Below are 57671 nucleotides of genomic sequence, written 5' to 3'. Positions count from 1 at the left end.
GCTTGGACGTGGTGCCGGTGAAGTAGGAGTCGACCACGGACTGCGAGAGCCCGATGGCCTCGAAGATCTGCGCGCCGGTGTAGGACGCCACGGTGGAGACGCCCATCTTGGACATGACCTTCAGGACGCCCTTGCCCAGTGCCTTGATGAGGTTGGCCACGGCCGTCTCGGGCTCGGTCTTGACGTAGTAACCCTCGCGGGCGAGGTCCTCGACGGACTCCATGGCGAGGTAGGGGTTGACCGCAGCCGCGCCGTAGCCGACGAGCAGCGCGACGTGGTGCACCTCGCGGACGTCACCGGCCTCGACGAGCAGGCCGACCTGGGTGCGGGTCTTCTCGCGGACCAGGTGGTGGTGGACGGCCGCGGTGAGCAGCAGCGACGGGATCGGGGCGAGCTCCGCGGTCGAGTGACGGTCGGAGAGCACGATGATCCGGGCACCGTCGGAGATCGCCTGCGACACCTCGGCGCAGATCTCCTCGATGCGGTGCGCGAGCGAGCCGCCCCCGCCCTCGACCTCGTAGAGGCCGCGGGCGACGTGGGTGATGAAGCCGGGCATGTCGCCGTCACGGTTGATGTGGCGGATCTTGGCCAGGTCGTCGTTGGAGATGACCGGGAAGGGCAGCACGACCTGGCGGCACGAGGCCGGGGTCGGGTCGAGCAGGTTGGCCTCCGGGCCGATCGTGCCGTTGAGCGAGGTGACGAGCTCCTCGCGGATGGCGTCGAGCGGCGGGTTGGTGACCTGCGCGAAGAGCTGGCTGAAGTAGTCGAACAGCAGCCGGGGCTTGTCGCTGAGCGCGGCGATGGGCGTGTCGGTGCCCATGGAGCCCAGCGGCTCTCCCCCGGTGTTGGCCATCGGGGTCAGCAGGACGCGCAGCTCCTCCTCGGTGTAGCCGAAGATCTGCTGGCGACGCGTCACCGAGGCGTGCGTGTGCACGATGTGCTCGCGCTCGGGGATGTCGTTGAGGTGGATCAGGCCGGCGTGGAGCCACTCGCCGTAGGGGTGCTCCCCGGCGAGCTCGGCCTTGATCTCCTCGTCCTCGATGATGCGGTGCTCGTCGGTGTCGACGAGGAACATCCGGCCCGGCTGCAGCCGGCCCTTGCGCACGATCGTGGCGGGGTCGAGGTCGAGCACCCCGACCTCGGAGGCCAGGACGACGAGGCCGTCGTCGGTGACCCAGTAGCGCGAGGGGCGCAGGCCGTTGCGGTCGAGCACGGCCCCGATCTGGGAGCCGTCGGTGAACACGACGCAGGCCGGCCCGTCCCAGGGCTCCATCAGCGCGGAGTGGAACGAGTAGAACTCGCGGCGCTTCGCGTCCATCTCGGTGTGGTTCTCCCACGCCTCCGGGATCATCATCAGCATCGCGTGGGGCAGGCTGCGCCCGCCCATGTGGAGCAGCTCGAGCACCTCGTCGAACGACGCGGAGTCCGAGGCGCCCTGGGTGACGATGGGGAAGATCCGCTCGAGGTCGCCTGGGATGACGTCGCTGGCGAGCAGCGCCTCACGCGCCCGCATCCAGTTGCGGTTGCCCATGACGGTGTTGATCTCGCCGTTGTGGGCGATGAACCGGAACGGGTGCGACAAGGGCCAACTGGGGAACGTGTTGGTCGAGAAGCGCGAGTGGACCACAGCCATCGCCGAGGCGACGCGCTCGTCGACCAGGTCGGGGAAGAAGTTGTCGAGCTGGTCGGTCGTGAGCATGCCCTTGTAGAGCAGGGTGCGCGAGGACAGCGACGGGAAGTAGACGTCCGTGTCGCGCTCGGCGCGCTTGCGCAGGCAGAAGGCCATGCGCTCCAGCGACATGCCCGTCACGCGCTGCGTCGCACCGGCGACGAAGACCTGCTTGAACGTCGGCATCACGCCCTGGGCGGTGGCGCCCAGGATCGACGGGTCGGTCGGGACGTCGCGCCAGCCGAGCACCGCGAGGCCCTCCTCGGCCGCGATCTCCTCGATCCGGCGCCGCGTCTCCTCGACGTGGGCCTCGTCGCCGGGCAGGAACGCCGTGCCGACGGCATAGGCGTGGGCCGGCGGCAGGTCGAAGTCGACCACCGCGCGCAGGAAAGCGTCCGGCACCTGCATCAGGATGCCGGCGCCGTCGCCCGAGTTGGGCTCCGCACCAGCGGCACCGCGGTGCTCGAGGTTGCGCAGTGCGGTCAGTGCCTTCGCCACGATGTCGTGGCTGGCCTCCCCGGTGAGGGTCGCCACGAAAGCCACGCCACAGGCGTCCTTCTCGTGGCGGGGGTCGTAGAGCCCCTGGGGCGGCGGGAACGCGTGCGAGTAGGGCACTGAGTTCTCCCGTCGTCGTCATGTGCAGACATGGCTGCAACGTGTGGGCGCAAGGGACGACATTGGCCCACGCGGCGGAGCCTCCAGATTACCACCCGGTTACGTCGCGGAGCAGTCCCCGGCTGTGCGGTGGACGCCTCAGGTCGAGGGCTCCGAGCCGTTCCCGGCGGCGGGCGTGGCGCGCGTGTCGACGGCGTCCGCCTCGTCGGCGGCGTCCGGCCCCCGACCGGGGCGCCAGACGTCCTCCTCGCGGCCGGGGCGCAGCCGCAGGCTGACGACGAAGTAGATCGCCGCGGCGACGAACAGCACGATCGAGACCCACACGTTGAAGCGCAGACCACCGACGTCGCTGAGCTCGACGGTGTCGATGCGCAGGTCCTCGATCCAGCCGCGCCCGGCGGTGTAGGCCATGACGTAGAGCGCGATCACCCGGCCGTGACCGAGCTTGAAGCGCCGGTCGGCCCAGATCACCAGCGCGAAGGCCGCGAGGTTCCACAGGAACTCGTAGAGATAGGTCGGGTGGAAGGTCGTGCCCTCGGGGAAGGTCAGTCCCGACGGGTAGTTGCTGGGATCGATCTCGAGGCCCCACGGCAGGTCGGTGGGCCGACCGTAGAGCTCCTGGTTGAACCAGTTGCCCCAGCGGCCGATCGCCTGCGCGACCAGCACGCCCGGTGCCATCGCGTCGAGGACCGGGAGGAGCTTGATGCCCTTCTGCCGGGCGCCGAGGTAGACCCCGAGCGCTCCCAGGGCGACGCCGCCCCAGATGCCGAGCCCGCCGCGCCAGACGTAGAGCGCCGTGATCGGGTTGTTGCCGTCGCCGAAGTAGAGCCCGTGGTCGGTGGCCACGTGGTAGAGCCGCGCCCCGACCAGGCCGAAGGGCACACCCCAGATCGCCAGGTCCTGGACGTCCCCGGGGCGACCTCCGCGCGCCACCCAGCGGCGCTCACCGATCCAGATGGCGACCACGATGCCGAGGATGATCGACAGGGCATAACCGCGCAGCGGGACGGGACCGATGTTCCAGACGCCCTGGCTGGGGCTGGGGATCGAGAGGGCGGTGAGCATCACGTGGTCGAGCATGTCTAGGGCTCCTCGCCGAGCAGGGTGTGGATGTCGTCGGCGAACTCCGACTGCGACGTGTCCTGGCTCCAGTAGACCGGAGCCTGGTCCTCGCTGTCGATGGCCGTGACCTGGGTGCTGTGGCCGCCCAGGTCGAAGCCGCCCGTCGGCAGCTCGACGCCGTCGTTGACGTAGACCGCCAGCGGTCGACCCACGTCGATGATGGTCTCGATGTCGCCGGTGAGCCCGATGAAGTCGGGGTTGAAGCGGTCAAGGTAGCGGCGCAGGGCCGTCTCGGTGTCGCGCGCGGGGTCGGTCGTCACGAAGATGACGTCCACCTGCTCGCGATCGGCGTCGTCGAGCCGGTTGATCGCGCCCGCCAGCGACGCCATCACGGTCTGGCAGATGTCGGGGCAGTTGCTGTAGCCGAAGAAGACCAGGCTCAGGCGCTTGTCGGTGTCGGCCGCCAGCGAGAAGTCGTCGCCCGAGGTGTCGGACAGGGCGATGTCCGGCACCGGGAGCGGGTTGTCGAGGGTCTTGCCCTCGAACGCGCCGTCAGCGTTGGCGTCACCCCCGCAGCCGGAGGCCACGAGCACTGTCAGGAGCGCGGCCACGACGCCGGCGCGCACCCGACCCGAGCGCCACGGCCTAACCACGTCGACATCCCGCGGCGAGGTCCTCCGTCAGGGCGGCGAGGGCGCGCAGGCCGGCGGCCCGGTCGTCGTGGTCGAGCAGGGCCCGCACGAAGGCGGAGCCGACGATCACGCCGTCGGCGTACGACGCCACCTCGGCGGCCTGGTCGCCGTTGCTGACCCCCAGGCCGACGCAGACCGGCAGGTCGGTCGTGGCCTTGGTGCGCTCGACCAGCGGGCCGGCGAGGTCGCTGGTGGTCGTGCGCGCGCCAGTGACGCCCATGACGGCGGTGGCGTAGACGAAGCCGCGGCAGGCGGCCGTGGTCATCGCGACGCGGCTCTCGGTCGAGGAGGGCGCGACCAGGAAGATCTTGTCGAGCCCGTGCTCGTCGGCCGCCGCGATCCACTCCGGCGCGCTGTCCGGGGTGAGGTCGGGCGTGATCAGGCCCGCTCCCCCGGCGCTGGCCAGGTCGGCGGCGAAGCGCGCCACGCTCTGGGCGTGACCGCCGCGGCCGCCGTAGTGCTCGACGGGGTTCCAGTAGGTCATGACGACGGTCGGCGTGCCGGTGGCGGCGACGGCCTCCACGGTGCGCAGGACGTCGGCGGTGCGGACCCCACCCTCGAGCGCCCGCTGGGCGGCCAGCTGGATGGTGGGGCCGTCCATGACCGGGTCGCTGTAGGGCAGGCCGACCTCGATGACGTCGCAGCCGGAGTCGACCATGCAGCGCAGCGCGTCGATGCCGCCGGGCACGTCGGGGAATCCTGCGGGTAGGTAGCCGACCAGGGCCGCACGGCCCTCGGCACGAGTCTTCTCGAAGGCGGTGCTGGTGGTGAGGGTGGGGGCAGTGCTGCTCACAGGTCGAACCACTCCATGGCCGTCTCCATGTCCTTGTCGCCACGGCCGCTGAGGTTGATCAGTACCGTCGCCTCCGGACCCTTCTCGGCTCCGAGCTGCTCGGCGACGCGCAGGGCACCGGCGATCGCGTGGGCCGACTCGATGGCCGGGATGATCCCCTCGGTGCGACTGAGCAGCGCCATCGCGTCCATCGCCTCGGCGTCGGTGATCGGCAGGTAGGTGCCTCGCCCGACCTTGGCCAGGTGGGCGTGCTGCGGGCCCACCCCGGGGTAGTCGAGCCCGGCGGAGATCGAGTGCGACTCGATCGTCTGGCCGTCCTCGTCCTGGAGCACGTAGGTGCGGGCGCCGTGCAGCACCCCGCTGTCGCCCTGGTGGATCGTGGCCGCGTGGCGACCCGTCTCGACGCCGTCACCGCCGGGCTCGAAGCCGTAGATCGCCACGTCCTCGTCGTCCAGGAACGCCTGGAACAGCCCAATGGCGTTGGAGCCGCCGCCCACGCAGGCGGCGATGGCGTCGGGCAGCCGACCGTAGCGCTCGAGGCACTGGGCGCGGGCCTCGTCACCGATGCCGCGGGCGAAGTCGCGGACCATGCTGGGGAAGGGGTGGGGCCCAGCTGCGGTGCCGAAGAGGTAGGCGGTGTGGTCGACGCTCGCGACCCAGTCGCGCATGGCCTCGTTGATGGCGTCCTTGAGCGTGGCGCTGCCGCTGTCGACGGGGACGACCTTGGCGCCGAGCAGGTGCATGCGCGCGACGTTGAGGGCCTGGCGCTTGACGTCGACGGCGCCCATGTAGACGGTGCAGTCGAGGCCGAAGTAGGCGGCCGCCGTGGCGCTCGCGACACCGTGCTGGCCGGCGCCGGTCTCGGCGATGACGCGCTGCTTGCCCATGCGCTTGGTCAGCAGCGCCTGGCCGAGCACGTTGCGGATCTTGTGCGCCCCGGTGTGGTTGAGGTCCTCGCGCTTGAGCAGGACCCGGGCCCCGACCTTGTCGGAGAGCCGACGCGCTTCGTAGAGCGGGCTCGGCATGCCGCCGTAGTCCCGACAGATGGTCTCGAAGTCGGCGATGAACTCCGGGTCGGCCATGGCGTCCTGCCAGGCCTCGGTCAGCTCGTCGAGCGCGGCGACCAGCGCCTCGGGCATGAAGCGCCCGCCGAAGTCGCCGAACCAGCCGAGCGCGTCGGCGTCGAAGCTCGACGGCGGGATCACGGGCGCCTGCTGGCCCGGCGTGCTGATCGTGGTCATGCCTGGACTCCTGTCATGGCGGCGACGGCGTCACGCGGGGCGCCGTCCTTGACGAGTGCCTCACCGACGAGGACCACGCGGGCCCCCTCGCCGACGAAGCGGGTGACGTCCGGTGGGCCGGAGATGCCCGACTCAGCGACCTTGACCCGGTCGTCGGGCACCAACGGTGCCAGGCGGGCAAAGGTGTCGTTGTCGACGGCCAGCGTCTTGAGGTTGCGCGCGTTGACGCCGATCAGCTCGGCACCGAGGGCGACGGCGCGCTCGGTCTCGGCCTCGTCGTGCACCTCGACCAGCACGGTCATGCCCAGGTCGCGAGCCTCGTTGTGGAGGCGGCGCAGGGTGTCGTCGTCGAGCGAGGCCACGATCAGCAGGACCAGGTCGGCACCGGCGGCGCGGGCCTCGACCACCTGGTAGCTCGTGACCATGAAGTCCTTGCGGAGCAGGGGCGTGTCGACGGCCGCCCGCACGGCGCGTAGGTCGTCGAGGCTGCCGCCGAAGCGCCGCTGCTCGGTGAGCACGCTGATCGCGGCAGCTCCCCCGGCGGCGTACTCCACGGCGAGGGCCGCGGGGTCGGGGATGTCGGCCAGGTCGCCCTTGCTGGGGCTGCGCCGCTTGACCTCCGCGATCACGCTGGAGCCCGGCGCGCGGAAGTGCGGCATCGGGTCGCGGGCCGGCTCGACGTCGGCGAGGGCTGCCCGCAGGTCGGCCATCGAGACCGCCGACTCGCGCTTCGCGAGGTCGATCCGCACCCCGTCGACGATGTCGTCGAGCACGGACATGACTACCTCCTGGATCGGTCCCGCGCCGGGAGGCGACGCGGACGCTGCGCTGCCACGAGTCTGTCACGCGAGGCCTTAGGGTCCAGACAGCGGTCATGCCGCTGGACCGGCCCACGTCGAAGGGAACCCCATGAGCTACGACCAGCCCCCGCCGCCGCCTCAGTACGGCGCACCGCAGCCCTACGGCTACGGCTCCCAGCCTCCCAAGAACTCGGTGATGGCGATCTCCGCCCTGGTGCTCGGCATCATCGGCGTCATCCCCTGCTTCTGGGGCTGCTTCGTCTTCTCGGGCGCCGGCGTGGTGCTCGGCAAGCTGGGGCAGAAGGAGATCCGCGAGTCCCAGGGCGCCAAGAAGGGCGAGGGTCAGGCCAAGTGGGGCTTCATCCTCGGCATCGTCGGCCTCGTCCTGGGCGTCCTCTACTGGATCCTCTTCGCCACCGGCGCGATCGACGTCACCTACGAGGGCAACTTCGGCAGCTAGGCAGGGTCCGGGCGCGCGGCCTCAGGGCGCGAGCCACGACCCGGACAGGTTGCGCAGCACCGTGAAGACGGCCATCAGCGCGAGCACGGTGACCGCGACGCGGGAGACCGCCGTCATCGACACCTGACGACGGTGGCCCCGCCAGCGGTCCACCGTCCACAGCGCCAGGCCGGCGACGAGGAACGGCAGCGCGACGATGAAGGCCAGGTTGCTCGAGGCTGCGTCGACGAGCTGGCCGTTGGTGAGGTCGTTGACGGCGCGGAGGCCTCCGCAGCCCGGGCACCAGAAGCCCATCGCGGCGCTCGGGCAGAAGCCCCAGCTGCCCTCGGCGTGCGGGTCGCGGACGTGCAGGGCGACGGTGGTGACGCCGAGGGCGCCGATCGTGACCAGCGGCGCGACGAGGCGTTGCCCCCGCGTCTGCGGGGGCCGCTCGGGTGAGCGCGCGGGCGCCGTCGGCTGCTGGGTCACGACATCGGTCAGTGCGTCGCGGACTCGTGGAGGCCCATCTTGGCCATGATGAGGAAGAGCACGCCGGAGGCCAGCGTGATGACCACGCCGATCCAGAAGATGACGAAGCTGATCGGGCTGAGCATCAGGCCGACGCCTCCCACCACGAAGCCGACCAGCGCGACGACCACAGCCGTCCAGGCAGCCGGAGTGTTGCCGTGGTTGTCAGACATGCAGGGCTCCTTGCGATGGGTCGTGCGGCGAGGTGCGCACGGGATCTCGTTGGCGTCGGGTGGTGCGTGGACATTCTATTCAGGCCCGGTCGACCCGTGGGGTCAGCGGGTCGGGTCGCGACCCTCGTCGATGGCCTTCCAGAGATCGAGGCTGGACGGCTCCTCGTCCTCGGCCGCGCCCACGCGGCCCATCTCCTGGTCCCCCGGCGCGTCGTAACGGGTGCCCATCTCGGGCCAGCGACCCACGCGGAGCACGGCCACGGCAGCCGGCAGGACGGCGAGGACCGACAGGAAGAGCGCCAGCCAGTACCACCAGCTGAAGTCGACGACAGGAGTCGCGCCGATGTCGCGGAAGTCGTCGCGGTAGGAGTCGAGGATCATCCCCCGAGCGAGCACCACGGACGCCGCAGCCCCGATCGCGGCGAGGAGCCCGAGCACGGCGACCCCTCGTCGTACGACGCGACGGGTGACGAGCACGACGCCCCAGCAGGCGAGGACCACCAGGCTGAGCGTCAGGCCCAGAGGGACCTGGGAGCCCTCCTGGAGGTCGGAGTAGACGATGCCGCTCTCGGTGGGCCGCGCAGTGGCCAGGGTCTGGTTGGTCGCGATGGCCGTGAAGCCCGCGGTGACCAGACCGGCCAGCACCGTAGGCCCGAAGGTCGACCTCGGCTGGTCCGTCACGGCGTCGTCGCGATGAGCTCGACGGCGTCGAAGCAGGTGCGGTCCCCGGTGTGGCAGGCGGCGCCCTCCTGGTCGACCTTGACCAGCAGGGTGTCGCCGTCGCAGTCGAGGCGGACGTCCTTGACCCACTGGACGTGGCCGGACGTGTCGCCCTTGACCCAGTACTCCCGGCGCGAGCGGCTCCAGTAGGTCGCGCGGCCCGTCGTCAGCGTCCGGTGCAGCGCCTCGTCGTCCATCCAGCCCAGCATCAGCACCTCGAGGGTGTCGTGCTGCTGGACCACGGCCGGCACCAGTCCTTCGGCCGAACGCTTGAGCAGGGCGGCGATGGCCGGGTCGAGTGTCTCCACCGACCCAGTATCGCCGCCCTGCCTCATGCCTGACGAACCGTCACGCCCCCGCGGTCATCGTCGGACGGTGACCTTGCGCACGACGCTCTGGCCGATGACCCGGGCCTCGCCGCCGTAGACCACCTTGACGACCTGGCGTCCGGGCTTGAGCCCGCGCAGTCGCAGCACGACCTGGCCGTTGCGCAGCTTCCCGCTGGCGACCTGCACGCCGTCGCTGAGCACGCGCACCGTGCCCTGCACGGGGTTGGCGTTGTCGGCGCGCACCCGGACGTTGAGGGTCAGGGGACGCTGCTCGCCGACGACCCGAGTCGTGAGCACCGCGGCGGTCTTGACCAGCGCCGTGGCGGACGACGTGCGGACCACGGGGTCGCCGGACGTCGGCGTGTAGGTCACTCGCACCGACAGTCGCGTGCCGAGGTCGTTGCCACCGACGGCGTAGGTGCCGTCGGTCTCGCCCGGCACCGGCACGCCCGAGCGCAGCCACTGGAAGGTGGCACGCGCCGTGGAGGGCGTGAAGCTGCCGGCGTTGGCGACCAGGATGTTGCCCGGCCGCGGGGTGCCGGCGATGCGCGGACCCGAGGTGACCTCGACCGGCTCTGCGGCCGGCTCGTCGGTGACCGCAGCGGTCTGCAGCGAGGTGGCCGTGCCGTCGGCGAGACCGTCCTTGCGGGCGGTGACCGTCACAGAGATCCGGCGACCCACGTTGCCGGCGACCGGTGTGTACGACGTGCCCGTCGCGCCGGCGATCGGCGTCCCGTCGGCCAGCCACTGGTAGCCGAAGGACGTCGGGGTCGGCGTCCACGTGCCGGTGCTGGCCGTCAGGGGCGAGCCGACCGCGGCCGTGCCGGAGACGATCGGCGCGGTGTTGTTGACGAAGTCGGACTGCTTGACGGCGACCGTCTGGGTCGAGGTCGCGACACCGTCGGAGCTCCCGGCGCGCTTGGCTGTCACGCGGACCGACAGCCGCTTGCCGACGTCACCCGCGACGGGGACGTAGGAGGCGGCGGTCGCCCCGCTGATCGCCGTACCGTCGGCGAGCCACTGGTAGGCGAACGACGTCGGGACCGGGGTCCAGGTGCCGTTGGTCGTGGTCAGCGTCCCGCCCACCACCGGGGAGCCGGAGATAGTCGGCAGGGCGTTGTTGACGATCGCGTCGGTGCCGATGGCCTCGGTCGGCGCGGAGGAGGCCACCCCCGAGCTGAAGCCGGGCGACGTTGCGATCACGCGGACCACGAGGCTCTTGCCTGCCTCGGCCGCCGTCGGCACGAACGTGATCGCCGTGGCACCGCTGATGACCTGGCCGTTGGCCAGCCACTGGTAGGCGAACGTCGGGCTGGGCGTCGACCACGTGCCGGGGGTCGCGGTCAGCGTCTTGCCGACCTTGGTCTCACCGGTGATCGTCGGCAGGGCCGTGTTGCGCAGCGCGCCGGAGACGACCTGGACCGTGGACTTCGAGTCGACGACCTCACCACCCGAGGGGGTCGACCCGCTCGTCTCGGTGACCCGCAGCTTGAGCTGCTTGCCCAGCTGGGCCGACGTGATGGTGAAGGTCTTGCTCGTGGCACCCGTGATCGCCTGGGCTCCGGCGAACCACTGGTAGGTGTAGGTCCCCGCCTTGCTCCACTGACCGTCGGTGCCGGTCAGGGTCTCCCCCACCGCAGCCTTGCCGGTCACGATCGGGATCTGGCGGTTCTCGATGTCGGGGGTGCCTGCGCCCACACGACCCGTGCGCTTGGCCGTGGCGGGCACTGCGGTCTCGCCCGTCGCCGACGCGGTCACGATCAGGTCGTAGAAGGCCGACGCCGTCGAGCCTCCGCCCGGGAGGGGCAGGATCGGTGCCGCCGGGATGGTGTACGTCCGCGCGGTCGAGACGGGGTTGGCGGTGCGGTTGCCGTCGGTGTCCACGCCGAACCACGCGTAGGTGAACGTCAGGTCGTCGCGCGACCAGGTGCCGTTGTTGGCCGTCAGGGTCTGGCCCTGCTGGTTGAGGCCCGAGATCCACGGCAGGTGGATGTTGGAGGGGGCCCCGGTCGCGAGCTCGATGTCGACGCCGGTGACGACGTTGTCCGCCACGACCACCTCGTCGGCCTCCTCGAAGGACGTCGCGCGCGGGGAGTAGCGCACGGCGTCGGCCGACCCGGCCTTTACACGGTAGGTGCGATGGCGCACGGTCAGCGAGTAGGACCCGTCAGCCTGCGTCACAGGCTGCGAGAACGAAGTGGGGTCGACGAGCTCGGTGACCGGAGCGCCGTCCTCGACGTCCGCGACGAAGCGGTAGGCGGGGAACACGGGCGTGCCGGGCACAGGCGCGCCGGCGCCGTTGGAGACGGTGCCCTGCAGGAGCTGCTTGCCCGAGAGGGCGAACGCCTGGCCGGTCAGGGACTGCTGGCGGGCAACCGTGACCGACGGCGCATCGTCAAGGCCCACGAGACCGGGCAGGAAGCCGCGCTCACCGAAGCCGGGACCGTCGAAGCGCAGGCGGTAGGAGCCTGCCGGCAGCGCGAGGGAGTAGCCGGCACCGGAGGTGACGTTCGCGGCCAGGGGCGATCCGGTGGGCGTGAGGACCTGGCGCCACTCGGTGCGCGAGGGTCCTCCCTGCTCACCAGCGGTGGTGAAGGTGACGAGGCGGTAAGGCTTGACGGTGGCGCCGGCGACCGACGTGGTGACCGCGCCATTGGGCTCTGTGACGGTCCCGGACAACAGGCTCAGGTTGGGCAGGACCACGTCGCGCCCGGACAGCACCTGGTTGGCGGCGACGGAGATGTTGGTGCCCTCCTCCGCGACGCTGGCGCTGGGGAAGAACGTGGTGGTGCGGCCGGGGCTGGTGAAGCGCAGCCGGAAGGGCTGATTGCTTTGAGCGACCGGCACCTCGTAGGTACCGTCGGCGCGGGTCGTGACCGCGCCCGCGATCGCGGTCGGGCCCCACGGCGTCGGGGTCGTCTCGAAGACGACGGGGGTGACGGCAACGCCACTGAGGGGGGCTCCCCCCACGTCGGTCACGCGGCCAGTGACGGCGCTGCCGGGGACCAGGCGCAGATCGGCGAGCGTGGTGCTGCCGGGCTCGGCCGGGAAGGTGCGTGCGCCAGCGCGGTCAGGGGTTCCCTCGGTGGGGGCCGGTGCCGGCGCAGTGGGGTCGGTGTAGAAGCGGGTCGGGAAGCCGGTCGAGATGTAGCTGATCGTGTAGGAGCGACCGGCAGCCGTGGGTGCGGCCAGGGAGTAGGTGCCGTTCTGCGCGGTCGTGGTCGAGGCCGCGACCTCCTGGGTCACGATGCCCGACGCCTGGGTGACGGAGTACTCGACGCGCACCTGGACGCCGGAGACAGGATCCTTGGCGGCGCCGGTGACGACCTTGCCGGAGAACGCGACGTTGTTGGCCCGCATCGTGACGTCCAGGCCACCGGTCGGCGCGCCCTTCTCCACATCGCTTGCGCCGGCGTCGTCGGGATCCGCGGCACCGAACTCCGTGTCCGCCTTGTAGTAAGCAGTGCTGAAGGCCGACGCCGTGAAACGCACGACGTAGGAGCCGAAAGGCACGAAGACTGCCCAGGTGCCGTTGGGCTTGGTCGTGGTCGTCGCTACGTCCTGGTAGGTCGGCTCCGCGCTCGAGCCGGATGCGACGCGTCGCTGGACGGTCACGGTGACGTCCTGCAGCCCGGTGTCGGCGATGTTCTCCACCCGACCGCCGATCTGGCTTTGCGTGGTGTTCTCTAGCGCCGCGTCCGTTCCCGTCCTGTCCGGCGCCGCGTCAGCGAACGTGATGACGGGACCGTCCTGAGGGTCGTAGGCGGCCTTCTGGAACTTCACGGCATAGGAGCCGTTGGGGGCGCTGGTGAAGGCATACGAGCCGTCGCTGGCGGTGGTGGCGGTCTGCGTCGCACCGGTCGTCGGCGCCTGGGGAGTCAACGTGACCGTGACGCCACCGAGCCCGGGGCCACCAATCGCCGAGGCATCCGTGACCTTGCCGGACACGATCCCGGCGGCCTGGGCGGGCGCGAGCCCACCCATCAACAGCGCGAGCACTGCGAGGAACACGACAGGGAGGGCTCGTCTCAGGGCTGACGAGGATGCAGCAGAACGCATGGGGGGATACCTCTTCCGGGGAGCACCGGCAGGCCCGCGTCTGGGCCGGCACGCACACAACGGCGGGTCGGGGAGGGTGTTATCGCTGTCACACGAAATCAATGCCCAAGGGGGCAAATTAGTCCCGGTGGACTAAACCGGGACCACCCATTCGACGCATTCTGCTGCGCTGAAATGCGGTGATGCGTTACTGCCCCTGCTGGGCGACCCACGAGGCGTGCAGCCCGGCGTAGACCGAGCCCTCCTCGGCCCTCAGCACGCTGTGGTGACCACGCTGCACCACGCGGCCCTGGTCGACGACCACGACCTCGTCAGCGCCCTCGGCGGTGGAGAGGCGGTGGGCGATGGTGACCGACGTGCGGCCGCTCATCAGACGCTCGAGCGCACGGCCGATGCGCATCTCGAGAGCGGGGTCGACGGCGCTGGTGGCCTCGTCGAGGACCAGCAGGTCGGGGTCGGCGAGGTGGGCGCGCAGCAGCGCGACCAGCTGGCGCTCCCCGGCGGAGAGCGACTCACCACGCTGACCGACCAGGGTCTCGAGGCCGTGCGGCAGGCCGGCGACCCAGTCCGAGAGGCCCAGCTCCTCGGCGCTGGCGAGGATCTCGGCCTCCGTGGCGTCGAGCTTGCCGTAGCGGACGTTGGCGGTGATCGTGTCGTCGAAGAGGAAGCCCTCCTGCGGCACCAGCACGACGCTCTTGCGCAGCGACCGCTCGGAGATCTGTCGCACGTCGACGCCGTCGAGCAGGACCGACCCGCTCGAGGGATCCATCAGCCGGGTGAGGAGCTTGGCGAAGGTGGACTTGCCCGAGCCGGTCTCCCCCACGATCGCGACGCGGCGACCAGCGTCGATGGCGAGCGTGACGTCACGCAGGACCGGGGGGCCACCGGGATAGGCGAACTCCACGTCCTCGAACCGTACGTCGATCGGGCCGCGCGGCAGCACCTCGCCGTCGGCACCCGGGTCGACGAGGTCGGCGGGGGTGTCGAGGATGCCGATGACGCGACGCCAGCCGGCGATGGCGTTCTGCGCGTCGGTGAGGATCTGGGTGCCCATCTGGACGGGGCCGACGAAGAGCGTCACGAGGAACGCGAAGGCCAGCACCTCACCGGCGGTGATGTCGCCGGCGAAGCCGAGCCAGATGCCGACGATCAGCACTCCGGCGTTGGCCAGGCCGGCCGAGACGCCGCCGAGGGAGAACGAGAAGGCGGTGAAGCCCTGGGCGCGGGTGCTGGCGACCTGGTGAGCTGAGATGGCCTCGTCGATGCGGGTCTGCGTGCGGGCCTCGACGGCGTAGGAGCGCACGACCGCGGCACCGACGACGGGCTCGGAGATCGCCGAGAGCAGGAAGCCCACCTGGCGTCGAACGGTGCTGTAGGCATCGGACAGCTTGCGCTGGAAGAAACGCAACGAGAGGAACAGGGGCGCGAAGCACAGCCACACCACGAGGGCGAGCTGCCAGCTGTAGAACAGCATCACGATCGTCGCGATCAGGACCTGGCCGACGCTCACGACGAAGAGCAGCCCACCGAACACGAGGAACTGGCTGACCTGGTCGACGTCACTCGTGACACGGGAGACGAGAGCGCCACGGCGCTCGGTGTTCTGCGTGAGGAGCGGCAGGTCGTGGACGTGGCGGAAGGCCTTGATGCGCAGCGTCGCCAGGCCCCGCTCGGAGGTGGTGAAGAGGCGCGTCGTCATCGCGTAGGAGGCATAGCTGGTGATCAGGATGCCGACGGCGGCCGCCACCCCCATCCAGGCCGTGTAGGACACGTCGGGTCCGTCCGGACCGTTGAGCCCGCGGTCGAGGGTCTGCTGGACGGCGATCGGCACGATGACCTGACCGACCGATGCGAGGACGGCCAGCAGGAGGGTGCCGCGGATGCCTTCCTTGAGCTCGGGCGAGTGGCCGATGCCTCGACGGATGGTCTCCATCGCGCCGATGTCCTCGCCGGTCTCCATGACCGTCGAGCCGTCGGCCTTGGGCTGCTGGGTGGTCGTCATGTCCGCACCCCCTCTCCTCCGGGGCCGGCGTGGCCGGCGTGCTCGGGGTCCTGCTCGTAGGCGTTGACCAGGTGGGCGTAGGACGGGTTGCGCGCGAGGAGCTCGGCGTGGGTGCCACGGTCGGCGATGCGGCCGTCCTCGAGGTGGAGCACCTCGTCGGCCAGCCCGATCGTCGCCTTGCGGTAGGCGACGACGACCAGGGTGGACCCGCTCGCGTCGTCACCCTCCCCGGCGGCCAGACCCGAGCGAAGGCCGGCGAGGATCCGGGCTTCGACCTCGGGGTCGACCGCGGAGGTGGCGTCGTCCAGGATCAGCAGCCGCGGGCGGCGTACGAGGGCGCGGGCCAGCGAGATGCGCTGGCGCTGCCCGCCGGACAGCGATGTGCCGCGCTCCCCCAGACGGGCGTCGAGACCGTCGGGAAGGGCCGCGACGAAGCCGTCGCCCTGGGCGATGCGCAGGGCCTCCCACACGTCAGCGTCACTGACGTCGGCGCCGAGCGTGATGTTGCCGCGCACCGTGTCGTCGAAGAGGAACGCGGTCTGTGGCACGAGCGAGACCATGGACGCCAGCTGCCCGGGGGCGAGGTCGCGCACGTCGGTCCCGTCGACCACGACCTGTCCGGAGTCGGGGTCGACGAGACGGGTGAGCAGGGTCGTGAGGGTGCTCTTGCCCGACGCGGTCGCCCCCACGAGCGCGACCGTGCGGCCGGGCTCGACGCTGAAGGACAGGTCCTCGAGCAGCGGCTGGTCGGGGACGTAGCGGTAGCCGAGGCCGTCGACGTCCAGCCGGGCCCCGGAGCGTCCCGCGGTCGCCGGGGACTCGCCAAAGACCATCTCGCCGGAGGCGTCGAGGACGGCGCGGACGCGGCGGTAGCCGACGACGCTGCGGGGGAACTCGCCGAGCAGCCAGCCGATCGAGCGGATCGGGAAGGAGACGATGGTCAGGAGGTAGGCGACCGTCACGACGTCGCCGGCGTCGGTGGCGCCGCTGAGCACGCGCGAGACGCCGAAGGCGAGGACGAAGAGCACCCCGATGCCGGGCAGTGCCGCGAGCGCCGGGTCGAAGGCGGCCCGGATCCGCCCGACGCGGATGTTGACGTCGCGCAGCTCCTCGGCCTTGGCGGCGAAGCGCGCGGTCTCCTCCGGCTCGCGGCCGAGGGTCTTGACGACCATCGCTCCGTCGAAGGACTCGTGGGCGATCTCGCTGACCTCGGCCCGCAGCTGCTGCGCCCGGGTCATCCAGCCCTGCGCGAGGTGCTGGTAGATGACGTTGACCGCGATGACGGCCGGGAAGACCAGCAGCCCGACCAGCGCGAGCACCAGGTCGGCCAGGAACATCTGGACGACCGCGATCACCATCATCGCGACCGTGCCGACGGCCATCGGGAGCGGCGCGATCGGCCCCCAGGCGGCCTCGACGTCGGAGTTGGCGTTGCTCAGCAGCTCGCCCGTCGGGTGGCGCTGGTGCCACTCCATGGGCAGCGAGAGGTATTGCCGGGTCACAGCGCGACGGGTGCGGGCCTGCATGCGGTATTGCATGATCCCGGCCCCGAGTCGGCGCGCGACGATGCCGACCGCGCGCAGGATCGCGACGCCGAGGAAGAGCGCGAGGATGGCGACGAGCGACCCCGCCCCCACCTCACCGGTCTCGAAGGCGGGCAGCACGACGTTGTCGGTGGACCAGCCCAGCACCCACGCGTCGGCCACGGTCAGCGCACCGAAGAGCACGCTCCCGAGCGTCGACAGCGTGAAGATCCAGGGCTCGCGCCTGATGGCCACCCCGAGGACGGCGAAACCGGCTCGGGTCGACCCCCGGCCGTCTGCTCGCTCGTCGCTCATGTCTCCCTGACTCATCCGTTGACGGCGCCAACCGTCGCGCGAGGAAGGCTATTCCCGGGCACCGACAACACCCAATCCCCCACCCGTCCCGTACGCCGTGCCCGACGGCCGGTCCCTAGGCTGAGGCGATGCGCTCCCCCACCCTCGCCCGCCGCGAACGTCACGACCTGTGCGACCTGGCCCTCGTGCTCGGCGAGGACGCGCCGACCCTGTGCGGTGACTGGGACGCCCAGCATCTCGTCGCCCACCTGCTCGTGCGCGAGCACAGCCCGCTCGGGGCTCTCGGGATCGCGATGGAGACCTTCGCCCCGCTGACCGACCGGGCGATGGCACGCGTCATGCGCCGAGACTTCGCGGTGCTCGTCGAGCGGCTGCGGGAGCCCGGCCTCACGCCGTACGCCCTGTGGCCGGTGGAGGTGCTGGGCAACACCTTGGAGTATCTCGTCCACCACGAGGACCTGCGCCGCGCGCAGCCCGGCTGGCGGCCGCGTGAGCGCACCCCGGCCGACGACGACGCGATCTGGACCGCGATCCGCATCGGTGGCCGTGCCCTGGTGCGCCCGGCGGGGGTGCCGGTGCGGATCCGGCGCGCCGACACGGGCACGGAGGTCACGATGCGCCGCGGGGAGGACCCGGTGACGGTCGTGGGCAGCCCGACCGAGGTGAGCTTGTTCCTCTTCGGGCGCCGCCAGCTGCACGACCTGACGTTCGAGGGGCCGGCCGAGAAGGTCACCGCGCTGCGCGGCGCCGACCTCGGCTTCTGAGGTCATGCCTCACGCGGTGCCGTCAACCCGGACGCCGAGTCGGCGCGATGTTGCAGCCTGTACGCCGAGTCGGCGCGATGTTGCAGCCCGCGGGGGCCGACCACCGTGCAACATTGCGCCGACTCGGCACGGGCCGTGCAACATTGCGCCGACTCGGCACGGGCCGTGCAACATTGCGCCGACTCGGCGTTCAGGGGGTGGGTCTGCGGACCAGCCAGACGCGGTCGTAGCCGTCGAGCGCCTCGCGCCGCGCCTCGACCCAGTCGGCTCGGTCGACCTCCGGGTAGAACGTGTCGCCCTCGGGCGTGAGGTGGACCTCGGTGAGCACCTGCTCGTCGGCGAGGGGCAGCGCGTCCTCGTAGACCAGCGAGCCGCCCACGACCATCACCTCGCCGGGGAGGTCGTCGGCCAGCGCGAGGGCCGCCGCGAACGACGGCGCGACCAGCACGCCCTCGGCGCTCCACGACGGGTCGCGGGTGAGGACGATCGTGGTGCGCCCGGGCAGAGGTCGCCCGATCGAGTCGTAGGTCGCGCGCCCCATGACCATCGTGTGCCCCAGCGTCGTGGCCTTGAAGTGCGCGAAGTCCTCGGGGATGCGCCACGGGATGTCGCCGGAGGCACCGATGACGCCGTTGTCGGCGACCGCCGCGACCATCACGACGCGCTTGCCGCCGGGAGTCACTGCAGCATCATGCGGGTCGTCATACGGCGATCGGTGCCTTGATGCCCGGGTGCGGGTCGTAGCCCTCGACCGCGACGTGCTCGAGGTCGAAGGCGTCCAGCGCCGTCACCGAGGGGTCGAGCACCAGCCGCGGCAGCGCGCGCGGCTCACGCGTGAGCTGCAGCCGGGCCTGGTCGACGTGGTTGGAGTAGAGGTGCGCGTCGCCGAGGGTGTGCACGAAGTCGCCGACCTCGAGCCCGGTCACCTGGGCGACCATGTGGGTCAGCAGCGCGTAGGAGGCGATGTTGAACGGCACGCCGAGGAAGATGTCGGCGGAGCGCTGGTAGAGCTGGCACGACAGTCGGCCCTGGGCGACGTAGAACTGGAACATCGTGTGGCACGGCGCCAGCGCCATCCGCGGGATGTCGGCGACGTTCCACGCGGAGACGATGTGGCGGCGCGAGTCGGGGTCGCGGCGGATCTGCTCGACGACCTGGGCGATCTGGTCGACGTGACGACCGTCGGGCGTCGGCCACGAGCGCCACTGGTAGCCGTAGACGGGCCCGAGGTCGCCGTCGGCGTCAGCCCACTCGTCCCAGATCGTGACGCCGCGGTCCTGGAGCCACTTCACGTTGGTGTCTCCCCGGAGGAACCACAGCAGCTCGGCGAAGACCGAGCGGGTGTGCACCTTCTTGGTGGTCACGAGCGGGAAGCCGTCGGTGAGGTCGAAGCGCATCTGGTGGCCGAAGACGCTGCGCGTGCCGGTGCCCGTGCGATCACCCTTGTCGACCCCCTCGTCGAGGACCCGCGTCAGGAGATCGAGGTACTGCTGCATGAGCCCAACCTACCGTCCGGGGACGGGTCAGAGGGCGACCGTCCCGACGACCGTCGTGAGGGTGTCGCCGCCCACCCAGACCGCGCGAGAGGGCCCGTCGCCCAGGACGTCGACGTGGACGCGACCCCGGCGGCCCATCACCGTGCCCTGCGACGCGACGTACGACGTGGGCAGGCGCGAGCCCGCCAGCCACTGGGCGATCCCGGCGTTGAGGCTGCCGGTGACCGGGTCCTCCACCACCCCGAGCCCGGGGCAGAACGCACGGACCTCCGCGACCGCACCGTCCCCGGCTCCCTGCGGATAGAGCCCGACGACGCCGACGTCGAGGTCGCCGAACAGCGCCAGGTCGGGGCGTACGGCGAGCACGGCGTCGGCGTCGCGCAGCAGCACCCCGACCCAACCGGGGCCGTTGTCGATCCACGCGGCGTCGACGACCTCGTCCACGCCGATCGCCAGCGCCGCAGCGATCCGCGCCAGGTCGGCGTCCTCCACCGGACCCGAGCGCAGCAACGGCGGGGCGGCGAACGCCAGCCGCTCCCCACGCCGCACCGGCACCAGCCCGGCACCGCACTCCTGCACGACCGTGTCGGCCACCGCTGGCTCTCCCCCGGCCTCGAGCCAGGCGTGCGCGCTGCCGAGCGTCGGGTGGCCGGCGAAGGGCAGCTCGCCGCCCGGGGTCCAGATCCGCAGCCGGTAGTCGGCGTCCGGCGTGGTCGGTGCCATCAGGAACGTGGTCTCCGACAGGTTGGTCCAGCGCGCGAAGGCCGCCATCTGCTCGTCGGTCAGGCCGTCGGCGTCGTGGACCACCGCGACCGGGTTGCCCAGCAGGGGCAGGGGCGAGAAGACATCGACCTGGCGGAAGGCGCGCACGCCGTCACGCTACTGGGCCGATCTCTACTGGGCCAACGCCCACGTCGTGCTGCGCGGGAAGGTCAGCACCACCTCGCAGGCCGTCGCGAACCCCGGACGGGGAGCGGTGCAGGAGGTCAGCTGGAGGCTGCCGGCGTTGGACAGGCGCGGCCCGTCGTCGGGGTCGGGCTGCGCCAGCTCCACGAGGTAGGTCGCCGCGCCGTCGACCTGCAGGTGCGCGGCGTAGACGGTGTCGGTGGTGGACAGCCCGGTGTGGAGCTCGGCCTGCGAGCCCACGTCCCACAGCCGCAGCGTGCCGACCTCGCTGACGGGGTTGATCGTGCGCGTCAGCACCAGCTCCCCGTCGGGCGACAGCTCCGCACCGACCCCGGGCACGGTCACGATCTCGTCCTCCGCCTCACGCGGGCTGGCGACGCTCACCGCACCCTCGTCCTGGCGCGCCACGGCACCGCTCGCGACGTCGAGCACCTTGGGCGCCGCGAGCTCGACCTCCCCACCCTCCTCGACGTCGAAGGCGTAGTTGCGCCCCTGGGTCACGTAGTAGACCGTCCCGCCGTCGAGCCCGACCACGTCGATGTCCTCGTCGTCGGGCAGGGCGACCGTGCCCACCACCTGTCCTGCGTCGAGGTCCCACACCCGGAGTTCCGGGCGGCCGGTCTGGTCGACCCACGCGACCAGTCGCTCCTCGGCGGAGACCTGGAAGGTGCCGTCGAGCCGCTGCTTCCCGATCGACGTGCGCGCCCCCTCGAGGTCGACGTGGACGATCTCCCCCACGGCGTCGGTGTAGACCGCCCCGTCGTCCACCTCGAAGAACGTGCGCAGCGCCTCGATCCGGAGCTCGACCTCGGCGAGGTGGAGGACGTCGTCGGAGTACCACCCGACCGGGGCGGGGTTGCTCGCGCGCTCCACGGGCACGTCGGCCAGCAACGGGACCGGCTCGGGTCGGGTGCCCCACCAGGTCGCGCCACCGACCACGACGGCGAGCACGGCGACGACGGCGCCCGCCGTGACCGTCGTACGACGCACGCGGGCGCGGCGGTCGGCCCGCTGCTCGGTGGCCACGTCAGCGAGCACGAGCGGGGTGACGTGGAGGGACTCGGAGACGCGGCGCAGGGAGTCGTCCGACGGCGCGGGACCGAGCTCGCGCCCGAGCACCAGCTCGACCTGCTCGGTCGCGAGGCCGGCGACCGACCGCAGGACCAACGCGGCCCGGTCGACCGGCCCGAGGGTGTCGAGCGAGGCGGAGAGCGTGGGCCACTGCGGGTCGAGCGGCCACCCGTCGTCGGGGGCGTCCGTCGCCCACCAGGCAGACCGGTCGTCGCGGCGGACGTCGAGCAGCGTGCGGAAGAGGTGGACGTCGAGGTCACCGAGCTCGTCTCGCCGGCCCCACCCTGCGCGCAGCAGACCCAGGGTCGAGCGGGCCAGGCGGGGGGCGACGTCGGGGCGGGAGCCGAGCAGGACGGTGGTGCGCACCAGGGTGGTCCAGCGCGCGACGGCGTAGGCCTCGAAGTCGCCCTCGTCGCGCATGACTGTCGCTCCTCGGTCCCCTGCACCACGACCCAGGCCGTGAGCGCGGCGCTGTCCCTCCCACGGGCTGCCCTGTCGTCAGGGTATTCGGAGCCCTCGACCCGGCGGATGCCTCGGGCCGCTCCCGTCAGCCGGGGCTGACGCTTCCGGTCACGAACTGGTGGATGTAACCACAGGCAGCGCAGGTGACGGCCTGACCGCTCTTGTTGAACCCGCTGTTGGCGAGGCCCGACGTGATGATCGTGATGGATCGCTCGGTGAAGCGGTCACCGGCGCACACGACGCAGGTCAGAGGGCGGTCGAGGACTCGCATCGGGGTTGGTTCTGGACGTCCCATGGGTGGTCCTCTCCGGGGCTCCGTGCTCTCGATCTGGGTCAGCACGCACCGTGCACACCCGACGTGACCGTACAAGTGGCCGACCCCGACGCCGTGGCGGACACGGCCCTGCGACGGCGCGACGCTAACGGCGTGAGGGCAGGGTGGTGGCCGAGCCCGTCGGGCCTGACGGGCTCTCGGTCCCCTGCGCCACGACCCAGGCCGTGAGCGCGGCGGTGTCCCTCCCCCGGGCTTCCCTGTCGTCACCGTAGGAGGAGGCCTCGACCTCGTGGATGTCCTCACGGATGCGCAGCGCCTCGCGCAGGACGCGGTGGAAGCGCTCGGGATAGGCGCCCAGCCCCCACCGGCCGGCGCGCGACTTGGTGGTCATCTCGCCGGTGACGAGCAGGTGGTGCAGGCGCGTGACCCCCAGGACGCACCAGCAGCACGCCTCCTCACGGGCGCCCTCGGACGGCATCGCGGTCAGGGCCTCGGCGCTGCCGCGCCAGTAGGTGTCGAGGTTGGCGCGCGTGAAGGCGAGGAGGACGGCCTGCGAGGTCCACACGCCCAGCTCGGCGATGGGCGGCCCCGCGACGCGCACCCCGTGCCGGGCGAGCTCGTGCCAGACCACGACGGCCTCGTGGAGGACTCCCTCGCCCTCGAAGAGCCTGCCGAGCACGATCGGCACGTCGGGGCAGTCGGCCGGGTCGCCGGTGAGGTCGGAGGCCAGGACGTGCACCCCGTCGAAGGCCACGTCGGGGTGGGCCGCGGCGACCTGCTCGTGCGCCACCCGCAGCGCCTCGACCGCAGCCCGGTCCGGCCGGTGGGCCAGGGTCGCGACGAAGTCGACGTCGCTCTGCCCCGGGACCCACTCCCCGAAGCCGGTGCCGCCACGCAGGTAGAGCCCCGTGACCAGGCCCGGCGGCGCCACGCGCAGGAACGTCGCGCAGACCTCCGAGACCTGCTCAGGGACCGGGGCAGGGATCACGCGTGGAGCGACATCGGCCCGTAGACGACGCGGTCGACCTCGAGCAGCGTGACGCCGTCGACGCCCTGCTCGGCGAGCTCGGCATAGAACTCACCGACCCAGGACTCGGCGTCGGCCTGGCTCGCGAAGCGCTGGCCGGCGTAGTCCTCGGAGACGGTGACCTCGGTCCCCTCCTTGTCCTCGAGGCGCCACCACCACGGCAGGTCGGCGGTCGAGGGCGGGCGGAAGGTGGGCGGCTGGTCGGGCAGGTTCATGACTCCCTCACCGAGGTGTCGACGAAGGGGGGCTTGGTGAGCTGGAAGATCTCGCGGCGTCCGCGGACGTCGACCCTCACCTCCGCCTCCGGGTGGATGTCGGAGGGCAGCAGCGCGAGGCCGATGCCCTTCTTGAGCGTCGGGGAGAAGGTCCCCGAGGTGATCTCGCCGAGCATCACGTCGGGCGTGAGGCTGACCATCATGTGCGGGCGTGGGATGGCGCGACCGGTGGAGACCAGGCCGCGCAGGGTGCGCTTGGGACCGGCCGCCTTCTCGGCGAGCAGCACCTCGCGCCCCCAGAAGGCCTCCTTCTTCCACCCGACCGCCCAGCCGAGGCGGGCCTCGTTGGGCGTCACGTCGAGGGATATCTCCTGGCCGTGGAGGGGATAGCCCATCTCGGTGCGCAGGGTGTCGCGGGCCCCGAGGCCGCAGGCGAGCATGTCGTACGCCGCGCCCGCGGCGACGAGTGCGTCCCACAGGGACTCGGCGACCTCGTTGGCCGCGATCAGCTCGTAGCCGCGCTCGCCGGTGTAGCCGGTGCGGCAGACCACGACGCCGCTGCCGTCGTGCTCCGCCTCGGTGAAGCTCATGTAGTCGTGGCCGACCGGCAGGCCGACCGCCCTCAGCACCTCGTCGGAGTGCGTCCCCTGGACGGCCAGCACGACGTAGTCGCGGTGGTGGTCCGCGACCGTCACGCCCTCGGGCGCCGACGCCGCGAGCCGTCGTACGACCTCGGCGGTGTTGGCGGCGTTGGGCACGAGGAGCACGTGCTCGTCGTCGCGGTAGTAGACGATCAGGTCGTCGACGACACCGCCCGTGACGTCGTCGCAGCACAGCGTGTACTGCGCCTGTCCCGGACCGATCTTGGCCAGGTCGTTGGTCAGCGTGCGGTTGACGTAGTCGGCGGCTCCCGGGCCGGTGACCATCGCCTTGCCGAGGTGGCTGACGTCGAAGATACCGACCGAGGTGCGCACGGCGGTGTGCTCCTTGACGACGCCGGAGGAGTACTCCAACGGCATGGACCACCCGCCGAACTCGGCGAACTTGGCGCCCAGCGCGACATGTCGGTCATGGAGGGGCGATCGCAGGAGCTCGGCCATGGCCGCGAACCTACCGCAGCCCCTGCGAACCCTTGCGGGGTGCGGGTTAGTCTGCCGCGGTGACCACGACCTACACGCTGCGCAGCGCCAGCCCCGCCAAGACCCGAGCCGACGCGGTGGTGGTCGGCGTCCTGTCCACGGACAAGGGACCGCAGCTCGCGCCCGGCGGCGAGGACGTGGCCAAGGCCTACGGCCGCAAGCTGGCCCCGCTGCTCGCGACCCTCAGCGTCAAGGGCAAGGCCGGCGAGCTGGTCAAGGTCCCCACGAGCGGCACGATCACCTCGCCGCTGCTGGTCCTGGTCGGCCTGGGCGACGAGGCCACGCCCGCCTCCGTGCGCCGTGCCCTCGGCGGCGCCGTCCGCGCCGTGACCAACGCCGCGTCGGTCGCGGTCGCCCTGCCGGCCGACTCCCCCGAGCTGGTGCGCGCCCTGACCGAGGGCGCGATGCTCGGCGCCTACACGTTCACGACGTACAAGAAGGAGACCAAGGACGACGCCCCCGGCGACGTCGTGCTCCTGTGCCCCAACCCGCGTCGCAAGGAGATGACCAGCGCCTTCGAGGAGGCGCAGGTCGTCGCGCGCGCCGTCGCCCAGACCCGCGACTGGGTCAACACGCCTCCCGGCGACCTGACGCCCCCGGTCTTCGCGGACGCGGCCGTGGCGTCGGGCAAGGAGTGGACCAAGGGCCGCGGCGGCCCGAAGGTCACCGTCACCGTGCTCGACGAGAAGCGCCTCGCCGAGCTCGGCTGCGGCGGCATCCTCGGCGTCGGCGCGGCCTCGGCCGCTCCCCCGCGCCTGGTCGAGATCACCTACGCCCCCAAGGACGCCCGCTGCCACCTCGCGCTGGTCGGCAAGGGCATCACCTTCGACTCCGGCGGCCTCACCATCAAGCCGGCCCAGGGCATGGGTGAGATGAAGAGCGACATGTCCGGCGCCGCCGCCGTCATCCAGGCGACCTTCGCCATCGCCGCGCTCGGCCTGCCGATCAAGGTCAGCACCTTCGCCGCGATGGCGGAGAACATGGTGTCCGGCTCCGCGATCCGCCCGGGCGACGTCATCACGCAGTACGGCGGCACCACCGTCGAGATCCAGAACACCGACGCCGAGGGGCGTCTCGTCCTGGCCGACGCACTCGGCCGCGCCGCCGAGCAGGAGCCCGACGTCCTGCTCGACGTCGCCACGCTCACGGGCCACATGGTGCTGGCGCTCGGCGACCGTGTCGCGGGCGTCATGGGCACCGACGAGATCGTCCAGGGCGTCATCGCCGCCTCGGAGGTCGCGGGCGAGGACCACTGGCCGATGCCGATCCCCGAGGGCATGGTCGAGCGGGTGAGGGGCAGCAAGATCGCCGATCTCTCCCAGCACGACTGGGTGCGCTGGGGCGGTGGTCTCTTCGCCGGTGCGTTCCTGCGCGAGTTCACCCACGGCCTCCCCTGGGCGCACCTCGACATCGCCGGCACCGCCTTCAACTCCGGCGGCCCCCGCGGTCACCTCACCAGCGGCGGCACCGGCTGGGCCGTCACCACGTTGGTCGACTACGCCCGCGCGCTGTCCGCCGAGAAGTAGCCTGCAGCGGGGTCGCTGGTCGAGCCCGAGGCGGGGTCGCTGGTCGAGCCCGAGGCGGGGTCGCTGGTCGAGCCCGAGGCGGGGTCGCTGGTCGAGCCCGAGGAGCGCAAGCGACGAGGCGTCGAGACCATGCACGCCGACCACCAAGCTCAGCCGTGCGGCGTACGGCGTGTCCCCACCCAGGCGAGCACCTCACCGAGGTCTCGACGCCGACTCGCCGCGCTCGCCGGGCTCGACCAGCAAGCAACCACGGATCACTGCGGTCGATCACACGCACCTGGTGCGTGCGATCCACCGCAGTGTTCGGAGGTCGAGCCCGAGGAGCGCCAGAGACGAGGCGTCGAGACCCCGCACGCCGACCACCAACCTCAGCCGTGCGGCGTACGCCGTACCCCCACCCAGGCGAGCACCTCACCGAGGTCTCGACGCCGACTCGCTGCGCTCGCCGGGCTCGACCGACGAAGGGCCAGCCAGCACCCACGCATCCGTGCGGCTAGTAGCCGCGCTCCTTGCGCTGCTGCTTCTGCCGGCTGTTGTAGTCGCGCATGCGCTGCGGGATGCCGACCACGGCGGCGTCGTAGGACGGCACCTGGTGCTTGTTGGCGAAGTCGTGCGCCCAGTTGATCGAGGGGACCCGGCGTCGGGTCCATTCGCCGTCGTGCGCGACGAGGAGCAGGGTCACGTCGCTGACCGCTGTGCGTGGCTCGACGAACCCCTCCACACCGCGGCGCGCGGTGACGAACTCGTGCAGGTGCGCCTCGTCGACCTTGTCGGAGGCGCGGACCCGCGTGGAGCCCGTGCGGAGTCCGTCCTTGGCCGGCTTGCTCATCCGCATGCCCGACCCGCGGCGGAAGCGGTCCATGAAACCCATGTGACCAGTTTGCCCCTTCGACGGTCATCTCGCGCGCAGGACCCCTCGCGAGGGGGTCGTGGCGACTCGCGGGTGGCCGCGCTGAGGCCGGTGTTGTCACGCGCGCCAGAAGTGCAAGGATGGGACGCGCATCGGTGACTATGGAGGGACCAGCGTGGCAGAGGCGGACTTCGACGTTCTCATTCTCGGGGCGGGATCCGGGGGCTATGCCTGTGCCCTGCGCGCAGCCCAGCTGGGCCTGTCCGTGGGTCTCGTCGAGAAGGGCAACCTGGGGGGCACCTGCCTCCACGTCGGCTGCATCCCCACCAAGGCCCTTCTCCACGCCGCGGAGGTCGCCGACAGCGCCCGGGAGTCCGAGCAGTTCGGTGTCCGGGCGTCGTTCGACGGCATCGACATGCCCGGCGTCAACGCCTACAAGGACGGCGTGGTCTCGCGCCTCTTCAAGGGGCTGGCCGGCCTCATCAAGTCGCGCGGCATCACCGTGATCGAGGGCGAGGGCAGGGTCACCGGCCCCCGCGAGGTCACGGTCGACGGCACGACCCACACCGGTCGTCACCTCGTCCTGGCCTCCGGCTCCTACTCCAAGTCCCTGCCCGGCCTCGAGGTCGACGGTGAGCGGGTCCTGACCTCCGAGCACGCACTGCGCCTCGAGCGGGTGCCCGCATCGGTGATCGTGCTCGGCGGCGGTGTCATCGGCTGCGAGTTCGCCAGCGTGTGGCGCAGCTTCGGCGCCGAGGTCACGATCATCGAGGCGCTGCCGCGCCTGGTCGCCGTCGAGGACGAGGCGTCGTCGAAGGCCCTGGAGCGCGCGTTCCGCAAGCGCAAGATCGCGTTCCGCACCGGCACCTCCTTCCAGAGCGTGACGACCACCGACGACGGCGTCGCGGTCACCGTCGAGGGGGCCGACGGTCAGCAGAGCGTCATCGAGGCCGAGCTGCTGCTCGTCGCGGTCGGTCGCGGTCCGAGCACCGCCAGTCTCGGCTACGAGGAGATCGGCGTGGCGATGGAGCGCGGCTTCGTGCTCGCCGACGAGCGCTGCCGCACCAACGTCGAGGGCATCTTCGCCGTCGGCGACATCGTCCCGGGGCTCCAGCTGGCCCACCGCGGCTTCCAGCAGGGCATCTTCGTCGCTGAGGAGATCGCCGGCCTCGACCCGCAGCCCATCGACGAGCTCGGGATCCCGCGCGTGACCTACAGCCACCCCGAGATCGCCTCGGTCGGCCTCAACGAGGCCGACGCCGTCGAGACCTACGGCGCTGACGGCATCGAGAGCATCACCTACGACCTCGGTGGCAACGGCAAGAGCCAGATCCTCAAGACCCAGGGCTTCGTCAAGCTCGTGCGTCAGAAGGACGGGCCCGTGGTCGGCGTCCACCTGGTCGGCGACCGCGTCGGCGAGCTCATCGGCGAGGCCCAGCTGATCTACAACTGGGAGGCCCACGCCGAGGACGTCGCTCCTCTGCTGCACGCCCACCCCACCCAGAACGAGGCTCTCGGCGAAGCGCACCTCGCGCTCGCCGGGAAGCCGTTGCACGCTCACTCCTGATCCCCACCACCAGCGCGTAAAGGAAGTCCATGGCCACCGAAGTCAACCTCCCAGCTCTCGGCGAGTCCGTCACCGAAGGGACCGTCACCCGCTGGCTCAAGCAGGTCGGCGACACGGTCGCCGTCGACGAGCCCTTGCTGGAGGTCTCGACCGACAAGGTCGACACCGAGATCCCCTCCCCCGTCGCCGGCACCCTGCTGGAGATCAAGGCCCAGGAGGACGACACCGTCGAGGTGGGCGCGATCCTCGCGGTGATCGGTGACGAGGGCGAGTCCGCCGGCGACGCCGACGAGACCGCCGAGCCCGAGGCACAGCCGAAGGACGAGGGCGAGGCCGAGAAGAAGGCCGAGCAGGAGGAGGAGATCGTCGAGGAGACCGGCGACCTCCCCGAGGGCGACGAGACCCCCGAGGCCGACAAGGAGCAGCCGGCCGCGTCCGGTGGCTCCGACAGCGGGTCCGGTGGATCGGGTGGCGGCTCCGGCACCTCCGTGACGCTGCCCGCGCTCGGTGAGTCCGTCACCGAGGGCACCGTCACCCGCTGGCTCAAGGCCGTCGGCGACGACGTCGCGGTCGACGAGCCGCTGCTCGAGGTCTCCACCGACAAGGTCGACACCGAGATCCCCTCCCCAGTCGCCGGCACCCTGCTGGAGATCAAGGTCGAGGAGGACGAGACCGTCGAGGTCGGAGCCGAGCTCGCCGTCATCGGCTCGGGCGACGCCGCCCCCGCCGCGCCGGCCAAGGAGGAGAAGGCCCCCGAGCCCGAGCCGGAGCCGGAGCCGGAGCCCGAGCCGGTCAAGCAGGAGGCTCCCGCCCCCGCAGCCAAGAGCGAGCCGGAGCCCGCCAAGGCCCCGGAGCCCGCTCAGGAGAAGGCCACGCAGGAGGCGCCGTCCAACGACAGCGCCGGCTACGTCACCCCGCTGGTCCGCAAGCTCGCGACCCAGCACGACGTCGACCTGTCGAGCATCACCGGCACCGGTGTCGGCGGGCGCATCCGCAAGCAGGACGTGCTCGACGCCGCCAAGGCCAAGGAGGCACCGGCCGCTGCTCCCGCAGCCGCCGCTGCTCCGGCCGCCGCAGCCCCCGCGCCGTCGGCCGCGCCGTCGCCGCTGCGCGGCACCACCGAGAAGATCAGCCGGCTGCGCAAGATCATCGCGGAGCGGATGCTCGACTCGCTGCACTCGGGAGCCCAGCTCACGCAGGTCATCGAGGTCGACGTCACCCGCATTGCCCGGCTGCGCGAGAAGTCCAAGGCCGACTTCCTGGCCCGCGAGGGCGTGAAGCTGTCCTACCTGCCGTTCTTCGCCAAGGCCTCGATCGACGCGCTCAAGGTCCACCCCAAGCTCAACGCGACGATCGACACCGACGCCGGCACGATCACCTACTACGACGTCGAGAACCTCGCCTTCGCGGTCGACACCGAGAAGGGGCTCATCACCCCGGTCGTCAAGGACGCGGGTGACCTCTCGATCGCGGGCCTGGCCAAGAAGATCGCCGATGTCGCCGAGCGCACCCGCACCAACAAGATCGGCCCCGACGAGCTCGGCGGTGGCACGTTCACGATCACCAACCTCGGCAGCGTCGGCGCCCTCTGGGACACGCCGATCATCAACAAGCCGCAGGTCGCCATCCTGGGCCCGGGCGCGGTCGTCAAGCGCCCGGTCGTGATCGACGACCCCGACCTGGGCGAGACGATCGCGGTGCGCCACATGGTCTACCTCGCGCTGACCTACGACCACCGCCTGGTCGACGGCGCCGACGCGGGTCGCTTCCTGCAGGACGTCAAGAAGCGCCTCGAGGCCGGCCAGTTCGAGGTCTGACCCACCCACCGGAGGCCCCCGCACGAGCACTGCTCGAGCGGGGGCCTCCGTCGTCGCTCCCCTTGGCGGTGATGGGAGGCTTGCGCCATGGCTTCCCCCCAGGCACCCCTGCACGTCGTCCTCGCCGGCGGCTCCGGCTTCCTCGGCACCCACCTGCGCGCCGACCTCGTGCGCCGGGGCCACACGGTCACCTCGCTCGTACGACGGGCCCCGAGCAGCACCGCCGAGTCCACCTGGGACCCCTACGCCGGTCAGGTCGACCGCGCCCTGGTCGCCGACGCCGACGTCGTGGTCAACCTGGCCGGCTCCCCGACCGCGGGCAACCCGCACTCGAAGAAGTGGGCCCGCGAGCTGCGCGAGAGCCGCGTGACGACGACCCGCGTGCTGGCCGAGGCGATCGCGGCCGCCGAGCAGCCCCCGGCCTTCCTCGCCGGCAACGGCATCTCCCACTACGGCGACCACGGCGACCAGGTCCTCACCGAGTCCGCCGACACCCGCGGCCACGCGCTGCTGACCGACGTGACCCGTGAGTGGCAGGCGGCCGCCGACGCCGCCGTCGACGCCGGCTCCCGGGTCTGCGTCCTGCGCACCGCTCCCGTGATGGACCGCCGTGCCGCGCCCCTGCAGCAGCTGCGCCTGCTCTTCAAGGCCGGACTCGGTGGCAAGCTCGGCGACGGCAAGCAGCACATGGCGATGATCTCCCTGCGGGACTGGGTCGGCGCCGTCTCCCACCTCGTCGAGCACCCGACCGCGTCGGGGGCGTTCAACCTCTGCTGCGTCGAGACCCCGACCAACGCCGAGTTCACCCGCGCCCTGGCCAAGGCCCTCCACCGTCCGGCCTTCGCCACCGCACCGAAGGCGATCCTCAAGGTGGCTGCCGGTGAGATGGGGCCGGAGATCCTCGGCTCGCTCAACGTGCGACCGGCCGCGCTCGAGGCCGCGGGCTACGTCTTCGCCGACCCCGATGTGCACGCCGTGGTCGCCTCAGGCCTGGCCGCCCGCGACTGACACCCCGGCGACCCGCCACCTGCCGGCGGTGCGCCAGAGGGTGACGCGCCGCTCCGTGACCGCGCCCACCGGCAGCACCCAGCGGCGCGCACCGGCCGTAGCGGTGGCGTGGACCAGCCGCTCGCTCACCGCCACGGTGATGCGCCGGGGCGCCCGGGCCACCACCCGGCCGCGGAGCACCTGCACCTCGAGCCTGTCGACCCTCAGCCCCCGGTCGAGCCACCGGCGCAGCATCGCCACGTCGCGCTCACCCGCCCGCGACCCCCGCACGTAGAGCGCCCTCAGCCCCGCCGTGTCGCCCACCGCCCAGGCCTCGGCCCGTCGGCGATCCCACTCCTGGAGCACCGCCACGGGCGACACCCCGGCCGCCACGTCCGCCCGGACCGACACCGACCCGGCGGCCGGACGCGCGACCGTCGGGTCCGTCGTACAGGCGGAGACGGTGGCGAGCGCCACCAGCAGCACGGCGAGGCAGGGCACTAGTCGGGGCAGGAGTCGGGTCATCCCTCACTCCTACCGGCTCCCGACCGACGGCGCGACCGCTCCTCCACAGGCAGCCCCGCTGACCTCCTCGGCGCCGGGGTAGCCTCGAGCACGTGAGTGAGCTGCGCTTCGAGCAGGTCGGCCTGGGAGCCGACGCGGTCGACTACCTCGCGGCGTGGGACCTCCAGCGCGAGGTGCACGCGGGCGTGGTCGAGGGCAGCCGTCCGCCCACGGTGCTGCTCCTGGAGCACCCGCCCGTCTACACCGCCGGCAAGCGCACGGCCCCGGGCGACCGGCCCGCCGACCCCGGTGGCGCGGCCGTCATCGACGTCGACCGCGGCGGGATGATCACCTTCCACGGCCCCGGCCAGCTCGTCGGCTACCCCATCGTGCGTCTGCCCGACCACGTCAAGGTCGTCGACTACGTACGACGGGTGGAGGAGGCCCTCATCCAGGCCTGCGGCGAGCTCGGGGTCACCACCGCCCGCGTGCCGGGTCGCTCCGGCGTCTGGCTGCGCGCCGACGACCGCGGTCCCGAGCGCAAGGTCGCCGCCCTGGGCATCCGGGTCAGCCGTGGGGTGACGATGCACGGCTTCTCGCTCAACTGCGACGTCGACCTCGGGTGGTACGACCGCTTCGTCCCGTGCGGCATCGCCGACGCCGGCGTGACGACCCTCAGCCACGAGCTCGAGCGCCCCGTCACCGTCACCGAGGTCCTCCCGGTCGTGGAGCGCCACCTCGCGCGCTACCTCGCCTGGGACGCCTACGTGCCGACCCCCGACTTCGACGCCCGGCCCGAGCCGGGACGCACGCCGCGCATCACTCTGCTCACGCCCTGAGGCGTGTCACGCCGCTGACACAACCTTTTCGTCTGTTGTGATCGTCTCCCTCGGGACGGACGGAGAGACACGGCACATGAGTGACCTGGTGATCGAGACAACGGGCCTCCGCAAGGAGTTCCGCAGCAGACGAGGCGGCCTGCGCGTCGCCGTGCAGGGCCTGGACCTCGCGGTCCCCCGAGGTGGCGTGCACGGATTCCTCGGCCCCAACGGGTCCGGCAAGACGACGACCATCCGGATGCTGCTCGGCCTCGCCCGCGCCAGCAACGGGTCGATGGAGCTCTTCGGCCACCCGGTGCCGCAGGCGTTGCCGGCCGTCATCGACCGCGTCGGTGCCGTCGTGGAGTCCCCCAAGTTCTCCCCCAACTTCAGCGGCCGGCAGAACCTCCTGCTCCTAGCCCGCACCATCGGTGCGCCGACCAGCCGCGTCGACGCGGCGATCGAGACCGTCGGCCTCACCGGGCGCGACCGGGACCGCTTCAAGTCCTACTCGCTCGGCATGAAGCAGCGCCTGGCCATCGCGGCCACCCTGCTCAAGGACCCCGAGCTGCTGATCCTGGACGAGCCCACCAACGGCCTCGACCCGGCGGGCATCCGCGAGATCCGCGACACCATCCGAGACCTCGGCGAGCGTGGGGTGACCGTGCTGCTGAGCTCCCACATCCTGGCCGAGGTGCAGCAGGTCTGCACCTCCGCGACGATCATCGGCAACGGCAGGCTCCTGGCCTCGGGCCGTGTCGACGAGCTGCTCCAGGGCGGTGCCTCCGCGTTGCGCGTCGAGGTGCCCGATCCCGTGGCCGCCCGGTCGGTCCTCGAGGGCGCCGGCTTCGCGGTGACACCGGCCGTGTCCGACGAGCCGGGGCTCCTGGTCGAGTCCGAGGCGCCGGCCGACGTGACGCGGACGCTCGGCGAGGCCGGCATCTGGCTGACCGCCCTCACCCCCGTACGACGCGACCTGGAGTCGGTGTTCCTCGAGCTGACCGAGGCCGACACCCTCGGCCACGAGCACGCCGACCGTCCGACGCAGGGCGGTGCCGCATGAGGCGCCTCCTGCTCGTCGAGCTCACCCGCCTGCGCTGGCGCCGTGCGGTCCTCCTGCTCCTCCTGGCCGTCGTGGTCCTGCCCGTGGTGTTCGGGGTCGCCCGTGCGTGGAGCACCCAGCCGCCCTCCGACGCCGAGCTCGCCCGGGTCGACCAGCAGGTCGCCGAGGAGACCGCGCGTCCCTACGTCCAGAAGGAGCTCGACCGCTGCGTCGCCAAGCCGCAGCGCTTCGGCCTCCAGGCCGACGACCCGGACCTGCAGGCCCAGTGCGAGTCCTTCGTGCTCCCCCAGCGCGAGTGGTTCCTCTACTTCGAGACCCTCGACCTGGCCCAGGAGCGCGACGAGACCGGTCTGGCCGTGGTCGCGCTCGTCTCGGTCCTGCTCCTGCTCGCCGGCACCACCCTGGTCGGTCACGACTGGGGCAGCGGGTCGATGAGCAACCAGCTGCTCTTCGAGACCCGGCGCACGCGGGTGTGGACCGCCAAGGCGCTGGTCGTCTTCGCGGTGTCCGTCGTGCTCTCGCTGGTCGTCTTCTCCGGCTACTGGCTCGCGCTCTGGGCCGTCGCCCGCTCCCGCGACCTGCCCGCCACCACCGAGATCCTCGTCGACTGCCTCCAGGACGGCCTGCGCGGCGCCCTGGTGGCCGGCGGGGCGGCCCTGGGCGGCTATGCCCTCACCATGCTCTTCCGCAGCACGGTGGCGACGCTGGGGGTGCTCTTCGCGGTCGCCGTCGCCGGCGGGGCGCTGATCGCCGTGCTCGGCATCGACGAGCAGTTCCAGCCGCAGACCAACATCGCGGCGGTGGTGCTCGACGGCGCCGACTACTACGTCTCGGTCCCCGACGAGTGCTACACCAACCGCCCTCCACAGGGTGCGGTGTGCGACGAGGAGAAGGTGCTCCCCGCGCGCAACGGCGCCCTCTACGTCGGCTCGTTCCTGGTCCTGGCGGGTGCCGCGTCGGTGGTCTCGTTCCACCGTCGCGACGTGCCCTGACGACGACCTCACGTCGAGTTCGCCTGCCTGTGGGAGCGGCGTACAGTTGCGGGAGTGACCACTGCTCCTGTCCCTGAAGGCCGCAAGCTCCTCCGTCTCGAGGTCCGCAACGCCGAGACCCCCATCGAGAAGAAGCCCGAGTGGATCAAGACCCGGGCCAAGATGGGCCCCGAATACAAGGCGCTCCAGAGCCTGGTGAAGTCCGAGGGACTGCACACCGTGTGCCAGGAGGCCGGCTGCCCCAACATCTTCGAGTGCTGGGAGGACCGGGAGGCGACGTTCCTCATCGGCGGTGAGCAGTGCACCCGTCGCTGCGACTTCTGCCAGATCGACACCGGCAAGCCCGACCCGCTCGACCGCGACGAGCCGCGCCGCGTGGCGGAGTCCGTGCAGAAGATGCAACTGCGCTACGCCACCATCACCGGCGTCGCCCGCGACGACCTCCCCGACGGCGGGGCCTGGCTCTACGCCGAGACCGTCCGGATGATCCATGAGCTCAACCCCGGCATCGGCGTGGAGAACCTGATCCCCGACTTCAACGGCCAGCCCGACCTGCTCCGTGAGGTCTTCGAGTCGCGTCCCGAGGTCCTGGCCCACAACGTCGAGACCGTCCCCCGGATCTTCAAGCGGATCCGTCCCGCGTTCCGCTACGACCGCTCGCTCGACGTGATCACCCAGGCCCGCGACTTCGGCCTGGTCACCAAGTCCAACCTGATCCTCGGCATGGGCGAGACCCGCGACGAGGTCTCGCAGGCCCTGCGCGACCTCCACGCGGCCGGCTGCGAGCTCATCACCATCACGCAGTACCTCCGCCCCTCCGCACGGCACCACCCCGTCGAGCGGTGGGTCAAGCCGGAGGAGTTCGTGGCGCTGCGTGACGAGGCCGACGAGATCGGGTTCTCCGGTGTCCTGTCCGGCCCGCTGGTCCGTTCGTCCTACCGGGCCGGGCGCCTGTACCGTCAGGCGATGGACGCCCGCGAGGGCATCACGACCTCCGTCACCCCCGCCACCGTCTGACGACACGACGTCGTCAGCCCGAGTCGACAAGGCAGCACCGCTCCATGGCCAAGAAGGACAAGGCTCAGCCCACCGACCCCTCCGAGATGGGTCGTCGCCAGCAGATCGTGGCGACCTACAAGATGACCAAGCAGACCGACAAGCGCATCGGTCTGTGGATGCTGGGGTCGTTCCTGCTCTTCGGCGCCCTCGGCTTCGGGCTCTTCTACATCCTGCCCGGCAGCGGCACCATCGGCCTGGTCATCGCCATCGTCGGCGGCCTGATGCTCGGCCTCCTGGCGATGATGATCGTCTTCTCGCGTCGCGCCCAGCGCACCGCCTACGACCGCATGGCCGGCCAGCCCGGCGCCGCCGCCAGCGCGCTCACGCTGCTCAAGCGCGGCTGGAAGTCCGACCCGGTCATCGCCTTCACCAAGCAGCAGGACGTCGTGCACCGCGTGGTCGGCCCTCCGGGCATCGTCCTGATCGGCGAGGGCAACCCCCACCGCGTGCGTCAGCTGCTGCTCAGCGAGCGCCGCAAGCACGAGCGGGTCGCCTCCGAGACGCCGATCCACGAGGTCGTCGTCGGCTCCGAGGAGGGCCAGGTCCCGCTGGCCAAGCTGGTCCGACACGTCACCAAGCTGGGCCGTCAGGTCAAGCCCGCCGAGATGACCGACGTCCTCAACCGGCTCAAGGCCCTGGACGCCAACCGCTCCGCGATCCCCCTGCCGAAGGGCCCCGTGCCCAACAGCATGAAGGGGATGCGCGGCAACATGCGCGGCCGCTAAGGGCCGTTGGTCGAGCCTGTCGAGACCTAGGCGCCCGGCATCTGCATGATCTGCGAGGCGTCGGGAGCGACGATCTCGACCGGCTCGCCCCAGTTGTCGTAGGTGGCGACCAGCTCGCCGCCGACGTCGCCCAGGTCGCTCTGCATCCGGCGCAGGTTGCCCTCGTCGTCGAACCACAGGTCGTAGGTGAAGGTCTCCGGCACCGATCCGGTGGGCAGGGAGCCGAGATCGGTGCCCTGCTCGTCGAGCAGGGTGCTGGAGTCCAGCACGAGGCTGTAGTGCTCCAGGCCGTCCTCCTCCCCGACGTACGTCGCCGCGGTGATCGCCTTCTCAAAGGTCTCGAACTGCGCACCGATGTCGAGCTGGTCGCTGAGGTCGCCGGCCGGGTTGGCGGGGTCGTCGAGGGCGGTCTTGGTGAACTTGTCGCCGAAGATGTTCTGGTAGATGAAGCCGTCGACGATGATCGTCTGGATCGGCTTGGGCGCCTGCGGCACGTCGATCGAGATGGCCATGGACAGCGGCGTCGTCGAGAAGTCGATGACCCCGGTCGACTCGAAGCCGCCGTCCCCGCCCCCGCCGATGGACTGCGCGACGGTCGCGGTGGTCGCACCCTCAAAGGCGGTCTTGAAGACATCGGCCATCTCGGAGGCGTCGATCTCCTCACCGGCGGTCGGAACGGCCTCCTCGGTGTCCTCGCTCTCCTCAGCGCCCACGTCCTCGCCCCCGTCGGACTCGCCGACCTCGTCTGGCGCGCTGGAGCTGGACGAGTCTGCGGCGGCGTCGGAGCCCGACGTGTCGTCACCGCCTCCACAGGCAGCGAGGCCGGTGAGGGCGAGGGTCAACGTCGCGGCGGACGCCGTACGACGGAGCAGGGTGAGCGACATGGGGGCGCCTTTCGAGGGGTGGGTGCCCTCAGGCTAGCGATCCGGAAGGCGACTGACACCCGGCCCAGACCACTCGGCGGGTCGCTCAGGCCGGGCGCAGCAGCCTGTTGAACTCGTCGATGGTCACCGTCGCCGTGCCGGCGAGCACGTCGTGCAGCCCGCGCCCGTCGGGCCGGTAGACCAGCGCCGGGATCACCAGGGCGATCAGCACCTGGCGCAGCAGGGTCTTGAGGGGGTTGAGGGGCCGCAACCGTCCGTCGGCCGGGACCACCCGCAACCGCGTGGCGAGCTTGCCGAAGGAGCCGCCCAGCAACCAGGTGAACACCGCCGACTCGAGCACGTAGACGAGCAGGACGTAGAGCTGCGCGCTGCTGCCGGGCTCGGCGTAGTCGGCAAGGCCGACGAAGACGATCACCACGAGGGTCGAGGCCACCCAGTCGACGAAGAGGGCGAGGACACGACGCGCCCAGGAGGCGGTCTCGAAGCCGGCAGTCACCACGGCGCCAGGCTAGTAGCGCGCCCATGACGGTCTCGCGAGTGGGCCACCTGTTACATCGCAGAAACATTACCGATACCGTCGCGTCACGGCCCGTTCGTACGTTGCGGGCATCACTATCGGCGCAACGGCGCGCCGTGTGTCCACTCGCTTGCTTTGACGGTTGCCACCACGGGTCGCAGCCAAGGAGGACGAATGTTCCAGAACAGCGACGAGCTGCTCAAGTACATCAAGGACGAGGGCGTCGCGATGGTCGACGTGCGGTTCTGCGACCTGCCCGGCGTCATGCAGCACTTCACGGTCCCGGTGTCGTCGTTCGACCAGTCCGTCTTCGAGGACGGCCTGAGCTTCGACGGCTCCTCGATCCGCGGCTTCCAGGCCATCCACGAGTCCGACATGTCGCTGTTCCCGGACCCGACGACGGCCTTCATCGACCCGTTCCGCGCCGCCAAGACGCTCGTGGTCAACTTCTTCATCCACGACCCGCTCACCGGCGAGCCCTACTCCCGCGACCCGCGCAACATCGCCAAGAAGGCCATGGCCTACCTCGGCACCACGGGCATCGGCGACACCGCCTACTTCGCCCCCGAGGCCGAGTTCTACGTCTTCGACAACGTGCGCTTCGAGACCAAGCAGAACGCCGGCTACTACGAGATCAACTCCTCGGCCGGCGCCTGGAACACCGGTGACAGCTTCGAGAACGACAACCGCGGCTACAAGGTCAAGTACAAGGGCGGCTACTTCCCCGTCGCGCCCACCGACCACTTCGGTGAGCTCCGCGACGAGATGGTCATCGAGCTGGAGAAGTCCGGCCTGATCGTCGAGCGCGCCCACCACGAGGTCGGCACTGCTGGCCAGGCGGAGATCAACTACCGCTTTGACGAGCTGCTCAAGGCCGCCGACGACGTGATGAAGTTCAAGTACATCATCAAGAACACCGCGTGGCGCAACGGCAAGACGGCGACATTCATGCCCAAGCCGATCTTCGGTGACAACGGCTCCGGCATGCACGTGCACCAGTCCATCTGGAACCAGGGCACTCCCCTGTTCTACGACGAGACCGGCTACGGCGGCCTGTCCGACATGGCGCGCTACTACATCGGCGGCATGCTCAAGCACGCCCCCTCGCTGCTGGCCTTCACCAACCCGACGGTCAACTCCTACCACCGCCTGGTGCCCGGCTTCGAGGCCCCGATCTCGCTGGTCTACTCCCAGCGCAACCGCTCGGCCTGCGTCCGGATCCCGATCACGGGCTCCAACCCCAAGGCCAAGCGCGTCGAGTTCCGCTGCCCCGACCCGTCGGCCAACCCCTACCTCGCCTTCTCGGCGCTGCTGCTGGCCGGCCTCGACGGCATCAAGAACAAGATCGAGCCGCCCGCCCCGATCGACAAGGACATCTACGAGCTCCCGCCCGACGAGATGGCCGACATCAACCAGGTCCCGACCTCGCTCAACGCCGTCCTCGACTCCCTCGAGGCCGACCACGAGTTCCTGACGGCCGGCAACGTCTTCACGCCGGACCTGATCGAGACCTGGATCGACTACAAGAGGACCAACGAGATCCTCCCCGTGCAGATGCGCCCGCACCCGCACGAGTTCGAGCTGTACTACGACATCTAACCGGGCCTCCGGCTGCGGTCATTCAGCAACGCCGATTGACCGCAATAAACAGCCTCTGACCTGCACAAACGCCGTCGAGCGACCCTGTGGTCGCTTGGCGGCGTTTGCTGTTGGTAGCCGCCCGTCTGTTACAAATTTGGTACAAAATTGGCGGACGCCATCCCCGCTACCCGATCCTCAGGGGCACCTCCAGGTAGGTCGCCGCGGCGCACTTCGCCCGAGTCAGCAGCCCGAACGGCCAGCTTCGCATCGGGCAGCTTCGGGATCACGGCTGCGTTTCCCACGCCGACTCGCCGCCACATCACCTGCCTTGAGGTGATCGCTCCCATGCCGCCGTTGAACATAGGTGCCCGTAGACCAACTGTCCGTCAGTGCCGCAAGGAGGGGCTTGATGATGGCAACGAACTCGAACGTGCCGGGTGTGGAACCGGGAATCTTTGGCCCTCGGCGGCGCGGGGACGGTGGCAGCCGGACACCCAGGCTGGCCGAGGCCCAAGAGCTCTGGGACATCGACGACGTCGCGTCCTACCTGGGCGTAACCAAGCAGACCATCTACTCCTGGCGGACGACCGGCTACGGCCCGGTGGGTTTCCGCGTCGGCAAACACCTGCGCTGGCGGGCAGCAACCGTGATCAATTGGACGGTGCGGCTCGAGGAGAACCGGTGAAATCAAGACACCGCCGGCTCCGGGCGGAATCGGTCCCAGCGCCACCAGGCGGCAGACGCTCATCAGCATTGTTGGTCACGCGTTCGGACTCTGCCAAGGACAGCCATGGCCAGCATCAGTCTCGGTAAGCCAGCACACGACGGGCGCCCTCGCTACGTGGTGAACTATCGAGATCCCGAGGGGCGGCAGCGCCGCAAGACCTTCAGGCGTAAGGCCGAGGCGGTCGCGTTCCGCAACACGGTGGAGGCGGACAAGCTCCGCGGGACATACCTCGACGTCGATGCCGGCAGGATCTCGTTTCGGTCCTACGCCGAAGGGTGGCTCGACAGTCGGACCTTCAGCCCGCTGACGTATGAGGCGACCGAGTTGCGACTCAGGCTCCACGTGTTCCCGACGCTGGGACACCTCGAGCTGCGACAGATCAAGCCGTCGACGATTCAGAAGCTCCTGCGATCGATGGAGTTGGCCGAGACCTACCGGCGCGTGATCTTCTCCAACGTGTCTGCCATCTTCTCGGCTGCGGTCGACGACGACATGATTGCCAAGAATCCGTGCCAAGCCAGCTCAGTGACAAGGCCCGCCACGTCGCGCCGCAAGGTGGTGCCCTGGCCGTCCGAATGGGTCTCCTCCATGCACGACGCGCTCCCGCCCCAGTACAGGATCTCAGTCACGTTGGGTTCGGGACTGGGTCTACGCCAAGGTGAGGTATTCGGGCTTGCGGTCGAGGACATTGACTTCCTCCGCGGGGTCGTCGAGGTCAGGCGGCAGGTCAAGGTATTCGGAGGCAACCGCCTCGTCTTCGGCCTACCGAAGGGGGACAAGACCCGCACCGTCCCCTTGCCCGAGAGCGTCGCAACGGAGCTCAGCAGCCACCTCGCCACTTACCCGCGAAGAAGCGTCACGCTCCCGTGTGGAACGCCCCAGGCAGAGAAGAAGTCGAGCGCAGGGCTCATCCTCACCACGCGCGAGCGTTCTGCCCTCAACCGCAACTACTTCAACACACGGCTCTGGAGGCCCGGCCAAGCCCATGTGGGCATCGAGCAGTCGCGGGACAATGGCATGCACGCCCTACGCCACTGGTACGCCTCCGTACTCCTGGACGCCGGCGAATCGATTCGCGCTGTGTCCGAGTACCTCGGCCACAGCGACCCCGGCTTCACCTTGCGCACCTACACCCATCTCATGCCCAGCAGCACGGAGCGAACCCGGATAGCTGTGGATGCAGCCTTTGCAGCCGGACGCCACGCGGGAGAAGGGGCCGACCAAGAACACGAGAACCCTCTCGCCTCTGAGCAATAGCAGCGAGATCCACTGACGACGCACCCCCGTCACTGGTGCGCCGCGCTCCGAGGCACCGCGGGCGGCAAACCTGTCAGCCGCCGCCCGCTACGGGCTGGCGCAGGCCGTCGCATCGTCGATCGCTCTCAACGTCCGGGATCACCACAGGCGTCTCAGCAAGGAAGGACCCCATGAACACTTCACCCGCGAAGCAGCAAAACCCCGGCATCGTCACCTTCACCCAGCAGGGTGACCGGGCCATTGATCGCCTCGCCTCCGAATTGATCGACCACTGCGACGGCTCCACTGCCAGCGTCGCCGACATCCTCGAGCAGGTGCTGTCAGCCGAGCTCGCCGCCACACTCTCCGAATCTCCGGTCACCGGCGAGACAGGACCGGCCCGCCAGGGTCCCGACGATGCGGCCCGTAGTCGCCTCGGCAACGACCAGGGCAGTTCCGGCGGCACTGCTCCGCAGCGGTGGCTCGCTCGGCGATCGACGCATGAACTCACACCTAGCCGCGGACGCGTCGGACGATGAGACCCGGACCGGCGCAGGCCTCCAGGCGAGGTCTCAATCATCTCAGGCTGCTGCATTAAAGTCGGTCGCCACATACGTAGCCCCTTGCGCCCACTATGACGCGGTGAGAACCGCATGGGCCCTCGACGTTAGCGCGCATCGCCGCTGAGCAGTTCTTCGTCACGAATGCACGCCTCGTGCCCCTCGTGGCAACGATTCGGTCCGGCGCTAATCTCCAAACGCCTGATTCCGGGTCGCTAAGGCCAAAAGGACGGCTCATCCGGAAAGTTGGAATCGATTTCGATTGGTCCCAGACGACGAAGCTCACGCGCGACCGATTGGATCTCGGCAGCACGCGCCTGCTCAAGTTGCTGGAGCTCGAGGCGACGTCGCGCCATCATCGCCTTAACCCGCGCCTCGTCGGAGTCCGCGCGGGCAGTGTGCCACCCAAGCCTCAATCGATGGGGCAGTCCGCTGATGTGTTCTGCGTTTGCGATTAGGTACTTGAAGGCTTGCCAGACACCGAGACTAGCCAGTGATCCGATCGCAGGTGCGATCCATTCGGTCAGCTCGACCGTCAAGGGAGACTGACGACTGACCGTTGCATCTGGTCGTGGCACGCTCTCGAACATCCCGAGGCCATCGCGCAAGTCCGCGATGTCCGAATTCCGCACAAGCGAAGCCAGCAACTTCGGCGACTCAGCGCGCTGAATCTCCATCGCCACTTGATCGAGATTGCTCAGCACAACCTCGACCTGTGTCAGTTGATACGAAAGAGCCCAAGCGGAGTCGATCGTGTCAAGAGCTTCCGAGATCTCCGGGAGTGTCGGCCGGCGATCCCCGAGGTTCATCGTCACGAACAGGAGATCGGGCTCCGGTGAGTTAGACAACGAGGCTCCTGAAGTCTTTGTACGCACGAGTGATGGGAGGGACCCTACTTGTACAAACACCGTCCATCACGGAGCGCTGGCCATCCACCTCGGCACCAACAGCCTCCGCGCATCCGAGGCCCGCCGAGGTCCGGATCGAGGACTACGCCGAGACTCTCTCGTACGAATCGCCGCGTGTGTAAACAGCGGCCATGGCCAGGAGCCCGCCCTAGGGTGAGGAAGTGACCATCGGTGCCCCGGCTTCTTCGAACGCGCTTATACGCATTGAGGTCGTCCAGGTGCGGTCCTTTCGTGGAATCAACGACGTGGTTCTGCCGCTGCATCGGGACCTCACTGTCCTTGTAGGCCGAAACAACTCCGGCAAATCGCGTCTGCTTAGGGCAATCGCGCTCGCGTGCGGCGACGTCCGAGCCGATCGCGACGACTTCACTATGGTGCCGTCCGACTCGCCCATGTCGGATCCCTCGATTGATCTTGTGCTCGCCCCCGCTACGGGCGATAGCTTCGACGGACGGGTCATCGAGGTGTTCGGGGCGCCGCAATTGGCACCCCTGGGGGAAAGAGTCGCCTGGCGCACCACGATCCGCCCGTCGGCGGAGGGATGGGGCGCTCGCGCCGAGCGCAGATTCCTGACCTATGACGTCGTCTCCAACCAGTGGGTTCCTGCCTCCGGTTCTGCGGAACTTGGTCGCACCCACATCCGTGCTGTTGCGGCTGATCTGACGCCGACGGGCCGCAATCTGGCAGACGAAGCCACCCGGCCTGGCTCGTCACTGCGCCGCGTCCTCGAAGACCTAGAGGTCGATGAGTCCCAGCGTTCGGCCCTTGAGTCCGAGCTTGCCGAACTCGGCGGACGAATCGTTGCCGGAAGTTCATCTTTGGCCGCCATCCGGAAGCGACTCGACGACCTCGCTGCCACCGTCGTCGGGATCGGCAAACCCGACGTCAGCGCCTTACCCGGGAGGCTCGAAGAGTTGGTCCGCTTGATCGAGATCGCACTCGACACCGGCACCGGCCCGCTGCCGATGCGGCTGCATGGCTCCGGAGCGCAAAGTCTTGCATCACTCCAAGTACAGAGCGTTCTGTACGACCGCCGTCTCGGCCGCGATGGGAGCGACTTCCCAGTTCTTCCGGTCACCTTGGTGGAGGAGCCCGAGTCCCACCTGCACCCGCAGGCCAGCCTTGACGTTGGCGACCTCCTGCAGTCCATTCCTGGTCAGGTCGTCGTAAGTACGCACTCTTCGCACCTGGTTACGACCGTCGGTCCGAGCTCGATCCGGCTGGTGCGCGACCGTGATGGAACTTGTGTCCTTCGCGACCTCACGCCTACCGATGACGCCTTCACCACACCGCGGGCGCTCAGACTCAGTCTTGCTGCGTCGGAATGGGAGAAGATTCGCCGACTGGTTGAGCGTCCCTTCGGCGAGGTGCTGTTCGCCAGTGCGCTGGTGATCGGTGACGGAGCCACAGAGCGTGGTTTCTTGCCGCACGTCCTTCGGGCCGCCGTAGGACCGCGCGCAGGCGGGATATGCGTCGTTGATCCCGGGTCGATGGCAAAGGCCGCTCCGATCATTAAGTACGCGGAAGCCGCCGACATCCCATGCATCCTCTTCGTCGATGGCGACATCGCAGGTCGCAAGGATGCTGCTGACCTTCCCGCGTACGCCACGAGGGTGTGGGCTGCAGGCGATGAGGCCGCCGATGGTGCCCTCGAGAGCGTCCTGGTCACGCATGACTCAACCTGGGTCGTCGAGCAGTGCGACGAGCTCAGCCCTTCCAGCACCGGCACTCCGCTCTCTCGCCTCACTGATTTGAAGGGGAGCTTTGGCAACGCGTTGGGGCGGGCGTTCGTTCAACGTTGGCCCGACCCGGTCGATTGGCCGCTTGGTCTTCAGCAGCTCGTTGCCGCGTTCGCACCTGCGGCCGACGACGCGAATGAGAATGGAGGCGCGGATGCGGGAGAATCATGAGGTGACCCTTAGCGACGAGCAGCTCGCCGCGGTTGAAGCTGACGATCAGTTTCTGCGCGTGCTCGCCAGCGCGGGGAGCGGCAAGACCGAGGTAGTCGCTCAGCGTCTCGAGCGGTTGCTGCGCGCCGAGTCCGGCTTCCGGGTACTGGCTTTGTCATATACGCGGCGTGCCACACGCGAACTGCACGACCGGTTTGCCGCGCGACTCGGCGATGAGGGGCGACGCGCTCAGACTGACACGATCCACGGATTCGCCCAAGGTCTGTTGCTCCAGTACGGCACGTGGCTGGGGCTACCTTCGGACCCTGTGGTTGTCACCGACCTTACTGACCGAGTTGACCTCTTCGACGCTTGGCGCATGGGCGCTGGCCTGCCTGCCCTACCGGACACCAAAGCGGTGCTCGAATCTCTCGACTTAGCCCGCGCCACGCGCCGAGAACACCCACACTCGACGGAATGGAGCGAGGCGCTTGCCGATGCTGGCGCGCTCGACTATGAGGCGATGCTGGTAATGGCGTCCGAACTCGTGGACGTGCCAAGGGTGGGCTCGCTAATTGGGCGCCTCTACCGCCATATCGTTGTCGACGAGGCGCAGAACCTAACCGCGTCGCAATTCCACCTGCTCCGCAAGATCCTCGATGTTGGCGCTCACAACGTCAACGCGGTGTTCGTCGGTGATGACAAACAGTCGATCGTCGGTTTTGCCGGAGCCAGCACGCGGCACCTGCAGACCTTCGCCGAGGTGTTCAGGGCGCGAACAATTGCGCTCACACAGAACTTCCGCTCTGCTGCGGCAATCGTCCTGATCGGCGACGCGGTTGCGCGGGCCCTCGGCGACCCGCAATCAATCGACCAGCGATACGCCGCCCCTGGCAGCGTCGAGGTTGAAGAGCTCCCCGACGAGCAAGCCGAAGCTGAGGCCGTAGTGGCTTGGGTCGGTCGTCTCTTGTCCAGCGGGCTTCCCACTGGCGCTCTTTCCCCCGGGGAGGACCCTAGGCTGCGAGACCGGGAAATCGCCGTGCTGGCCCGCACGGCGTGGGGTCTACGAGCATGCGAGGAAGCTTTCGGGCGGGCAGGTATAGCGGTCTCGGTGGCCGCTCACGCCGACGACTGGTTGAGTTCCTCCATCGCGCAGACTGCATGGCTCCAAGCCACGCACAGGCCCCACTCCGCCGTCTCGACGCGGCGCTTGGAACGCCACCTCGACTCCGGCTCGGACAACGCTCTCTTGAGTGAAGTCGAGATGCCTATGAGCCCCTCCCAATTCGTGCGGCTCGTGGGCGAGTTCCAGAGGGACGACGATGTCGCGTGGACCCATGATCAGGACGAGATCGTCGCCGCCTGGCGCGCATTTTGCAATCAGACGCCCGCTAGCGATCGCGACTGGCCGCGGTTCGAGTTGTTTGTATCGCGCTGGCAGCGCGGCGAGGATGACGAGGTCGGCGTGCGACTTCACACTGTGCATAAGGCTCAGGGCCGTGAGTACCGTGCTGTTGCAGTCATTGGGCTAAACGATGAGCAGTTCCCCCACTTCCGAGCGAAGAGTCCCGAGGACCGGGAGGCCGAGATGCGGGCATTCTATGTTGCGGTGACCCGCCCGAGTCGGCTATTACTTCTCACGCGGCCACGCACCGTCACCAACCGGGGGGGTACCTGGTCTCGACGGGCATCGCCGTTCCTGGCCTACGTTCCTCGTAGTCGTTAACGGCCACCCCCACTATGCCAAGCCGCGGCTCCGTCATCGCGCTACGGGGCATGAATGCCCAGGTCCCTCCGTCCCATGCACGCTGCCTAGCGGGTACGGCGCGTTACCGGATCTGGCCACGGGAGCCACAGACCCAAAACGGATCATGCCGAGCCTTGAGCTCGAAGGGAATCGGGACCGGCGCCGTTGCCCTGTCCCAATTGACGCCCCTGCGTCGCCGCTGAGACGACTCCCGACCTTCTGACGTCAACAACGGGTTGGGCGAACGTGCAGCCGGAATGGATGCGTCAAACCGCCGCTCAGCGGACGCCCAGAGTCGGGTGGGAGGACTAGCGTCGATAGGCCAGACTCCGAGTCGCGGTGACGGCGGGCGGGGCCGGGCAAATCAAGCCGCCGCGAGGTGTCTCCATGTCAGGCACGACCGCACTCCTACCCTTCCAACCGACCGAGATGTCGCCCGCACAACTGGCGGCGGTCTCCTATCTCGCCCGCTACTCCGGACACACCCACCGGCTGTACGCCTCCCAGCTGCGACGCTGGTTCGCCTGGTGCGAGAACCACGGGCTTGACCCATTGCAGGGGATTCAGCGCGCTCACATCGAGCTCTACATCCGCCAACTCGGCGACTCGGGCCTGATGGACTCTTCCGTCGTCACGATGATGCACGCGGTCCGAGGCTTCTTTCGGTTCGCGCATATCGACGGGCTCATCGTTGCGGACCCAGCCGTGTACGCGAGGCTCCCGAAGGTCCACCGCGACGAGTCCCGAACCCAGGGACTGGACCGGCTGGAACTCATCCGGTTCCTCCAGGTCGCTCAGACCCTCACCGTTCACCACGGAGCGTTGGCCTACCTGCTCGGCATCAACGCTCTCAGAGCATCCGAAGCCGCAGCCGTGCGGATCGAGGACTACGCCGAGACCCTCCGAGGCCACCGAGTGCTGCACCTGGTCGGTAAGGGCAACAAGCCCGCCACCATGCCGATCACCGTGCCCGTCCTCCGCGTCTTGGAAGCCTGCCGCAGCCAGCGCAGCACCGGATCCCTCATCCTGCGACCCGTCTCGGGGAACCCGATCGACCGCCGCGACGCGTACCGGATGGTCGCCCGGATCGCGAAGGTTGCCGGCATTCCACGGCACATCAGTCCGCACTCTCTGCGGCACGCCGCCATCACCAACGCTCTCGACGCAGGGGTGCCGCTCCGAGACGCCCAGATCCTGGCCCGCCACGCCGACCCACGAACGACCGAGCACTACGACCGCGCCCGCGGCAACCTCGACCGACACGGAGTCCACTTCCTGACCGCATACGTCGCCGGCGTCTAGACACCGAACGCCTCAGCTCCGCCCAGATTGATGCACCGTTCAAGAGGACATGACGCGCGGCTGCCGTGCGACGGTGGGCCGCTGGGCGATCTGGACCGCTTCGGCTAGGTGATGGCGCGGCAGCGTGGGCTCGACGAGCGTTGGGCGCAAGGCGGAGGGCTGCCTTCTCAGTCGAGGTCGGTTGCGCTCGGACCATGCGCTAGCGGTTTCACGACGACGCCGATCTGCGCGCTCGGATCACAGAGGCGCAGTGGATGCCCGCTGAGCAAGTCAAAGCATTTCGAGCAGAGCAACACGCCGGGTGGAGCAGGTCGCGTGGCCAACGGTCGCATGTTACATTCCTGCTTAAAGATTAAGCATTTTGGCTCTACCGAACGGACCTTAAGCATGGACAATCACCTCCGGACCGCTCTCACCGCCGAAATCGGGGTCCTGGGCCCGCACGCTTACTCCTCGCTCGCCGAGGCGATCGACCGATCCCGCGCGCGAGTCGCCGGCCTCGACCGCAAGGAGTATCCCCACGCCCTGCCAATGATGGTCCGCTGCGACCTCCGCGAGCGGTTCAAGGAGAACGGCCTTCCGGACGGATGGGAGCTGACCGGAGACAGCCGCCTCATGGGCCAGCTCAGCCTGACCAACCAGGACGCCGATATCGACGTGCGCTTCCTCAAGGAGCGGAAGTCGTACGTCGGGGGTACCCCGCCCGCCGGTCGCAACCCCGCGCGTCGGCGCGCCTGGACAAACGGCGACGGTATGGCTTGGAGCATTCAGGACCAGCCGTTAGAGGACCTGGCAATAGTCACCGAAGAACCGAAGCTCCACCGGCTGTTGATGCTGTGGGACAACGCGGGCGCGCGCGCCGAAGATGGCTTCAAGCTCCGGGTGGTCCGCCCGATCGCGCCGGGTCGGTACGGACGCAAGGTGCCCCTCGACTTCTCCCTCGACGTACTGCCCGGCGGCACGATCTTCGACAACCGCGAGTTCGTCGGCGACGACGAGGACATCGACCTCTACGCGGCCGAGATCGACGAGGCAGTGGACGGCGATGACTGATGCACCGCAGGCAGACCGGCTGACTGCGCTCCAAAAACTCCGGGGCGTCACGCAGACGCAGATGGCTGCCGACCTGGGGGTCTCCGGGTCCTACTTGTCGCAAGTCAAGTCGGGGTCGCGCCCCATCTCCACAGAGCTCGCGCACCGAGCCAGCACCGTCTACCGGGTACCCATGAGCTTCCTCTGGGTGCAGTCAAACCCGGTCGACGCGATGCCGGTGACATTCTGGAAGAAGGCCAGCGCGCGGGCCCGAGACGAGTCCCAGGTCGTTGAGACCTACAACGAAGCGCTGCGGCTGTTCCGCTACACGTCTACTACTACGGACTACCACGCTGCCCGCCTCCCTGACCCTGCTGCGCACGACCACGACGTCGAGGCGATCGCCGCCGCCGTGAGACGGTCGGCCGGACTCAGACCCCACACGCCGATCAAGAACATGACCCGCCTTTGCGAGAAGCTCGGCATCGGCGTGATCATCGACCTCGACCCGGCAAGGAGCGACGACCCAGGCGACCACACCGGGCTGTCTCGGCCGGCCGAGTCCGAGCGGCCGCTCATCGCCATAGTCGGCAAGCACACAGGCGACACGCTCCGGTGGGCGATCGCGCACGAACTCTTCCACATTATCGCTGACGGCGACCTCAAGACTCCGCTCAACAGCACCCGCGACCAGCGGGAGAAGAGGGCACACGCTTTCGCAGGCGCGCTGCTCGTGCCCGAGCCGATCGCGCGGCAGCACCTTAGCGAGACACTTACCCTGCAGGGCTACCTCCGGGTTAAGGCCGACTACGGAGTATCTGTCCGCGCACTGATCCTCCGCGGCCAACGCCTCGGCTTAGTGTCTGATCATCGCGTACGCAGTCTCTACATCCAGATGTCGTCGATCGGCTGGAAGAAGGAGCAGGAGCCCGTGCCCGTCGCAGTCGAGCGGCCGCTGCTGCTTGGACAGTCACTTCATCGGGCGCACGGGCCGCAGTTCGCCGCGCGAGTGTCTTACCTGATAGGTACCCCGGTCGAGCTTCTGCAGCACTGGGTTCCTGAACAGGAGCTCGACGACGACGAGCCAGTCGCCGGCGTGGTGCACCTGAGCGACCGCGCCGCCCGGAGGCAGACGTAACTGGAACCGCGCCTGCTTCCCCTCGGTAATTAGCGGGGCGGTTCGTAGGTAGTCAAGTCAAGAGCAGTTCAGTGTCCCGACTTGTCTCTGCGGGCCGCGAGGGTGGTCTTGTGCTCCGTGACAAACGCGCAGGGCTCCGACGACACCGCGAAAGCTCTCGGCCTATCTCGACGGCACCATGAGGCGAGCAGTCGTGTGTGATTGATACACGCCGAGTTCCATGTGAACCGGGGGCTCGCGGAACGCCCTGCGAGGGGGTGCGTCTATCCGCCGCGACACCGCCAGGGTCAGAGTTAGTGCCATCCGAACGTGCGCGCGACGACCTCGTGGGCCGGAATCCCGCCGTGAGTCCCGACCGGGCTGAGGGTCACGGCCGCCTCCGAGGCACCTCTGCGCTTGAGACGCTTTCCGCCGGGCAGCGGGTCGATCTTGGGGCCGCTGAGTCGGGCGAGCTCGGCCAGCACTGATTCGGGCGGAACGAGGCACAGGCCGCCGTCTCCAGCCGGGCACCAGTGCGGACGTGCCAGCGCTGTCGGCGGAATGCTCACGGAGCGCGAACGGACGCGGGGCCGGCCCTTGAACAGCGCCTCGACGAACATGTCCCCGCACGTGGCGTTGCAGTGCGGGCAGGTGAACGCCATGTAGTGCATGCCGGCTGTCTCGGTGTGGCGGCGGAAGATCCTGCCTGGCTGCACCCCCAGGTCGCGGGCGAGCTGCTCGCCTGCCTCCCGGATCGAGGGGATGGTTTCTGGCCGATGCTCGGCGAAGACGCCGGTGGAGCGGTAGCGGAAGTCCCTCACGCCGCAGTTGCCCTAGACCGTGGTCTGGCGGGCGGTCCACACACCGAACCCCTTGTGACACCGGTAGCACGCGATCACTGCTGCGACGACGAACGCGTCGGCTGGCTGGCCATTCGCGAGGTGGTCGCGGTGTTGCAGCCGGCGGGTCAGGAGTCGGTCGACCGCCTCGGCGAGCGGGAGCGTCTTCACGCCGACCATGGCGGTCGCCTCCCCTGCGTCGTCGACGTCCAGACCGAACACCGGGAGCTCCTTGTCGGCTCGTGGCAGATCGTCGTAGTGGCGGGCGAACCATGCGATCGCGTCGATGCCGGCGTCGCGGTAGCGCTGCTGGCGGTGTCGGTACACGGCGAGGTCCTGCCGGGACCACTGGACCTCGAACACGACGTACACATCTCCACGGGTCGCCATCACGTCCGCGACCCACCCCTCTCCCGGGACCTCGGTCTGAGCGGTCCAGCCGGCTCGGGTGATCGCTTCGACGATGATCGCCTTCGCACGCAGGTGCTGTGCGGTCTCGCCGGCACTGCAGCCGTCGCCGCCCGGGGCGTGGGCGAAGTACTGGGTGCCGAGCTTGCTGGTCTTGGCCTGCCCCTTCCACCCGCAGCGCATCGTCACGGTACGGCGCTTCGCCCGGACGTCGCCCCTGAGCTGCGACCACTCTTCCTCGGTGAGCAGGCAGCTCACCACCGGTTCCCCATCGACCAGACCTGACAGCGGCATCGACCCACCTCCGGCACATGGTCTATCGGCCGCCGCCGACACTTTCGTGCAATGTCCAGACCGCCGCTCGGAGTATCCGAGTTACTGGCCCGCACACGGGCCATTCTGTGGAGACCCTCGCGGTCCTGCGCTGAGTAGAGCAACTACCGGATCTGCCGCTGCGAAAGCACTTGAGGGCGGTCTTTCCACCGCGTTCCCCTTACCTGTTCTCTGTCGTCATAGGTGGGGCGGTGCGGGCCACGCTGAGTGGAAGTCTTCGCGGTTCGCCCCGAGCGACCGCTACTGGCCGCGCGCTTGACACGGCGAAGTCCCTGTCTAAGAGAACTGGCCGTTCATCGCCATGTCGGTGAGCGCTTCCGCTGCACGCGACGTCGCAGCGGTGGCGCCCGCATTTCCGAGCCTGCCGATTGCCGCTCGCAGCCGTCCGGTGCGCCTGACGACCTCGCCCCTGTCGGGCTTGTCCTGCTCAACCACCTCCCGCAGTTCGACCAAGGCGCTGCCCGCCTCGTCTCGGGCTGTACCCGCCGGGGCCGATGCAAGCGTCCGCTGTATCTCAGCAAGAAGCGCGATGACCTCGGCGACTGTCATGCCCTCGCTCTTCGCGATAGCTTCCTGGCCGACCGCCGTTGGCCCAGTCGGATAGTTGACGTTGGTGTTGTAGATGTCGCCAACGTGCCCGACCCTCTCGCGCATGACCTCGTCCACCCGGGCGGTTGGCGGCAGTTCTGTCAGCGGGACGCCAGCAGTGAGATCAGCAACGATGTCCACGAGCTTGGTCCGCACTTGCCCCACCAAGCCTGTGAAGACCGACCCGGTCATCGAGTACCGCAGGTTCATGACTTGCTGAAAAGGACTAAGCTTCGAGTTCCACACCATCTCGGAGAACGAGAGGTGCCCCGTCCGCATGGAGACAGCTTTCGTCTTTGCCAACTCTTCGAGTTCCTCGATGGGCTGCTTGCAGGCGAGGTAACCGGGCATGTGCTCCCGTGCCTCCGCCGGCAGCTGGAGCGCGTCCATCGTGCCGTTTGTCATCCAGGTGTTCCCACTCATCGAGTCGTAAGTGATCGTCGGATTCGGCAAGCGTCGGTATGACGGCACGTCATCGTCGTCGCCGTAGCCATTGAGCTCCAGGCGAGCCCAATTGCGCAGCGAGTCCGAGCCAGTATCGGCGCCGAGGATGAGGCACTTGCGGAGTAGCCCAGCGAGCGGTTCGGTCTCGTCAAGGACCCGCTCACGCAGCGACTGAAGCACGGTGTCTGTCACAAGAGCAGACTAGAGAACCCCTCCGACATTTCTGCCCCGAACGCAAGCTGCACCAACTCGACGGCGTTCCACACAAGGCTCGGATTGGGCGCGGCCATCCCGCCGAGACGCGCGTCATTCCGCCTGTCGACGCTCCTCGAAAACTAGGCCAGTAGCGCTCTTCGAAAAGTAGGCCACCCGACCACGATGGATTGGGTGATGACAGTGGAGGACTGGGCTGAGATCCGGCGGCTGCATGCGCAGGAGCAGTTGTCGATCAGGGCGATCGCGAAGCATCTGGGGATCGCGCGCGACACCGTTACCAGGGCGGTGGCCGCGCAGCGGCCACCGCAGTACGTGCGGCCGCCGGTGGCGTCGCGGTTCGACGCCTACGAGCCGCGGGTGCGGGAGCTGTTGAAGGACTTCCCCGCGATGCCGGCCACCGTGATCGCGGAGCGGGTCGGCTGGGACGGGTCGCCGTCGTGGTTCCGCAAACGGGTCGCGGGCCTGCGGGTCGACTACGCACCACGCGACCCGGCCGATCGTCTGGAGTACCGCCCCGGGGACCAGGCTCAGTGCGACCTGTGGTTCCCGCCGGTCAAGATCTCGCTGGGGCCGGGGCAGGACGGGACCCCACCGGTGCTGGTGATCGTGTCGTCCTACTCCCGGTTCATCACCGCGATGATGCTGCCCTCGCGGACCACTGGCGACCTGCTCGCCGGGATGTGGGAACTGATGTCGAGCCAGCTCGGGGCGGTCCCGCACAGGCTGATCTGGGACAACGAGGCAGGCATCGGGCGCCGTAACCGCTACGCCGAAGGAGTGGCCGGGTTCTGCGGCACCCTGGCCACTCGGATCGTGCAACTGCGACCGTTCGACCCCGAGTCCAAGGGCATCGTCGAACGCGCCAACAGCTACCTGGAAACCTCGTTCCTGCCCGGGCGGACCTTCACCAACCCGGACGACTTCAACATCCAACTCAGCCAGTGGCTCCCGGTCGCGAACGGACGCATCGTGCGTCGTTTGGGTGCCCGTCCGGTCGAGCTGGCCGGGATCGACCGGGCCGCGATGCTGGCCCTGCCACCGATACCGCCAGCGACCGGCTTCAGGGCCCGGGTCCGGCTCCCGCGGGACTACTACGTCCGGGTCGCCGGCAACGACTACTCGGTCGACCCGGTCGTGATCGCACGGATGGTCGAGGTCCACGCGGACCTGGACACGGTCACCGTGACCTGCGACGGCCGGATCGTCGCGACCCACCGGCGGTGTTGGGCCACCGCCCAGACGATCACCGATCCCGACCACGTCGCTACCGCACGGCGGCTGCGGCAAGCGATCCAGGCCCCACCAGTCGTCGCGCCCGACGAGCTGCTGCGGGACCTGGCCGACTACGACACCGCCTTCGGTGTCGACCTCGACACTCGCGTCGAAACTGACGGGCAGGTCGCCTGATGGCCACGAAGCCCGCAACCTCAGCGACGAAAGAGACGACCAAGCAGATCGAGTACCTGTCCCGGGCGCTGAAGGCACCACGGATCCGTGAGGCTGCAGCCAGGCTGGCTGATCAGGCCCGTGACGCGTCGTGGACCCACGAGGAGTACCTCGCCGCGGTCCTGTCGCGTGAGGTCTCAGCCCGCGAAGGATCAGGTGCCGAGCTCCGGATCCGGGCCGCAGGGTTCCCGGGCCGAAAGTCACTCGAGGACTCAACCTCGACCACCAGCCCGCACTCAAGCGCGACACGATCGCGCACCTCGGCACCGCGACCTTCATCGACGCCGCCCAGAACCTCGTGCTCCTCGGCCCGCCCGGAACCGGGAAGACCCACCTCGCGATCGGGCTCGGGATCAAAGCAGCCCACGCCGGGCACCGGGTCCTGTTCGCAACCGCGACCGAATGGGTCACCCGACTCCAGGCCGCACACGCCACCGGCCGCCTGAGCCCCGAGCTCGCACGGCTACGCCGCTACGGCCTCATCGTGGTCGACGAACTCGGCTACATCCCGTTCGAGCAAGACGCCGCGAACCTGTTCTTCCAGCTCGTCTCATCACGCTACGAACACGCCTCGCTGATCCTCACATCGAATCTGCCCTTCGCCCGCTGGGGCGACGTGTTCGGCGACCAGGTCGTCGCCGCCGCGATGATTGATCGGATCGTCCACCACGCCGACGTCCTCACCCTCAAAGGCAGCTCCTACCGGCTCAAGGACAGCGGCATCGACACGCTGCCATCGGCCAGAGCCGAGAACACGGCACAATGACCAACACCGAAGTGGCCTAACTTTCAAAGAGCAGAACCGGCCGAACTTTCGACGAGCGCTGATACCGCCGCCTATGTGGTGCTCTGGCGGGGCCGGGATCAACACCGTCGGCGAGCAACCGCGGCCCTCGGCTTGTGACATCGTGCTCGAGGCCCGAACACCGACGGCAGTGCGACAAATGCTCGTCCGGACCACCGTTGATGCGCCAACACCTGGCGCGCTAAAGGATCTTTGCAATGCCGCGGAGGAAGCGGTATGCCTCGACTACCTCCTCTCATGGCAGCCGATTCCAGCACAAGCTTCACTCGCTGGCGATATTTGCGTCCTCGCCGGCGACGCACTGACTGAGGTGCTCAGCGTCAGCTGGCCAGTTAACATCTCCGCCACTGGGGTAGCTCAGTAACAACCGCGCGGCATGGTCCCTGTTGGCTCGAATACATGAAACCCCGCGGCCTTCGGATTCTCGACTACTTCGTGAACTCCTGACCTTCTCGGTCAATGTTGTGCCGCCCGGACTCGAGTCGTGGGGTCCGGCCGACGAGCAGTTCGACGTAGCCGTATGCCGGTTTACTACCGGTCTTCTAGCCCTTGGTGGTCGGCGTATGGGTAGCTCGTCTCGAGGCCAGCGCGTTCCGGACGCGCTGTGGCGTGCGAGATGTCACCGGACGAACGATAGTTCTTCGCCACCTACGGATCTGGTGCTAGCGCCGGACCCTGATGGCGGGGCGGATTGAGCGTTCACTGGTCGACGGACACCCGAGCTTGGGCTCGCCATCAGTGTCACTGCTGAAGTCATTGCCCAGGTTCGCGTGGCGTCGGATAGTGATTCGTGGCGCACTAACGCCGATTGTCAGTCTCCGCTCATGCCAACGATCTCGGCAGCGTCTGGCACCGTCTTGGCGTCGGCGTCCACTTCGACATCGTCCTGGCCTAGATCCAACTCGGATGCTGCGGTCTCATGCTGGCCGAAGTCGGGCAACCCGAAGTCGTGTTCACGCAATGACAATGACCTCTCGAGAAGACCTTCAAGCATCGCCTGATGTTCCTCGGCGTTCATCAGTGTCACCTGGCCGCGAAACGACTCGCTCAAGCCCGATGAAGATTCCAAGTCTGTGTCGGCCGCCTCAAGCCGAGCGATGACTTCGTGCGCGAGCAGATACGCAGTCGTGTCGAGCGCATACCGTCGGGCGGTCAGCGGAGCATGCGGGTCCGACTCGGCCTGCTCGGGCTGCAGGTCGGTCAGCAAGCGGCGCGCGCCATTCGTCCGCTGTCGTAGGCTCGTATGGGAGAACTCGCCTAGTGCGCGACCGACCACGGCTGCACGCTTCCAGCCGGCGGCCTCGATCCAGCGCGCCGGAGACTGTCGTGTGGGCGCTTGTGTGGCAAGCTTGGCTGCGCGCTCAGGCTTAATGCGCCAGGCACGCGCCACGCACGTTTGTTCGAGCAGCGTGCGGACACACGGAAGCGAGAGATCGGTGTCTTCGAGCCAGAAGTAAGACGCACTTCGCAGCGCGCCTGCTGCCATAAGCAATGCGGTCCGTTCGTCTTCGGTAGCCGACCAACCGGCGACGACCTCAGCTGCTTCAGTGATGGCGATGTGCCGAAATAGTCGGGCAGGGAGAGCGCCGGGTTGGAAGTTGTCCCCTTCGATCTCGTATTCGGTCTGCCACGCCAGCGCGAAACGATCGCTGGCGCGCGCCCGCCGCTCCGCCACCACGGCAATGACCCGATTCGTGGGGATGGCGGCCAAGCGGTCCTTCGCAGCTGCTTGCGTCACCTCGAAGCGGTATCCGATCGCCGCCGACCGGTTCGTCTTGGCCCAGGCACCGAAAGCCACCTCGGGAGCCATGGGCCAGCTCACGACCGGCGGGGGCCAACGATGACTCGACTTGTCAGTCTCCTCACTGATGAGGAAGTCGCTTTGAAGAAGCGGTACCCAGTCCTCACGCCCGCGCTCGCGGGCGATGGTGGCAACACATCCAAGGACCTGGCGAAAGGTAGCTGACGCGATTTCAGCGATCCGTTCATGCAGGGCGTGGGTGTCGCTACTTGGTATACAACGAACGCGTCCGACGCGCCCGGCCTCAACCGCCCATTGCTGGCCTGCGACCAGCGGTCCTCTGGCGTGCAGGAACTCCGACAGGTCTGACCACGCCTGACCCATGTCGATCGCGATCGCCGGGTAGACCGACCACACGCGAGTTATCCAGTCGGCCGTTCTCTCCTCGTCTCGAACCGGCTCGATCTCGTGATGGTTCTCGACGTTGTAGGTCCAGCGCTCCAGTTGGCTGCGAGCGATGACCGCGGCGGCGATCGGACGACCACCCGCCAGATGACGGACGGTCTCGACGAGGCAATCTGCGCCCCACTGGACGTGAGCGGGCCAGTCGATCATGTCGGCGATGCGCCCGTCGGGGTTCAGTGACCAGACCTTGCCGGGCCTCGGTCCTATTGCCGCGCGAGCTGGCTCGCTAAGACCGTTGATGTCCGGGGGAGTGTCCGTGAAGAAGGCGAGAACGCCATCGATCCGGGTCACGTGCATCAACGGGCCGAAGATGCGGAGAGGCACGAGGTCGCCAGCGTTTTCGGTGACAGTAATCCGGTTGCTCTGCCGGCTCATTCCGAGAACGCCCCAGAACTGGTCGGTTCGCCGCTGGGCAGCTGCCACAGACGCGGGGTCGTCGAGCCGCACGCGTGCCAGCCGACGTGTGCTGTCGGTGTAGTCGCGCTTGCTCTGCCTGTCGACCTTCATCCAGCTCAGTGAATCGCCCCGGGTCTGATGGAGGCTCTCAATCCATGGAGGATGAGAGTCATGGCAGCACCCAGGAAGTACGGCGACGAGCTGCGTGAGCGCGCAACCCGGATGGCCGTCGAGTTGAGGCGTGATCCTGCAACGAGGTCTGGCGCGA

52 protein-coding genes (1 of these 52 running past the window's edge) are annotated in these 57671 nt (G+C 69.3%); 22 read left to right on the top strand and 30 right to left on the bottom strand.

The window, feature by feature from the left end:
• The 6 genes from gltB to trpC all read right to left on the bottom strand — a co-directional run.
• Window positions 1-2284, bottom strand: the 5' portion of a protein-coding gene (gene gltB, locus AAG827_RS06710; RefSeq protein ID WP_341925107.1) for a glutamate synthase large subunit. Its footprint begins 2267 nt before the window's first position; 2284 of the gene's 4551 nt are visible here — the first part of the coding sequence; the start codon lies at window positions 2282-2284; its stop codon lies off the left edge, out of view.
• Between the two features lie 138 nt (window positions 2285-2422).
• On the bottom strand, window positions 2423-3364 hold the full coding sequence (lgt, locus tag AAG827_RS06705; RefSeq protein WP_341925106.1) for a prolipoprotein diacylglyceryl transferase: 942 nt from the start codon (window positions 3362-3364) through the stop codon (window positions 2423-2425).
• A 2-nt stretch (window positions 3365-3366) separates the two neighbouring features.
• The gene (locus AAG827_RS06700; RefSeq protein ID WP_341925105.1) at window positions 3367-3999 is read right to left on the bottom strand and encodes an SCO family protein; all 633 of its coding nucleotides are present in this window, start codon (window positions 3997-3999) and stop codon (window positions 3367-3369) included.
• Complete coding sequence (gene trpA, locus AAG827_RS06695; protein WP_341925103.1) at window positions 3992-4831, bottom strand: tryptophan synthase subunit alpha; 840 nt, start codon at window positions 4829-4831, stop codon at window positions 3992-3994. Before trpA ends, AAG827_RS06700 begins: the two co-directional genes overlap by 8 nt.
• The gene (gene trpB, locus AAG827_RS06690) at window positions 4828-6072 is read right to left on the bottom strand and encodes a tryptophan synthase subunit beta (RefSeq protein ID WP_341925102.1); all 1245 of its coding nucleotides are present in this window, start codon (window positions 6070-6072) and stop codon (window positions 4828-4830) included. The genes trpA and trpB overlap by 4 nt, the downstream gene beginning before the upstream one ends.
• On the bottom strand, window positions 6069-6851 hold the full coding sequence (gene trpC / locus AAG827_RS06685) for an indole-3-glycerol phosphate synthase TrpC (protein WP_341925101.1): 783 nt from the start codon (window positions 6849-6851) through the stop codon (window positions 6069-6071). The genes trpB and trpC overlap by 4 nt, the downstream gene beginning before the upstream one ends.
• Window positions 6852-6981: 130 nt before the next feature.
• On the opposite strand from trpC, the gene AAG827_RS06680 reads away from it, so the two are divergent.
• Window positions 6982-7332: a DUF4190 domain-containing protein gene (locus AAG827_RS06680; protein WP_341925099.1), complete on the top strand. Its 351-nt coding sequence runs from the start codon at window positions 6982-6984 to the stop codon at window positions 7330-7332.
• Between the two features lie 21 nt (window positions 7333-7353).
• Here the strand turns inward: AAG827_RS06680 and AAG827_RS06675 are convergent, their stop codons facing one another.
• The 7 genes from AAG827_RS06675 to AAG827_RS06645 form a co-directional block, all read right to left on the bottom strand.
• Window positions 7354-7800: a DUF2752 domain-containing protein gene (locus tag AAG827_RS06675; protein WP_341925098.1), complete on the bottom strand. Its 447-nt coding sequence runs from the start codon at window positions 7798-7800 to the stop codon at window positions 7354-7356.
• An 8-nt stretch (window positions 7801-7808) separates the two neighbouring features.
• On the bottom strand, window positions 7809-8012 hold the full coding sequence (locus AAG827_RS06670; protein ID WP_341925097.1) for an HGxxPAAW family protein: 204 nt from the start codon (window positions 8010-8012) through the stop codon (window positions 7809-7811).
• Between the two features lie 102 nt (window positions 8013-8114).
• Window positions 8115-8693 (bottom strand): Trp biosynthesis-associated membrane protein, encoded by a 579-nt coding sequence (locus AAG827_RS06665; protein WP_341925096.1) that lies wholly within the window; start codon window positions 8691-8693, stop codon window positions 8115-8117.
• Window positions 8690-9040, bottom strand: a complete 351-nt coding sequence (gene hisI / locus AAG827_RS06660; protein ID WP_341925095.1) for a phosphoribosyl-AMP cyclohydrolase — start codon at window positions 9038-9040, stop codon at window positions 8690-8692. Before hisI ends, AAG827_RS06665 begins: the two co-directional genes overlap by 4 nt.
• Before the next feature lie 54 nt (window positions 9041-9094).
• A complete protein-coding gene (locus AAG827_RS06655) occupies window positions 9095-13072 on the bottom strand; it encodes a carboxypeptidase regulatory-like domain-containing protein (RefSeq protein ID WP_341925094.1) in 3978 nt (1325 codons plus the stop codon).
• Between the two features lie 235 nt (window positions 13073-13307).
• Entirely contained in the window at window positions 13308-15122 is a 1815-nt protein-coding gene (locus tag AAG827_RS06650; protein WP_341925093.1) for an ABC transporter ATP-binding protein, read from the bottom strand.
• The gene (locus AAG827_RS06645) at window positions 15119-16960 is read right to left on the bottom strand and encodes an ABC transporter ATP-binding protein (protein WP_341925092.1); all 1842 of its coding nucleotides are present in this window, start codon (window positions 16958-16960) and stop codon (window positions 15119-15121) included. The genes AAG827_RS06650 and AAG827_RS06645 overlap by 4 nt, the downstream gene beginning before the upstream one ends.
• Window positions 16961-17088: 128 nt before the next feature.
• Between AAG827_RS06645 and AAG827_RS06640 the strand changes: the two genes are divergently transcribed.
• Entirely contained in the window at window positions 17089-17724 is a 636-nt protein-coding gene (locus AAG827_RS06640) for a TIGR03085 family metal-binding protein (RefSeq protein WP_341925091.1), read from the top strand.
• Window positions 17725-17914: 190 nt separating this feature from the next.
• On the opposite strand, the gene AAG827_RS06635 is transcribed toward AAG827_RS06640, so the two are convergent.
• The 8 genes from AAG827_RS06635 to gcvT all read right to left on the bottom strand — a co-directional run bounded on the left by AAG827_RS06635 (window position 17915) and on the right by gcvT (window position 24275).
• Window positions 17915-18379 (bottom strand): dihydrofolate reductase, encoded by a 465-nt coding sequence (locus AAG827_RS06635; RefSeq protein WP_341925120.1) that lies wholly within the window; start codon window positions 18377-18379, stop codon window positions 17915-17917.
• Window positions 18380-18425: 46 nt separating this feature from the next.
• Window positions 18426-19220, bottom strand: a complete 795-nt coding sequence (locus AAG827_RS06630) for a thymidylate synthase (RefSeq protein WP_341925090.1) — start codon at window positions 19218-19220, stop codon at window positions 18426-18428.
• Window positions 19221-19247: 27 nt separating this feature from the next.
• Window positions 19248-20090, bottom strand: a complete 843-nt coding sequence (locus AAG827_RS06625; RefSeq protein ID WP_341925089.1) for a PhzF family phenazine biosynthesis protein — start codon at window positions 20088-20090, stop codon at window positions 19248-19250.
• A 24-nt stretch (window positions 20091-20114) separates the two neighbouring features.
• Window positions 20115-21617 carry a hypothetical protein gene (locus AAG827_RS06620; RefSeq protein WP_341925088.1) on the bottom strand — a complete coding sequence of 501 codons (1503 nt, stop codon included), beginning with the start codon at window positions 21615-21617 and terminating at the stop codon, window positions 20115-20117.
• 127 nt (window positions 21618-21744) lie between these two features.
• Window positions 21745-21930, bottom strand: coding sequence for a hypothetical protein (locus tag AAG827_RS06615; RefSeq protein WP_341925087.1), 186 nt, complete (start codon window positions 21928-21930; stop codon window positions 21745-21747).
• A 148-nt stretch (window positions 21931-22078) separates the two neighbouring features.
• Window positions 22079-22921 carry an aminoglycoside adenylyltransferase domain-containing protein gene (locus tag AAG827_RS06610; protein ID WP_341925086.1) on the bottom strand — a complete coding sequence of 281 codons (843 nt, stop codon included), beginning with the start codon at window positions 22919-22921 and terminating at the stop codon, window positions 22079-22081.
• A complete protein-coding gene (locus AAG827_RS06605; RefSeq protein WP_341925084.1) occupies window positions 22918-23175 on the bottom strand; it encodes a hypothetical protein in 258 nt (85 codons plus the stop codon). The genes AAG827_RS06610 and AAG827_RS06605 overlap by 4 nt, the downstream gene beginning before the upstream one ends.
• Window positions 23172-24275, bottom strand: coding sequence for a glycine cleavage system aminomethyltransferase GcvT (gene gcvT, locus AAG827_RS06600; RefSeq protein WP_341925083.1), 1104 nt, complete (start codon window positions 24273-24275; stop codon window positions 23172-23174). The genes AAG827_RS06605 and gcvT overlap by 4 nt, the downstream gene beginning before the upstream one ends.
• A 59-nt stretch (window positions 24276-24334) precedes the next feature.
• On the opposite strand from gcvT, the gene AAG827_RS06595 reads away from it, so the two are divergent.
• Complete coding sequence (locus AAG827_RS06595; RefSeq protein ID WP_341925082.1) at window positions 24335-25840, top strand: leucyl aminopeptidase; 1506 nt, start codon at window positions 24335-24337, stop codon at window positions 25838-25840.
• 493 nt (window positions 25841-26333) lie between these two features.
• Here the strand turns inward: AAG827_RS06595 and AAG827_RS06590 are convergent, their stop codons facing one another.
• The gene (locus tag AAG827_RS06590; RefSeq protein ID WP_341925081.1) at window positions 26334-26711 is read right to left on the bottom strand and encodes a hypothetical protein; all 378 of its coding nucleotides are present in this window, start codon (window positions 26709-26711) and stop codon (window positions 26334-26336) included.
• 154 nt (window positions 26712-26865) lie between these two features.
• Here AAG827_RS06590 and lpdA point away from each other — a divergent pair, with 154 nt between their 5' ends.
• From lpdA to AAG827_RS06575, 3 genes are all read left to right on the top strand, one after another.
• On the top strand, window positions 26866-28257 hold the full coding sequence (gene lpdA / locus AAG827_RS06585) for a dihydrolipoyl dehydrogenase (protein WP_341925080.1): 1392 nt from the start codon (window positions 26866-26868) through the stop codon (window positions 28255-28257).
• Between the two features lie 29 nt (window positions 28258-28286).
• On the top strand, window positions 28287-30074 hold the full coding sequence (gene sucB, locus AAG827_RS06580) for a 2-oxoglutarate dehydrogenase, E2 component, dihydrolipoamide succinyltransferase (RefSeq protein ID WP_341925079.1): 1788 nt from the start codon (window positions 28287-28289) through the stop codon (window positions 30072-30074).
• A gap of 87 nt (window positions 30075-30161) precedes the next feature.
• Window positions 30162-31082: a TIGR01777 family oxidoreductase gene (locus AAG827_RS06575; RefSeq protein ID WP_341925078.1), complete on the top strand. Its 921-nt coding sequence runs from the start codon at window positions 30162-30164 to the stop codon at window positions 31080-31082.
• Here the strand turns inward: AAG827_RS06575 and AAG827_RS06570 are convergent.
• Window positions 31059-31586, bottom strand: coding sequence for a hypothetical protein (locus AAG827_RS06570; protein ID WP_341925077.1), 528 nt, complete (start codon window positions 31584-31586; stop codon window positions 31059-31061). The two genes, AAG827_RS06575 and AAG827_RS06570, sit on opposite strands and share 24 nt — an antisense overlap.
• 92 nt (window positions 31587-31678) lie before the next feature.
• Here AAG827_RS06570 and lipB point away from each other — a divergent pair, with 92 nt between their 5' ends.
• The 5 genes from lipB to AAG827_RS06545 all read left to right on the top strand — a co-directional run bounded on the left by lipB (window position 31679) and on the right by AAG827_RS06545 (window position 36222).
• On the top strand, window positions 31679-32404 hold the full coding sequence (gene lipB / locus AAG827_RS06565; RefSeq protein WP_341925076.1) for a lipoyl(octanoyl) transferase LipB: 726 nt from the start codon (window positions 31679-31681) through the stop codon (window positions 32402-32404).
• Window positions 32405-32480: 76 nt separating this feature from the next.
• Window positions 32481-33446, top strand: a complete 966-nt coding sequence (locus AAG827_RS06560; protein WP_341925075.1) for an ABC transporter ATP-binding protein — start codon at window positions 32481-32483, stop codon at window positions 33444-33446.
• Window positions 33443-34438 (top strand): hypothetical protein, encoded by a 996-nt coding sequence (locus AAG827_RS06555; protein WP_341925074.1) that lies wholly within the window; start codon window positions 33443-33445, stop codon window positions 34436-34438. Before AAG827_RS06560 ends, AAG827_RS06555 begins: the two co-directional genes overlap by 4 nt.
• A gap of 54 nt (window positions 34439-34492) precedes the next feature.
• Complete coding sequence (gene lipA, locus AAG827_RS06550; protein ID WP_341925073.1) at window positions 34493-35455, top strand: lipoyl synthase; 963 nt, start codon at window positions 34493-34495, stop codon at window positions 35453-35455.
• 44 nt (window positions 35456-35499) lie between these two features.
• Entirely contained in the window at window positions 35500-36222 is a 723-nt protein-coding gene (locus AAG827_RS06545) for a DUF4191 domain-containing protein (protein ID WP_341925072.1), read from the top strand.
• Between the two features lie 26 nt (window positions 36223-36248).
• Here AAG827_RS06545 and AAG827_RS06540 read toward each other — a convergent pair whose 3' ends face one another.
• The gene (locus AAG827_RS06540) at window positions 36249-37106 is read right to left on the bottom strand and encodes a hypothetical protein (protein WP_341925071.1); all 858 of its coding nucleotides are present in this window, start codon (window positions 37104-37106) and stop codon (window positions 36249-36251) included.
• Window positions 37107-37191: 85 nt separating this feature from the next.
• Window positions 37192-37605 carry an RDD family protein gene (locus AAG827_RS06535; RefSeq protein WP_341925070.1) on the bottom strand — a complete coding sequence of 138 codons (414 nt, stop codon included), beginning with the start codon at window positions 37603-37605 and terminating at the stop codon, window positions 37192-37194.
• A 192-nt stretch (window positions 37606-37797) separates the two neighbouring features.
• Here AAG827_RS06535 and glnA point away from each other — a divergent pair, with 192 nt between their 5' ends.
• The 4 genes from glnA to AAG827_RS06515 all read left to right on the top strand — a co-directional run bounded on the left by glnA (window position 37798) and on the right by AAG827_RS06515 (window position 41706).
• A complete protein-coding gene (gene glnA, locus AAG827_RS06530; protein WP_341925069.1) occupies window positions 37798-39222 on the top strand; it encodes a type I glutamate--ammonia ligase in 1425 nt (474 codons plus the stop codon).
• A 394-nt stretch (window positions 39223-39616) separates the two neighbouring features.
• The gene (locus tag AAG827_RS06525; protein WP_341925068.1) at window positions 39617-39889 is read left to right on the top strand and encodes a helix-turn-helix domain-containing protein; all 273 of its coding nucleotides are present in this window, start codon (window positions 39617-39619) and stop codon (window positions 39887-39889) included.
• 105 nt (window positions 39890-39994) lie between these two features.
• A complete protein-coding gene (locus AAG827_RS06520) occupies window positions 39995-41188 on the top strand; it encodes a site-specific integrase (protein WP_341925067.1) in 1194 nt (397 codons plus the stop codon).
• 170 nt (window positions 41189-41358) lie between these two features.
• Window positions 41359-41706, top strand: a complete 348-nt coding sequence (locus AAG827_RS06515) for a hypothetical protein (RefSeq protein ID WP_341925066.1) — start codon at window positions 41359-41361, stop codon at window positions 41704-41706.
• A 236-nt stretch (window positions 41707-41942) separates the two neighbouring features.
• Here the strand turns inward: AAG827_RS06515 and AAG827_RS06510 are convergent, their stop codons facing one another.
• Complete coding sequence (locus AAG827_RS06510; RefSeq protein WP_341925064.1) at window positions 41943-42542, bottom strand: hypothetical protein; 600 nt, start codon at window positions 42540-42542, stop codon at window positions 41943-41945.
• A gap of 254 nt (window positions 42543-42796) precedes the next feature.
• Between AAG827_RS06510 and AAG827_RS06505 the strand changes: the two genes are divergently transcribed.
• From AAG827_RS06505 to AAG827_RS06485, 5 genes are all read left to right on the top strand, one after another.
• Window positions 42797-44545, top strand: a complete 1749-nt coding sequence (locus AAG827_RS06505; RefSeq protein ID WP_341925062.1) for an AAA family ATPase — start codon at window positions 42797-42799, stop codon at window positions 44543-44545.
• A gap of 1 nt (window position 44546) precedes the next feature.
• Window positions 44547-46250, top strand: a complete 1704-nt coding sequence (locus AAG827_RS06500) for an ATP-dependent helicase (RefSeq protein WP_341925061.1) — start codon at window positions 44547-44549, stop codon at window positions 46248-46250.
• Window positions 46251-46658: 408 nt separating this feature from the next.
• On the top strand, window positions 46659-47573 hold the full coding sequence (locus AAG827_RS06495) for a tyrosine-type recombinase/integrase (protein ID WP_341925059.1): 915 nt from the start codon (window positions 46659-46661) through the stop codon (window positions 47571-47573).
• Window positions 47574-47960: 387 nt separating this feature from the next.
• Complete coding sequence (locus AAG827_RS06490; RefSeq protein ID WP_341925057.1) at window positions 47961-48626, top strand: hypothetical protein; 666 nt, start codon at window positions 47961-47963, stop codon at window positions 48624-48626.
• Between the two features lie 172 nt (window positions 48627-48798).
• Window positions 48799-49743 carry an ImmA/IrrE family metallo-endopeptidase gene (locus tag AAG827_RS06485; RefSeq protein WP_341925055.1) on the top strand — a complete coding sequence of 315 codons (945 nt, stop codon included), beginning with the start codon at window positions 48799-48801 and terminating at the stop codon, window positions 49741-49743.
• Between the two features lie 293 nt (window positions 49744-50036).
• Here AAG827_RS06485 and AAG827_RS06480 read toward each other — a convergent pair whose 3' ends face one another.
• From AAG827_RS06480 to AAG827_RS06470, 3 genes are all read right to left on the bottom strand, one after another.
• A complete protein-coding gene (locus AAG827_RS06480) occupies window positions 50037-50543 on the bottom strand; it encodes a hypothetical protein (RefSeq protein ID WP_341925054.1) in 507 nt (168 codons plus the stop codon).
• A gap of 12 nt (window positions 50544-50555) precedes the next feature.
• Window positions 50556-51305: a hypothetical protein gene (locus AAG827_RS06475; protein ID WP_341925052.1), complete on the bottom strand. Its 750-nt coding sequence runs from the start codon at window positions 51303-51305 to the stop codon at window positions 50556-50558.
• Window positions 51306-51578: 273 nt separating this feature from the next.
• Window positions 51579-52526: a hypothetical protein gene (locus tag AAG827_RS06470; protein WP_341925051.1), complete on the bottom strand. Its 948-nt coding sequence runs from the start codon at window positions 52524-52526 to the stop codon at window positions 51579-51581.
• A gap of 195 nt (window positions 52527-52721) precedes the next feature.
• Between AAG827_RS06470 and istA the strand changes: the two genes are divergently transcribed.
• Window positions 52722-53957, top strand: a complete 1236-nt coding sequence (gene istA, locus AAG827_RS06465) for an IS21 family transposase (protein ID WP_341925119.1) — start codon at window positions 52722-52724, stop codon at window positions 53955-53957.
• A 190-nt stretch (window positions 53958-54147) separates the two neighbouring features.
• The gene (istB, locus tag AAG827_RS06460; RefSeq protein ID WP_341925118.1) at window positions 54148-54762 is read left to right on the top strand and encodes an IS21-like element helper ATPase IstB; all 615 of its coding nucleotides are present in this window, start codon (window positions 54148-54150) and stop codon (window positions 54760-54762) included.
• Window positions 54763-55612: 850 nt separating this feature from the next.
• Here the strand turns inward: istB and AAG827_RS06455 are convergent.
• Entirely contained in the window at window positions 55613-57514 is a 1902-nt protein-coding gene (locus AAG827_RS06455) for a hypothetical protein (protein WP_341925050.1), read from the bottom strand.
• Between the last annotated feature and the right edge of the window lie 157 nt (window positions 57515-57671).

It is taken from the genome of Nocardioides psychrotolerans, from assembly GCF_943371775.1.
GTDB lineage: Bacteria > Actinomycetota > Actinomycetes > Propionibacteriales > Nocardioidaceae > Nocardioides > Nocardioides psychrotolerans_A.
Note: the sequence above shows the minus strand (reverse complement) of the source record. Positions and strands in the feature narration are given on the sequence as shown.

Coding starts and splice junctions, on each gene's coding strand:
- lgt (WP_341925106.1), bottom strand. CDS start 3,364: ATGCTCGACCACGTGATGCTCACCGCCCTCTCGATCCCCAGCCCCAGC.
- trpB (WP_341925102.1), bottom strand. CDS start 6,072: ATGACCACGATCAGCACGCCGGGCCAGCAGGCGCCCGTGATCCCGCCG.
- trpC (WP_341925101.1), bottom strand. CDS start 6,851: ATGTCCGTGCTCGACGACATCGTCGACGGGGTGCGGATCGACCTCGCG.
- AAG827_RS06680 (WP_341925099.1), top strand. CDS start 6,982: ATGAGCTACGACCAGCCCCCGCCGCCGCCTCAGTACGGCGCACCGCAG.
- AAG827_RS06670 (WP_341925097.1), bottom strand. CDS start 8,012: ATGTCTGACAACCACGGCAACACTCCGGCTGCCTGGACGGCTGTGGTC.
- AAG827_RS06650 (WP_341925093.1), bottom strand. CDS start 15,122: ATGACGACCACCCAGCAGCCCAAGGCCGACGGCTCGACGGTCATGGAG.
- AAG827_RS06645 (WP_341925092.1), bottom strand. CDS start 16,960: ATGAGCGACGAGCGAGCAGACGGCCGGGGGTCGACCCGAGCCGGTTTC.
- AAG827_RS06640 (WP_341925091.1), top strand. CDS start 17,089: ATGCGCTCCCCCACCCTCGCCCGCCGCGAACGTCACGACCTGTGCGAC.
- AAG827_RS06635 (WP_341925120.1), bottom strand. CDS start 18,379: ATGGTCGCGGCGGTCGCCGACAACGGCGTCATCGGTGCCTCCGGCGAC.
- AAG827_RS06630 (WP_341925090.1), bottom strand. CDS start 19,220: ATGCAGCAGTACCTCGATCTCCTGACGCGGGTCCTCGACGAGGGGGTC.
- AAG827_RS06620 (WP_341925088.1), bottom strand. CDS start 21,617: ATGCGCGACGAGGGCGACTTCGAGGCCTACGCCGTCGCGCGCTGGACC.
- AAG827_RS06615 (WP_341925087.1), bottom strand. CDS start 21,930: ATGCGAGTCCTCGACCGCCCTCTGACCTGCGTCGTGTGCGCCGGTGAC.
- AAG827_RS06605 (WP_341925084.1), bottom strand. CDS start 23,175: ATGAACCTGCCCGACCAGCCGCCCACCTTCCGCCCGCCCTCGACCGCC.
- gcvT (WP_341925083.1), bottom strand. CDS start 24,275: ATGGCCGAGCTCCTGCGATCGCCCCTCCATGACCGACATGTCGCGCTG.
- AAG827_RS06590 (WP_341925081.1), bottom strand. CDS start 26,711: ATGGGTTTCATGGACCGCTTCCGCCGCGGGTCGGGCATGCGGATGAGC.
- sucB (WP_341925079.1), top strand. CDS start 28,287: ATGGCCACCGAAGTCAACCTCCCAGCTCTCGGCGAGTCCGTCACCGAA.
- AAG827_RS06575 (WP_341925078.1), top strand. CDS start 30,162: ATGGCTTCCCCCCAGGCACCCCTGCACGTCGTCCTCGCCGGCGGCTCC.
- AAG827_RS06570 (WP_341925077.1), bottom strand. CDS start 31,586: ATGACCCGACTCCTGCCCCGACTAGTGCCCTGCCTCGCCGTGCTGCTG.
- AAG827_RS06560 (WP_341925075.1), top strand. CDS start 32,481: ATGAGTGACCTGGTGATCGAGACAACGGGCCTCCGCAAGGAGTTCCGC.
- AAG827_RS06555 (WP_341925074.1), top strand. CDS start 33,443: ATGAGGCGCCTCCTGCTCGTCGAGCTCACCCGCCTGCGCTGGCGCCGT.
- AAG827_RS06545 (WP_341925072.1), top strand. CDS start 35,500: ATGGCCAAGAAGGACAAGGCTCAGCCCACCGACCCCTCCGAGATGGGT.
- AAG827_RS06540 (WP_341925071.1), bottom strand. CDS start 37,106: ATGTCGCTCACCCTGCTCCGTCGTACGGCGTCCGCCGCGACGTTGACC.
- glnA (WP_341925069.1), top strand. CDS start 37,798: ATGTTCCAGAACAGCGACGAGCTGCTCAAGTACATCAAGGACGAGGGC.
- AAG827_RS06525 (WP_341925068.1), top strand. CDS start 39,617: ATGGCAACGAACTCGAACGTGCCGGGTGTGGAACCGGGAATCTTTGGC.
- AAG827_RS06520 (WP_341925067.1), top strand. CDS start 39,995: ATGGCCAGCATCAGTCTCGGTAAGCCAGCACACGACGGGCGCCCTCGC.
- AAG827_RS06515 (WP_341925066.1), top strand. CDS start 41,359: ATGAACACTTCACCCGCGAAGCAGCAAAACCCCGGCATCGTCACCTTC.
- AAG827_RS06495 (WP_341925059.1), top strand. CDS start 46,659: ATGTCAGGCACGACCGCACTCCTACCCTTCCAACCGACCGAGATGTCG.
- AAG827_RS06490 (WP_341925057.1), top strand. CDS start 47,961: ATGGACAATCACCTCCGGACCGCTCTCACCGCCGAAATCGGGGTCCTG.
- AAG827_RS06485 (WP_341925055.1), top strand. CDS start 48,799: ATGAGCTTCCTCTGGGTGCAGTCAAACCCGGTCGACGCGATGCCGGTG.
- AAG827_RS06455 (WP_341925050.1), bottom strand. CDS start 57,514: ATGAAGGTCGACAGGCAGAGCAAGCGCGACTACACCGACAGCACACGT.